Genomic DNA, 56876 nt, shown 5'->3' with positions numbered 1-56876 from the left:
TGTAGCCGTGCGGGAACTCCACTGCGTACTCAGGCGTCGGCTGATTCATGAAGGTCTGGTAGATCTCGGAGCTGGCAATCACCGCGCCCATCGGGATCGCGCCGTTGGTGACTTGCTTGGCGATGCACATCAGATCCGGGGTCACGTCGAAGGTGGTGGCGCCGAACATGGTGCCGGTACGGCCGAAACCGGTGATCACTTCATCGAACACCAGCAGGATGCTGTGCTGGTCGCAGATTTCACGCAGACGCTTCAGATAACCCTGTGGCGGAACCAGCACGCCAGCGGAACCGGCCAGTGGCTCGACGAATACGGCGGCGATGTTCGAGGCATCGTGCAACTCGATCAGCTTCAGCAGCTCATCAGCCAAGGCGATACCGCCCTGCTCCGGCATGCCACGGGAAAACGCATTGCTTGCCAGCAGGGTGTGCGGCAGGTGGTCGACGTCCATCATCGCCTGACCGAACAGTTTGCGGTTGCCGTTGACACCGCCGAGGCTGGTACCGGCGATGTTCACGCCGTGGTAGCCACGGGCGCGACCGATCATTTTGGTCTTGGTCGGCTGACCTTTCAGGCGCCAGTAAGCACGCACCATCTTCACGGCAGTATCGGCGCACTCGGAACCCGAGTCGGTGAAGAACACGTGGTTCAGGTTGCCCGGCGTCAGGTCGGTGATTTTCTCCGCCAGCTGGAACGACAGCGGGTGGCCGTACTGGAAGCCTGGCGAGTAATCGAGGGTGCCCAGTTGCTTGGTCACCGCGTCCTGGATTTCCTTGCGAGTGTGCCCGGCGCCACAGGTCCACAGGCCAGACAGCGAGTCATAGACTTTGCGGCCCTTGTCGTCGATCAGCCAGCTGCCTTCGGCCCCCACGATCAGGCGCGGATCGCGCTGGAAATTGCGGTTGGCGGTGTACGGCATCCAGTGAGCGTCGAGCTTGAGCTGGCTGGCCAGGGCAGTCGGAGCGTTTTCAGGCAAGTTCATGGGCGAAACCTCGCAAGGCAATAAGCGGCGTAGGGATTGAAAACCGTTGTTGCAGCTAAATTGCCACGGCGATAAAGTCCGTGAAATTCAACTTTTATAACCTTTAGTCAGCCCACGACTAAACTATCGAGAAAAACACATGAGCACCCGCCGCCCCGACCCGTTGGCGCAAGTCAGCGACTTCGACATACGCCTGTTGCGGATCTTTCGCAGCGTGGTCGAATGCGGCGGTTTCTCCGCAGCCGAAAGCGTGCTCGGCATCGGACGCTCGGCCATCAGCCAGCAGATGAGCGACCTGGAACAACGCCTGGGTTTGCGCCTGTGCCAACGTGGCCGCGCCGGTTTTTCCCTGACCGAAGAGGGCCGCGAGGTTTATCAATCGGCTTTGCAGCTGTTGAGTGCCCTGGAAAGCTTCCGTACCGAGGTCAATGGACTTCACCGGCATTTGCGCGGCGAGCTGACCATCGGCCTGACCGATAACCTGGTCACCTTGCCCCACATGCGCATCACCCATGCGCTGGCGCAATTGAAGGAACGCGGGCCTGACGTGCAGATTCAGATCCGCATGATCGCCCCCAATGAGGTGGAGCAAGGCGTGCTCGATGGCCGTTTGCACGTTGGCGTGGTGCCCCAGGCAAGCGCACTGTCGGGTCTGGAATATCAGCCGCTCTACAGTGAGCGTTCATTGCTGTATTGCGCCGTTGGCCACCCGCTGTTTTACGTCGATGACAAGCAACTGGACGACGATCGCCTCAACAGTCAGGACGCCATTGCCCCGACATTCCGTTTGCCGGCGGAGATCCAGGCCCATTACCAGGCGCTCAATTGCACCGCCAGCGCGTCGGACCGCGAAGGTATGGCGTTCCTGATCCTGACCGGACGCTACATCGGATACCTGCCGGACCACTACGCCAGCCTCTGGGTACAGCAAGGCCGTTTGCGTGCACTGAAACCCGACTCACGCTTCTATGACCTGAGCCTCGCCTCGGTCACTCGCAAGGGCCGTCGCCCTCACCTGGTACTCGAAAGCTTCCTGGAGAGCCTGGCCGCGACGCGCTGAAAATCGGCGGGAGGGTTTTCAGGTTTTATCGTATCGGGACTTGTCCCGGAGCCTGCGGGTGCGTTATCAACGCAGTGGCCGCGCCCACCCCATTGATCGGAAGTGCCTATGACCTTTGAAGTCCCAGCTCACGGCGGCAAACCTGCCAGCCGCATTCGTCAGAAGAACGAAGAGACCATCATCAAAGCCGCCGAAGACGAATTCGCCCGTCACGGCTACAAAGGCACCAGCATGAACACCATCGCCCAGAATGCCGGGTTGCCGAAGGCGAACCTGCATTACTACTTCACCAACAAACTCGGTTTGTACGTGGCGGTGTTGAGCAACATCCTCCAACTCTGGGACAGCACCTTCAACACGCTGACGATCGAGGATGACCCGGCCGAAGCCTTGACCCGCTACATTCGCGCCAAAATGGAGTTCTCCCGGCGTCAGCCACAGGCCTCGCGGATCTTCGCCATGGAAGTCATCAGCGGTGGCGAGTGCCTGACCGAATACTTCAACCAGGACTACCGCACCTGGTTCCAGGGCCGGGCCTCGGTCTTTCAAACCTGGATCGACGCCGGCAAGATGGACCCGGTCGATCCGGTCAACCTGATTTTCCTGCTGTGGGGCAGCACCCAGCATTACGCCGACTTCGCCACCCAGATCTGCCGTGTCACCGGGCGCACCAAGCTGACCAAACAGGATATGGAAGACGCCGGCACCCATCTGATCCGCATCATCCTCAAAGGCTGCGGCCTGACACCGACCATTTAAGACGCCTATGCCTTTTACCCTCAGCGACTTTTGCGAATACCGCGAAGAGATTCGCAAAAGCCGCTTCATCACCTTCGCCGCGCCAATCAGTACGCCCGCCGAAGCACAAGCGTTCATCGCCCAACACAGTGACCTGAACGCCACACACAACTGCTGGGCGTGGAAGCTTGGCGATCAATACCGCAGCACCGATGACGGTGAGCCTGGCGGCACCGCCGGGCGGCCGATTCTGGCCGCGATCGATGCGCAGGATTGCGATCAGGTCGCCGTGCTGGTGATTCGCTGGTATGGCGGAATTCAACTGGGCACGGGTGGGCTCGCCCGGGCCTATGGTGGTGGTGCCAATAAATGCCTGCAGGCCGCGCCGAAGATCGAACTGATCAGTCGGGTGCCCCTGCATTGTGCCTGCGCCTTCGCTGAGCTGACCCTGGTGAAACTGCGGGTCGCCGAGCACGGCGGACTGGTGGTTGAGGAAACTTTCACCGCCAACGGAGTGCAGTTGCAATTGGCGGTCAACGCCACGCAGATCGAGACGCTGCAGAATCAGCTGGCCGATCTGAGTCGAGGACGCATTCTGTTGCAGCGTTGAAACGGCATGCTGTCGGTTATTCACACGCGTGCATCCTCCGACACTTGCTCACATCAGCTGTGCACCCGGCTGTGGATAACCTGAGCACACACCGCTGTAACCCTTCTGTCATGCGGCTTTGCGGCCTTTGTTCACTTTTCGTTCAATTTGCCATCAAAAAATATAAATTCATGTAAAAACATAGAGTTAGGTCGGTTTATCACCTTTAGAAGATAGCCACTGCGCGCTTATGCCCGACCTTTGCGCTTGCGCACAAATACTGTGGAGCAATCTGTGGATAACCCGTTCATTCCCGCCGCGGCACCATGCCAGGCATGGCTTACGCCAAACTGATCATTTTTCGACCAACCAGGCACTGGTACGGATGTCATTTGCCAAAGCGTTGTCCACAATGACCATCACACCAAACTCGACGCGTTGCCTCGAACGATGCAGCATGGATTCAACCTGTATCACCCATGCAACTCGTGATTCCAAACCATCAAGGAAGCCACTCATGTCCAAGGCAAAAACCGCACTCATCATCGGTGCCTCCCGGGGGCTGGGCCTCGGTCTGGTCAAAACCCTGCTTGACGATGGCTGGCAAGTCACAGCCACCGTGCGCAATCCGCAAAATGCCGATGCTCTGAAAGCCCTGGGCAAGGTGCGGGTCGAAAAACTCGACATGGACGATCAGCAAGCAGTGATCGACCTCAGTCAGCAACTCAAGGGTGAGGTGTTCGATCTGCTGTTCGTCAACGCCGGAGTCAAAGGCCCTGAAGTGCAGACACCAAACGGAGGCGCGACACTGGCCGACGTCGGTCAGCTGTTTTTCACCAACGCCGTGGCGCCGATCAACCTGGCCCAGCGATTTGTCGGGCAGATTCGTCCGCAAACCGGCGTACTGGCCTTCATGAGTTCGGTGCTGGGCAGCGTAACCATGCCGGACGCGCCGGAGCTGGCTTTGTATAAGGCCAGCAAGGCAGCACTGAACTCCATGACCAACAGTTTCGTCACGCAACTGGGCGAGCAGACACTCACCGTCCTGTCCCTGCATCCGGGCTGGGTGAAAACCGACATGGGAGGTGAAGGCGCCGATATTGACGTAGACACCAGCACCCGTGGACTGGTGGATCAGGTGAATGCGTATGTCGGCAAGGGCGGGCATCATTTCGTGAACTATCGGGGCGAAACCATTCCCTGGTAAACACCACCAACCTCCCCTGTAGGAGCGAGGCTTGCCCGCGAAGGTGGCCTCGCGTCGTACGGCGCCATTGAAAACGCCTTCGCCGGCAAGCCTGGCTCCTACGGGTTCTGGAACACCCACAAAATTGGTGTTGCAGCAGTGAAGCTTGCTCCGGTCGGACCGGGCTTGCCCGTAACACCGATTTGATCGACACTTCGCACCTCGCCTCCCCGGCGACCCTGGATCAGCAGACAGGGCAACACTGAGCTGGCAACCCTGAACCCCATTTTCAGAGGAGCCGGCGAACATGCCTGCCATCCGTACCTGGTTAAAAAATCCCCTCGCCATCTTCACGGCCAACGGTCTCGATGCCCGTGGCGGTCTGGTGCTGCAAGACGGTTTGATCGTCGAAGTGCTTGGCGCCGGTCAACAACCCAGCGCCCCCTGCCATGAAGTGTTCGATGCCCGCGAGCACGTGATCCTGCCGGGCCTGATCAACACCCATCACCACTTCTATCAAACCCTGACCCGTGCCTGGGCGCCTGTGGTCAACCAGCCGTTGTTTCCCTGGCTGAAAACCCTCTACCCGGTCTGGGCGCGACTGACCCCGCAAAAACTGGCCCTCGCCACAAAAGTCGCGCTGGCCGAACTGCTGCTGTCCGGGTGCACCACCGCTGCCGATCACCACTACCTGTTCCCGGACGGTCTGGAAAACGCCATCGATGTGCAGGTCGAAAGCGTGCGTGAACTGGGCATGCGCGCCATGCTCACCCGTGGTTCCATGAGCCTCGGCGAAAAGGACGGCGGGCTGCCGCCGCAGCAGACCGTGCAGGAAGGCCAGGTGATTCTGGACGATAGCCAGCGCCTGATCGCCGAGTACCACGAACGCGGTGACGGCGCGCAAATCCAGATTGCCCTCGCGCCCTGCTCGCCGTTCTCGGTGACCGAGCAAATCATGTCGGCCAGCGCCGAACTGGCGAACAAACTCGACGTGCGCCTGCACACGCACCTGGCCGAAACCCTGGACGAAGAAGACTTCTGCCTGCAACGCTTCGGCCTGCGCACCGTGGATTATCTGGACAGCGTCGGCTGGCTGGGTCCGCGCACCTGGCTGGCCCACGGCATCCACTTCAACCCGGATGAAATCGCCCGCCTCGGCGCCGCCGGGACAGGCATCTGCCATTGCCCGAGTTCAAACATGCGCCTGGCGTCCGGCATCTGCCCGAGCATCGAACTGACCGACGCCGGCGCACCGCTGGGCCTTGGCGTAGACGGCTCAGCCTCCAACGACGCATCGAACATGATCCTCGAGGCACGCCAGGCGCTGTACATCCAGCGCCTGCGTTATGGCGCCGAGAAGATCACGCCAGAACGCGTACTGGGTTGGGCCACCAAAGGTTCGGCGCAGCTGCTTGGCCGCAACGACATTGGTGAACTGGCCGTGGGCAAGCAGGCCGACCTGGCGCTGTTCAAACTCGATGAGCTGCGTTTTTCCGGCAGCCACGACCCGGTGTCGGCCCTGCTGTTGTGCGGCGCAGACCGGGCGGATCGGGTCATGGTCGGCGGCAAGTGGCGAGTGATCGACGGACAGGTCGAAGGGCTGGATCTCAAGGGGTTGATCGCTGATCACAGCCAGGCGGCCCGACAGCTGATCGCCGGCAACTGACACGCTGAAACTGCGGGAGCGAACCTGCTCGCTCCCGCAGTCGTTCATGACGAGCCAGGCGATCCTCTAGCGATCACATCGCAAACGACACCGGAGCATGGCCTCGGCATCGCTATTTCTCCTTGGCCATGGACACCACCGTGGCTTTCGCGCCCTCATTGCGGAACTCGAACGTCACCCGATCGCCTGCGCTCAGCCCCTCCAATTGTTGCGCCGTGGCAAAAAAGGCCATCGTCATGGCAGGCCACTGCAAGGCCGGAACGGCGCCATGCGCAATGGTGACTGTGTGTTTCTCAAGGTTAATAGCCTTGATCGTGCCTTGCGCTTTGGCGATTGGCGCCTGTGTTGCTGGCTGCTCGGCCTGCATGCCCTCCATATCGTCCATTTTCATGCCGGGCATCTCTTCTGCCAGGGCGATAAAGGACAAGGTGGCCAGGGTGCTTGCGACTGCAATTTGCATCAGCTTCATTAGAGTTTTCCTTGCGGGAGAGAGGATTCAACAGCGTCAACAGAAAGATGCCGGCGGCGCATCAGTCGATAGGCAGCCGGAATAACAAACAAAGAAAGCAAAGGGGCCGTCACCATGCCACCGACCATGGGCGCGGCAATGCGGCTCATGACTTCGCTGCCGGTTCCGCTACCCAACAGGATGGGCAACAAACCGGCAATGATCACGGCCACGGTCATGGCCTTGGGTCTGACTCGTTGCACGGCGCCTTCACGAATCGCCGCAACCAGCCCACGCTCGGTACTGTCGCCAAGGTCCTCACGCTCAGCCCAGGCGTTCTTGAGGTAGAGCAACATGATCACACCGAACTCAGCGGAAACACCGGCCAGTGCAATGAAACCCACCCCGGTGGCAACCGACAGGTTGAACCCCAACAAATAGAGGAACCATACCCCGCCAGTCAGCGCGAACGGCAGCGTGGCCATGATCAGCAACGCCTCATCAAAACGCGCGAACGTCAGGTAAAGCAGCACGAAGATGATCAGCAAGGTGCCCGGCACCACCAGTTTGAGTCGGGCATTGGCCCTTTCGAGGAACTCGAATTGCCCTGAGTAGCTCAGGCTCATGCCGGGCTGCAACTTGACCTGCTCATTGATGGCTCGGCGCAGGTCCGCTACCACCGATGAGATGTCACGGCCGCGCACATCGATGTACACCCAGCCCGAAGGTCGCGCGTTCTCGCTTTTGAGCATTGGCGGGCCATCATTGACTTTGACCTTCGCCACCATGCCCAGGGTGATCTGGCCACCTGACGGGGTGTAGACCGGCAATTGCTCCAGGGCAGCGAGCGAATCACGCCACTCCCTCGGATATCGCACATTGATCGGAAAACGTGCCAGGCCATCAACCGTTTCGCCGATGTTCTCACCCCCAATCGCTCCGGCCACAATGGACTGCACATCGGCGATGTTCAGTCCGTAGCGGGCGGCGGCGTTACGGTCGATATCCACATCAATGTAACGGCCACCGGTCAGTCGCTCGGCCAGTGCCGAACTGACACCGGGTATGCCCTTGGCGACGCGCTCGACCGCCAGTGTCACGGCATCGATCTGCGTCAGGTTGGCGCCGGCCACTTTCACCCCGATCGGACTCTTGATCCCCGTAGCCAGCATGTCGATGCGATTGCGAATCGGCGGTATCCAGATATTGGTCAGCCCGGGAACACGCACCACCCGATCCAGTTCTTCCACCAGTTTCTGCTGAGTCATACCCGCACGCCATTGCTCACGCGGCTTGAACTGGATAGTGGTTTCAAACATTTCCAGAGGCGCCGGATCGGTGGCGCTTTCAGCACGACCGGCCTTGCCGAAGACATGTTCGACCTCAGGTACGGTTTTGATCAACCGATCGGTTTGTTGCAGCAACTGCGCTGCTTTCTGTGCCGACAACCCCGGCAGGGCGGAAGGCATGTAGAGCAGATCCCCTTCGTCCAGCGGCGGCAGAAACTCACCTCCCAGGCGCGACATCGGCCATAGCCCGCTGACAAAAACCAGTAGTGCCACCAGCAAGATGACTTTGGGACGCCGCAAAACCACATCGAGGGCTGGCTGATAGATTCTGATCAACCACCGGTTCAACGGGTTTTGTCGCTCGCTGGGAATCGGGCCCCGAATCCAGTAGCCCATCAGCACAGGTATCAGCGTTACGGAAAGCCCGGCCGCTGCGGCCATGGCGTAGGTTTTGGTGAACGCCAGCGGGCCAAACAACCGCCCCTCCTGCGCCTCCAGGGTGAACACCGGAATGAATGACAGGGTGATGATCAACAAGCAGAAGAACAATGCCGGGCCCACCTCGACCGCCGCTTCGGTGATCAAGTGCCAATGACGTTCCCCCTTCAATGGCTCACCCGCATTGGCCGCGTGCCATGCCTCGATTTTCTTGTGCGCGTTTTCGATCATGACCACGGCTGCATCGACCATGGCGCCGATGGCGATGGCAATCCCGCCCAGGGACATGATGTTGGCGTTGATGCCTTGATAACGCATGACGATAAAGGCAATCAGCACGCCCACCGGCAGCGAAATGATCGCAACGAGGGAAGAGCGCAGGTGCCAGAGAAAGATCCCGCAAACCAACGCGACGACGATGAACTCTTCGATCAGCTTGTGACTGAGGTTTTCAACCGCACGGTCGATCAGCTTGCTGCGGTCGTAGGTGGTAACGATTTCGACTCCGGCCGGCAAACTGCTCTTCAACTCGTCGAGTTTCGTCTTGATCGCAGCAATGGTCTGGCGAGCGTTCTTGCCGCTACGCAGAATCACGACCCCACCGACAGTCTCGCCCTCGCCGTCCAGCTCAGTGATACCGCGCCGCATCTCCGGCCCTAACTGGATCGTGGCGACATCGCCAAGACTCACCGGTACGCCACCGACCCCAAGCTTGAGCGGAATCGCCCGAAAATCGTTGAGCGACTTCAAATAACCGGAAGCTCGCACAATGAACTCGGACTCTGCCATCTCCAGCACGGAACCACCGGTTTCCTGGTTGGCCTTGCCGATCGCGTCCGTCACCTGCGCCTGGGTAATGCCCAGGCTTGCCAGCTTCAAGGGATCGAGCTGTACCTGATACTGCTTGACCATGCCCCCCACCGTGGCCACTTCGGCAACATTAGGCAGGGTCTTGAGCTCGAACTTGAGGAACCAGTCCTGAAGGGCGCGCAATTGAGCCAGGTCATGTCCGCCACTGCGGTCCACCAGTGCGTACTGGAAAATCCACCCCACCCCGGTGGCATCCGGTCCCAATGCCGGCCTGGCACTGGCCGGCAAGCGGCTTTGTATCTGGCTCAGGTACTCCAGCACTCGTGAGCGGGCCCAATAGGGATCAGTACCGTCCTCGAACAGCACATACACAAAGCTGTCACCGAAGAAGGAATAACCGCGCACGGTCCTGGCCCCAGGCACCGAGAGCATGGTGGTGGCCAACGGGTAGGTCACCTGGTTCTCGACGATTTGCGGCGCCTGCCCCGGATACGGGGTACGAATGATGACCTGGACATCCGAAAGATCCGGCAATGCGTCAATCGGCGTGCTCACTACCGACCAGGTGCCCCACGCGGTGACGAACAGCGTCGCCAGCAGCACAAGAAAGCGATTGGTTACAGACCAGCGAATCAGGGCGGCAATCATGGTTGGCTCCCCGATTTTTCCAAGCGTTCGACACGCAACCCCTCATCGGTCTGACTCACCCCGATCCGCACCTGGTCGCCCGCTTTGAGCCCCTGCATCAACGCGGGATCAGCCAGCGGGAACGTCATGGTCATGCCAGGCATGCCCAACGTCTTGAAAGGACCATGGGCGAGCGTGACTTCCCTGTCGTTGATCTCGATCACCTGCCCATCCGCCTCATGCAGTCCGGCAACTGCCGTGCTGGGGGATGGCTCCTGCCCTGCACTGGCGACAATGCCCTTGAGGCTGGCCTCCGAATCAAGCAGGAACTGCCCCGAAGCCACCACCTTCTGACTTTCTTCCAGACCGTTCAATATCGCCGTCTTGCCATCGTTCTCCTGCCCTGGTTGCACCACCACAGGTCGGTAATGACCGGCGTCTTCGGCAAGCATCACCAATGCACGTCGCCCGGTGCGAATGACAGCCTCGCTCGGTACCCACAACACACCTTGCCCGGTTGGACGGCTCAAGCGTACCTGCGCCGTCAAGCCCGGCTTGAGGCGACCGTCCGGGTTGGGCAGTTCCACTCGCACACTGAGGGTTCGGCTGTCCGGGTTGGTCTGCGGCAGAATCGCGCTGACCTTGCCCTTGAGCACTGTCCCCGGGAAGGCTGGCAGACGTGCCTCGACCGTCTGCCCGATGGCAATCGCTCCGGCGTCCGACTCTGGAACGGCAACGGCAAGCCAGACACTGCCCAAGCCATTGACGCGTGCGAGGGTATCGCCGGTCGCCACGGTCATGCCTGCACGTACGTTCAACTCTTGCAGCACACCTCCAATCGGGCTGACGAGCGTCAGGATTGGCTGGACTTTGCCAGTGCGCTCCACTTGGGCGATCAACGCTGCCGGCATCGCGCTCAGCCGCAACCTTTGACGGGCCGCGGCCAACAAGTCCGCGTCCCCGTTTTGTTTGAGGGCCAGGAATTCAGTCTGGGCAGCCGCCCATTCCGGCACCAGAAGATCGGCCAGCGCTTCGTTGGGTTTGAGCACATCACCGGGAGCATGGCCATACGCCCGCTCGACAAAGCCTGTGGTGCGCGCCTGAATCACCGCCACATCCCGTTCGTTGAACGCCAGAACGCCGGTAACTTCCAGGCTGGAATCAAGCACCCCGCGAGTGACTGTCGCAAGACGCAAGCCCAGATTCTGGCTCTGGTCCGGACTGATGCTGACAGTCGTATTGGCCTCTGCACCACTGGCGTACCGAGGGACCAATTGCATGTCCATGAAGGGGGACTTGCCCGGCTTATCGAACTTTTGCTGCGGGTACATCGGATCGTACCAATACAGTGCCTTGCGTTCGCCCGATGAGCCTTGGCTCTGCTCCTGGGCGCTGCCTGCTGCTCCACTCATTCGCTGGCGAGCCACTTCGTATCCACCGGCAACCCCGAAGGCCAACGCGATGCCGGCCAGCACTACCCCGTTCCATTTTCCAAGGTTCATTGGCCGGCCTCCCCATAAGCAAAATAAAGGCGCGCACTGCTCAGCGCTCGTTGCTCCTCCGTGTCGATCTGTTTGAGGCGGGCCTCAATGAGCTCTCGCCTGGCGGTGACAACGGCATTCAGATCGCCCTTGCCGGATCGATAACTGGCCATGCTGAGTTCCACCTTTTCCCTGGCCAGCGGTAACAGGCTTTCCCGGCTTCGCTGGACGGCACGATTCAGACGTTCATAGTCAGCCAGCTCACTCTCCAACTGCTGGGTGTGCTCACGTGACAGGGCTTCACGCTGGGCTTCAAGCTGACTGAGCTCGGCCTGTTTGGCGGCGATCCTGGGGTTTTGGCGAGAGCCCGGGAACAGCGGCAGGTCCCAGGAAAACTGCACGCTGACCATATCGCCAAACTCGCGACCGCGGTGCTGGTAGTCCAGCTCCCAGCTCCAGTCCGACTGCTTCTCGGACACGGCCTCATTGACCTTGGCCTGCGCTTCGCGGGTCATTGGCGCAAAAGCTGCCAACTCGGGGTGGTGTTGCAGTTTGTGGGAGTAGCCTGAGGCATCGACTGGCCATTCCGGCAAGCCGCCCACGGGGGTGTCGCTGCCAGCAGAGCCGATCCAGCGCTTGAGGGCCGCTCGGGCGAGGGCCCGTTGGCGGATCAAGTCGTCCTGTTGCTCTGCCAATTGAGCCGCTTCCTGCCTGGGTGTCACCGCATCAGCCGGTTGTGCACGACCACCGGCAATCTGCGCCCTGACGGCATCGGCCAGCAAACGGTTGTCTTTGTACAAGTCCTCGAACAGCGCCTCCTTGCGCTCGACCGAGAAACTGCTGATCCAGGCCAATGCCGTGGACTGCCGAACGTTGAGACGTTCGACCCTGCGCTGTGCAACGGCTTTGTCGACGGCTGCATCGGCGACTTCAATGCGCGCCTTGCGCTTGTCGCTGTTCGGCATTTCCTGCCTGACCCCAACCATTTGCATGGTCATGAAGTCCTGGTCAATGCTCCAGCGATCCGGCCCTCCTATGGGATAGTTCTGTACCCCCATCACTAACCTGGGATCAGGCAGCTCACCGGCGGGAATGGCTGCACTGCTGGCAGCCTGAATGTTGGCGTCTTGAGCGATCAATGTCGGCGCATTGTTTTCGGCCAGACGCAGTGCTTCATCCAGGGTCAAGGTGGCAGCGAGGCTCGGCAATGCCAATACCCCTACCGCCAGGCCGGCCACGAGGGACCAACCTGTGCAATAGCACTTGGAGTTCATGTTTACGATTCCTGTGATCATCCACCGCACGCGTCAAAGGACAGGTGCACAGCTGATTCATCCCGCCAATGCGGGATGAGTTTCAATGTGGAGCAGGAATCAAACGCGGGGCGGTCGCCATACTCCGGCCAGGGTCGGGACCGGCAGGAAATCGGTGGAAAGGGAGAGCACCATCGGGCTGAACAGCGTCAGAGGCGGCTTGAAGACCGAGACCTGCAGCATGCCACCGGTCTTGCACTCCTGACCGGGCTTACAAGGCTTGCCGTGCTCGGCAGGGCTCTTCATATCGTTGCAGCAGTCCATCCCCATGTCGTCCATCATCGCCATGCCCATCGCCTTCATCGGGCACGGTTCTGTCGGCGCCTGGACTCCCGCCATCCCGCTGAGGGGAAGCGACAGGCTGATAACGAAGATGAGGAAAAACCGCAGCAAGCGTTTCATGGGCGTGAGTGTAGTTGCTGAAAATGGCCCTGACTATTGGACCCGGGCATAACCGAGTTGCCCAAATGTCAGGCTCGGGCGATAAAACCGAACCTGAATTAAGCCAGCATTACCGACCCGCCATTGGGTGTATCGACGAGTCGATGCCTGTTCCAGCGATAACGCATTTCGCCCGTCGGGGCAGAACGCACAAACGACGGGTTGCAGCAGGGCCGCGAACGTGAGCGCTGAACCTTCCGGTCAGGTTTTACCAATTATTTCGACAAGCATCTGTAGAATGCCGATCAACCGCACCTGATGAGAAAAGAACATGTACGACTGGCTGAACGCCCTGCCCAAGGCAGAATTGCATTTGCACCTGGAAGGTTCGCTGGAACCCGAACTGCTGTTCACCCTGGCCGAACGCAACAAGATCGCCCTGCCGTGGAGCGATGTCGACACCCTGCGCAAGGCTTACGCCTTCAATAACCTGCAAGAGTTCCTCGACCTGTATTACCAGGGCGCCGACGTACTGCGCACTTCCCAGGATTTCTACGACCTGACCTGGGCTTACCTGCTGCGCTGCAAGGAACAGAACGTTATCCACACCGAACCGTTCTTCGACCCGCAGACTCATACCGACCGTGGCGTGCCATTCGAAGTGGTGCTCAACGGCATCGCGGCGGCCCTCAAGGACGGTGAACAGCAACTGGGTATCACCAGCGGACTAATCCTGAGCTTCCTGCGCCACTTGAGCGAAGAGCAGGCCCAGAAAACCCTCGACCAGGCACTGCCATTTCGCGATGCGTTTGTCGCCGTGGGCCTGGACAGTTCGGAATTGGGCCACCCGCCCAGCAAATTCCAGCGCGTGTTCGACCGCGCCCGTGGCGAAGGCTTCCTGACGGTCGCCCATGCCGGTGAAGAAGGTCCGCCCGAATACATCTGGGAAGCCCTCGACCTGCTGAAAATCCAGCGTATCGATCATGGCGTGCGCGCCATCGAGGACGAGCGCCTGATGCAGCGCATCATCGACGAGCAGATCCCGCTGACCGTTTGCCCGCTGTCCAACACCAAGCTCTGCGTATTCGATCACATGTCGCAGCACAACATTCTCGACATGCTCGAACGCGGGGTGAAAGTAACCGTGAACTCGGACGACCCGGCCTACTTCGGCGGTTACGTCACCGAGAACTTCCATGCACTGCATACGCATCTGGGCATGACCCAGGATCAGGCCCGGCGCCTGGCGCAAAACAGCCTGGATGCACGCTTGGTCAAACCGTAAAGGGTATCCCTGTCCCCTGTAGGAGCGAGCATGCTCGCGATGGTCGTCAACGATAACGCTGGCAGCCTGGCGCCCCGCGGTGCTCCGTCCACCATCGCGAGCATGCTCGCTCCTACAGTGCCATTTCCAGCTCGGCTGGCCTGGCAAAACCGTGGATTTCACGTTGCCCGGCGACGGTGACCTGCAAGGCCCGCGAATCGTTGGCCTGGCTTAACCACCCCGACTGCATGAACAACTGCAACAATGCCGCTCCCAATGCCCCGCCCATGTGCGGGCGCCTTTCGCTCCAGTCAGGACAGGCGCACGCCGGCTTGCCAGTGCGTTGGGCGAGTGCCTGGATGAACACGCCGCGTAACGCCAGCTCGTTGGCGCCCTTGAGGGTGATGCTGACCCGCTGATCGAACTGTTCGATCCAGCCCGCCTCCAGCAGACGCTGATACAAATCGGCAGCCAGGGTACCTCCCAGATGATCATCGCAAAGTCGCGCTCGCAGCAGCGACGAGTGCAGGGGCCGTGGTTTGGCCAGCGGCGTGGTGTGCTTGAAAATAGAAGCAACCGGCTGCGGCGCGCTGGCCAGCGAAGCACTGGCCAGCGCTTCGATCGCGGCCCCGATTTCCGGGGCGGCCAGACGAAAGAAACGCTTGCGCCCGCGGGTTTCGGTTTTCAACAGACCACCGGTGGACAAACGCGCCAGGTGGGCACTGGCCGAAGACGATGAAAGGCCGGCCAACAGGGCCAGATCTTCGGTTTGGCGCGCCGAGCCGTCCATCAAGGCCCACATCATTGCGCTGCGCTTTGGGTCAGCCAGCAAGGTGGCTATCTGGCTGATGCAAGGTGCATGTTCCATGAATTCACTCCCTGTTGAATCGTTTCGTCTACTGCTCGAAGTCATCTTGACCAGTAATGTGCAGTCGGCCAAGACGCTGCCTGCGCCGCACGTCACGCAAAACCATCGCCCACACAGATCTTCACCGGACAATGGGTGCCGAGGGCTGGCGAAGATGTGCGGGACAGGGTCTGAACCGGCATGGCGTCATTATTGCGATTGACGTTGCGTGCGTGAGGCGAGCGCCAGTATAGGCGGGTTGATCACCGGTTCCCGCCGTTCGCAAACAGCAGGTGGTGATAGTTCCTGAGGGAAATTTCGCTTTTTTCCTGCGACTAATGATCGATATCCGAGATCCCCGGAAAATGGCTGCTCAAGCGGGCGCATTGGCTGGCAAGCATTTCCCGCAACAGGTTCACCGGCTTACTCAACTGTGCGCGATGAGCGCACAACAGATTCAGCGGTGCGCGCTCGCAAAGCAGTTCAGGCATCAGCACTTTCAAGCGACCGGCAAGCACATCGGCGGCCACATCCAGCCAGGATTTGTAGGCGATCCCTGCGCCCGCCACGGCCCACAGCCGTACGACATCGGCATCGTCGCTGAAGCGGTCGCCACTGACGGTCAGGCCGACCTCGCGCTTGCCGTCGTGAAAACTCCAGTGATCGTGAACCCGGCTGCCGAGCATGTACAACAGGCAATTGTGCTGAGCCAATTGTTCCAGTTGCCGCGGCTCACCATGCCGGGCCAGGTAACTCGGCGCCGCGCACAGTACACGCCGGTTCTGCGGGGCGATGGGCAGCGCCACCAGGCTGGAGTCTTCCGGCTCGCCATAACGCAGGGCGATGTCCACCGGTTGGCGAAACAGATCGGCGATACGATCGCCGAGCAACAAACGCACCGTGAGCTTGGGGTGTTCGCGTTGAAATTCGTCCAGCCAGGGCAGCAGCAGGTTGCGGCCGAAGTCCGACGGCGCCGACAACTGCAACACCCCGCTCACCTGATCCTGACCGCTGGCCAGCAAACGCCGCCCCTCATCGAGATGACTCAGGGCGGCCCGGGCATACTCAAGAAAACCTTCGCCTTCGGCGGTCAGGCGCAGGCTGCGGGTCGAGCGGGCGAGCAGGCGCGCCCCCAACTGCTGCTCGATGCGTTTGAGCGAGGCACTGGCCACCGCTGCCGACATGTCCATGCCACGCGCAGCCGCCGACAGGCTGCCCAGGTCCGCCGCCCTGACGAACAATTGCAAGTCATCGAAACGCAACATCTGAAGCCCTGATTATCAAAAAAACATTGAAAGAGACTGCTCTTTTAGCGGGTTTTATCTTCAGTAGAAATAACCAATCATCTGCCCATCGAAATCCAGCCGTTTACGGAGCCATTGATGAAAGCCATTGCCTATTACGCGTCTCTGCCGATCAGCGACGAACAGTCCCTGCAAGACATCGAACTGCCGGAGCCGGTCGCCGGGCCACGAGACCTGCTGGTGGAGGTCAAGGCCATTTCGGTCAATCCCGTGGACACCAAGGTCCGCCAGAACGTACAGCCCGAGAACGGCGCCGCGAAAGTGCTGGGCTGGGATGTGGCCGGCATCGTCAAGGCCGTCGGCAGTGAAGTGACCCTGTTCAAGGCGGGCGACAAGGTGTACTACGCCGGCTCCATCGCCCGCGCTGGCGGCAACAGTGAACTGCATGTGGTGGATGAGCGGATCGTCGGCCATATGCCAAAAACCCTCGGCTTCGCCGAAGCCGCCGCCCTGCCGCTGACGGCAATCACGGCGTGGGAATTGCTGTTCGAACGCTTGCAGGTGCGCGAAGGCAAGACCGACGAAAGCCAGAGCCTGCTGATCGTCGGCGCGGCCGGCGGTGTCGGTTCGATCCTTACGCAATTGGCCAGACAACTCACGGGGCTGAACGTCATCGGTACGGCTTCGCGCCCGCACACCCAGAACTGGGTGAAAGAACTGGGCGCGCACCTCGTGATCGATCACAGCCAACCGTTGAGCGAAGAACTCAAGCGCGCAGGCATCGGCCAAGTGACCCATGTCGCCAGCCTGACCCAGACCGATCAGCACCTGGACCAATTGGTCGAGTCACTGGCACCACAGGGCAAACTCGCCTTGATCGACGACCCGAAAACCTTGGACGTGACCAAGCTCAAACGCAAGAGCCTGTCACTGCACTGGGAGTTCATGTACACCCGGTCGCTGTTCGAAACCGCGGACATGATCGAACAGCACCACCTGCTCAATCGCGTGGCGCAACTGATCGATGCCGGAACGCTGAAAACCACGCTCGGTGAGCACTTCGGCACCATTAACGCGGCCAATCTGCGTCGTGCCCACGCCCTGCTGGAAAGCGGAAAATCCAGGGGCAAGATTGTGCTGGAAGGCTTCTAGGCAGATGAGAACGGTGTCGCCCGACGATGGGCGACACCGTCAGTCTGAAGGTTGATCTCGGTCATAATTGCGATGATTTTCGGGACTACACTCGAAACCTCTGCGAGACAATCTTTTACCCGAGGAGGTCAGTAATGAAGATCCTGATAAAAGAATTGGCAAAATCCCAGTGGCAGGTAAGCCTGGACCAGCACGCCGTCAACTTCCGCAGCGAAGCCGAAGCCCGCGCCTTCACCCGTACCCTTGAAGCGCGACTTCAGGCCCCCCACCAGATTCCCCCCCTCCAGCAGCATCGCGCGGCGGGCTGACCCGACCTCATACCGCGCGCGCCAGCGCCCGGGCATTTTGCAAGCGTCGGGTGAACATCGCCATGCTCACCACCAGAATCCCGCACAGGCTGATCACCATGGCCATGGGCATGGCGCTGCCGTCGTGCAAAACGCCCACCAACGCGGCGGCGCCGGCGGCAACGCTGAATTGCAGGCACCCGAGCATCGCCGACGCACTGCCGGCCCGGGCGCCCTGACCGTTCATTGCACAGGCAGACGCGTTGGGAATGATGCAACCCAGGCTGGCGATGCAGACGAATAGCGGAATCAGCAAAGGCCACAAGTGCTCGGTATGCAATGCGCTGACGGCCAGCAAGGTCAGCCCGGCGCCCACGTAAACCCACACGGCGCGTGCCAGAAGAAACGCCGGCCCACGCTTGGCCAACAGCCGGGCATTGACCTGGGCCACCAGGATAAAGCCGGCCGCGTTGGTGCCGAACAGCCAGCCGAAGTGCTCGGCCGGGACACCATAGAGTTTGATGAAGACGAAGGGTGATCCGGCGATGTAGGCAAACATCCCGGCGATGGCGATACCACCGGTCAGCGCATGGCCGAGATACACCGGATCAGCCAACAGCCGACCGTACTGACGCAATGCGCCGGACAACGGTTGACGTGGCACATGGGCCGGCAGGCTCTCCGGCAAGCCAAAGGCGACGGCCAATCCTGCCAATGCGCTGAATCCGGTCAGCGCCAGAAAGATCGACTGCCAACCGGTTGTATTGACCAGCAATCCACCCAGCATCGGCGCCAGAATGGGCGCCAGCCCCATGACCAGCATCAATTGCGAAAAGACTTTGGCCGACCCCACTGCATCGCATTTGTCACTGACCACTGCGCGGGAAATCACCATCCCCGCACAGCCGCCCAGCGCCTGGACAAATCGCGCAGCGATCAACCACTCCAGACTCGGCGCATAGGCGCAGGCCAGCGATGCGACGGTGAACAGCCCGACCCCGCTCAACAGCGGAATGCGCCGACCGAAACGATCCGCGACTGGCCCATAGGCCAGTTGGCCAATGGACAGGCCAAGAAAATAAGCCGCCAGGGTCAGTTGAACGTGTTTTTCGTCCGTACCGAAAGCAAGCGCCATCGCCGGGAATGCCGGCAGGTAAAAATCGATCGCCAGCGGACCGAAGGCGCTCAAGGCACCAAGAATCAGGATTGTGCGGATATTCATCAGGCATCCAGGGGACAGGGTCGGCAGCCCGACAGTCTAGCCGCGCATGGACGCCTTGAACATTAAGTTAGCTCGCTAACTATTAAAAAGATCAGGCCAGCTTCACGCTGTAGCCCTCGTCACGGATCAGCGCGATCACCTGATCGGCCGTCAGTGAAGATTCGACGCCCACCTCTTTTGCCGCCAGATCGACGCGCACGCTGGCCGCCGGGTCCCCGGCCTGTACAGCGGCCGTGATGGCCTTGACACAGTGACCACAGGACATGCCTTCAACATTGAACACTTGCATGAGACGACTCCTTTGATGAGGCTCTTGAGTGAGCTTGCGGCCAGTTTCGAGCTTGCCACCATGGCAAGGTCAAGTTCTGGAATGATCTGCCGGGCTGGCAATCAACGCCGCGCTCGGCCAAGCTGCGTCCATCAATGACTCGATTCCAGGAGATTCAGCCATGCGCTGGTCAATTTTCAGCCTGTTTGGCTTCCTCAGCCTATTCACTGCCATGCCCCCGGCCCAAGCCGCTGGTCAGGATTATGGCGTGCTGATCATTTCCCGCGAGCGCTTGGAAGTTGCGACAAGCTGCGAAATCGGCGTGTACATTCAGGATCAATTGGCCGCACGGCTGTTCCAGGAGCAAAGCACCTCCTTCAACCTGCCGCCGGGCACTTTTTCCCTGCGCCTCAAACTGCTGCCGGGTCAGGCACCGGGCTGCAACCCGGGCATGCTGGCCCCCGGTTCGCAGGACATTACGCTCAGGGCCGGGGATGTGCAGAAGTACCGGATCGCAATGACGCAACAAGGGATGTACCTGAAACGCGCAGGCCTGGGCTACTGATCAGCACCGACCTGTAGGAGCGAGCACGCTCGCGATGGTCGCCAACAAAAACGTTGGCATCCTGACACCCCGCGGTGCCTGGTCTTCCATCGCGAGCGTGCTCGCTCCTACAGATGAAGAGCAGATTGGTGCTTGACCTTGCCAGCATGGCAAGGTTGATCCTGTAGACATCTTCTACAGGGAGCGTGCCCCATGTCCGAATCCATCACTTTCGACCTGCCGATTGCCGGCATGACCTGTGCCAGTTGCGCCGGGCGCGTTGAGCGCGCCTTGAGCAAAGTCACCGGTGCCAGTGCCGTCAGCGTGAACCTCGCCACGGAACAGGCGCGGGTCCAGGCGCCCACGGGTAGCCTGCCAGCCTTGATGGAGGCTGTCGAAAAGGCCGGTTATAGCGTGCCGCAGCACAGCCTGGAGCTGAGCATCGATGGCATGACGTGTGCCTCCTGCGTGGGTCGTGTCGAGCGGGCATTGAACAAGGTGCCAGGTGTCAACAGCGTCAGCGTCAATCTGGCGAGCGAACGGGCACATCTGGAACTGCTCGGGCAGGTCGACACGCAAACCCTGATCGCCGCCGTCAACAAGGCCGGTTACAGCGCCAGCCTCCACGAAGCGGACCACCCGCCAACCGACACCCAACAGCCCCGCCTGCACCGTGAGCGCTGGTTCTTGTTGGCGGCCATTGCCCTTGCCTTGCCGCTGGTATTGCCCATGGTGCTGCAACCGTTCGGCGTGCACTGGATGCTGCCCGCCTGGGGGCAATTCGCCCTGGCCACACCGGTGCAATTCATCTTCGGTGCGCGGTTTTACATCGCCGCGTGGAAAGCCGTGCGGGCCGGTGCCGGCAACATGGATTTGCTGGTCGCCCTGGGGACCAGTGCCGGCTATGGCTTGAGTGTCTACGAATGGGTCACCGCGGCCGGGCGCATGCCGCACTTGTACTTTGAAGCCTCGGCGGTGGTGATCGCCCTGGTGCTACTGGGCAAATACCTGGAAAGCCGCGCCAAGCGCCAGACTGCCAGCGCCATTCGCGCCCTTGAAGCGTTGCGCCCCGAGCGGGCGGTCAAGGTGATTGATGGCCAGGAACAGGACGTCGCCATCAGTGCCCTGCGCCTGGACGATCTGGTGCTGGTCAAACCCGGTGAGCGCTTCCCGGTGGACGGCGAAGTGGTCGAAGGCCAGAGCCATGCCGACGAGGCGCTGATCAGCGGTGAAAGCCTGCCGGTGCCCAAACAGGCCGGCGACAAGGTCACCGGCGGCGCCATCAATGGTGAAGGTCGACTGCTGGTACGTACGCAAGCCCTCGGTGCGGAAACCGTGCTGGCGCGCATCATCCGCCTGGTGGAGGACGCACAGGCCGCGAAAGCGCCGATTCAGAAACTGGTGGACAAGGTCAGCCAGGTATTCGTCCCGGTCGTGCTGCTGCTGGCATTGGCGACCCTGGCAGGCTGGTGGTTGTACGGGGCGCCGCTGGAAACGGCGCTGATCAATGCCGTGGCGGTGCTGGTGATCGCATGTCCTTGCGCACTGGGCCTGGCCACGCCGACAGCGATCATGGCCGGCACTGGCGTGGCCGCACGCTACGGGATTCTGATCAAGGACGCCGAAGCACTCGAACGCGCCCATGAAGTCAACTCGGTGGTGTTCGACAAGACCGGAACCCTGACCTCGGGCACCCCGCGAATCGCTCACTTGCGCGCCATCGACGGCGACGAAGCCCCCCTGCTGCAATGGGCCGGCGCCCTGCAGCGCGGCAGCGAACATCCACTGGCCAAGGCCGTGCTGGATGCCTGCAATGAGCGCGGTTTGACCGTGGCCGACGTGAGCGACAGCCAGTCCCTCACCGGACGCGGTATTGCCGGGACACTGGATGGCCGGCGCCTGGCCCTGGGCAATCGTCGCCTGCTGGAAGAACACGGATTGAATGCCGGGCCCTTGGCCGACGCGGCCATCACCTGGGAAACCGAAGGCCGGACCCTGTCCTGGCTGATCGAACCAGGTCCGCAGCCAAAGGTATGGGGCCTGTTCGCCTTCGGTGACACGCTCAAGCCCGACGCTCTGCAAGCGGTGCAGCAACTGAGCGAGCGAGGCATCAGCAGCCACCTGCTCACCGGCGACAACCGTGGCAGTGCCAAGGTGGTTGCCGATGCATTGGGCATCAGCGACGTACACGCCGAAGTGCTGCCCGCGGACAAAGCCGCCACGGTCGCCGCCCTGAAAAAAACCGGCGTGGTGGCCATGGTCGGTGACGGCATCAACGATGCGCCGGCACTGGCGGCGGCCGACATTGGCATCGCCATGGGCGGCGGCACCGACGTCGCCATGCACGCCGCCGGCATCACACTGATGCACGGCGATCCGCGACGAGTACCGGCAGCGCTGGATATCAGCCGCAAGACCTACGCCAAGATCCGGCAAAACCTGTTCTGGGCCTTCGTCTATAACCTGATCGGCATTCCACTGGCGGCCTTCGGCCTGCTCAATCCGGTGCTGGCCGGCGCGGCCATGGCGTTGTCGAGCGTCAGTGTGGTGAGCAATGCGCTACTGTTGAAAACCTGGAAACCCGAGGATCTGGAGGACAACCGATGAACATCGGCCAAGCGGCCCGCCACAGCGGCCTGAGCGCGAAGATGATCCGTTATTACGAATCCATCGGCCTGCTCAAGACCGCTCATCGCACCGACAGTGGTTACCGGGTTTACGGTGACGATGATCTGCACACCCTGGCATTCATCAAGCGCTCGCGCGACCTGGGGTTTTCCCTGGAAGAAGTCGGCAAACTGCTGACGCTTTGGCAGGATCGCCAGCGCGCCAGTGCCGATGTAAAGGCATTGGCCCGCCAGCATATAGAAGAGCTGGAGCGGAAAATCCGCGAGCTGGGGCAGTTGCGCGACACGTTGCAGGATCTGGTCGAACACTGCCAGGGCGATCACCGGCCTGACTGCCCGATTCTCAAGAGTCTGGAGTCGGGGTGTTGCACCGCCTCGACTCAAGCCTGATCCCTGTGGGAGCGAGCCTGCTCGCGAAAGCAAGCTGACAGTCGACAACAATGTTGAATATGAAATCGCCATCGCGAGCAGGCTCGCTCCCACAGGGATTGGGTCAACCACATTGAATCTGCACTCACGAAAAACCCGGCCAAGGCCGGGTTTTTCGTCAATCGATCACTGCATCCACGGTGGCGGCGGTTCTTCGCTTTTACCCGGTGGTGCATCGTCAGCGGCACGGGCGGCTTGCTTGCGCTCTTCGTCCCGGCGCGCGGCCTCGATCTCGCGCATGACGCCACCCACGTCGGCCAAAACTTCCGAATCGGCGAATTCGCCGGTCAGGACACTGCCCGGGTGCAGTTGGCCGGCCTCGTACAACGCCCACATTTCCTTGGCGTAGCGGGTCTTTTTCAGTTCCGGTGCAAAACGCCCGAAGTACGACGCCATGTTGCCCACATCGCGCTCAAGCATGCTGAACGCATGGTTGTTGCCCGCCGCGTCCACCGCTTGCGGCAAGTCGATGATGACCGGGCCGGTCGGGCCCAGCAGGACATTGAACTCGGACAAGTCACCGTGCACCAGGCCGGTACACAGCATCAGCACGATCTGCGAAATCAGGTACGCGTGATATTCGCGTGCCTGGTCCGGCTCCAGTACCACATCGTTCAAACGCGGCGCCGCGTCACCGTCCTCGTCGGTCACCAGCTCCATCAGCAGCACGCCTTCGAGGAAGTCATACGGCTTGGGCACACGCACACCGGCATTGGCCAGGCGGAACAACGCCGCCACTTCGGCATTCTGCCAGGCATCTTCGGCTTCCTTGCGGCCGAATTTCGACCCCTTGGCCATGGCGCGGGCCTGACGACTGTTACGTACCTTGCGGCCTTCCTGATACTCGGCCGCCTGGCGAAAACTGCGCTTGTTCGCCTCCTTGTAAACCTTCGCGCAACGTATCTGGTTACCGCAGCGCACCACATAAACAGCTGCTTCTTTGCCACTCATGAGTGGGCGCAGCACCTCGTCGACCAGACCGTCCTCGATCAGGGGTTCAATGCGTTTTGGAGTCTTCATCAGCTTTTATTCTGGGTCCTTTATTACCAAACACGCGAAAGTCATTCGTTATACGGCAATCCACTCGTTCGGGGGAGGGGGGGGCGACCTATGAACATTTACGAAGCACACAATGTGCCGGATTCGCCACTTGTTCCTGTGATTTTTCACGGCTGCCCCCGAATCATGGCCAAGCCCCAAACCCCTGCTGCACGGGGGGCAAACCGCACTTTCGCCGGAAACCGGCACCTGGCACGTTGCCGTTTTCAGGATTTTTCAAATCAGCCCTCAATTTCCTCCGACAGCAGCCGAAGCCCTGAGTGACAAACTGATTTGTCCGACAATCGTTCCATCAAAAAAACGATGCCGCACACAGGGAAACGACGTGTTCGAAAACGTTTACGGCTGCCAATAAACCGCGAGTCATCTGCACTGCGTGGGCCTACAAGAAAATCTGGAGCGCGGATGAACATCAAACAGAAGTTGACCTGGGCGTTTGCAATCATCGCCTGCTTGCCCGTGGTGCTGGTCGCCACCCTCGTCGTGCTGAACCTGCGCAGTGATGCCAGAAGCGAATTCGTCGACAGCAGCGGTCGCGAAATCCGTCAGGTCAGCAATGCCATGCAGCTGTTCTTCGACGGCATCAGCCAAAACGTCGAGTACCTGGCCAAGCAACCGTTGATCAAGAACTCCGACGACAGCCTCAAGACCTACATGAGCGCCAACGCCGAGAGCGTTCCCCAGGGCGAGATGGACAAAAAGGTCTTCGCCCTCCTGCAAGACCTGGGCAACAGTCATCCGTCCTACGCCTATGCCATCCTCGGCACCGCCGCCGGTGGCTACGTGTCGTGGCCGGACGATGCCAAGCTGAGCAACTACGACCCGCGCCAGCGGCCGTGGTACAAGGCGGCCCAGGCCAAACCGGGCAAGCCGTTCCGCACCGAGGCTTACTACTGGGCGCAGGACGATTCGACCTACGTCAGTACCGTGCGCACCATCGACAACAAGTTGGGCACCAATGGCGGCGTGGTCAGTATCGACGTGACGCTCAAGCAGCTCACTGAAATCGTCAAACAGATCAAGCTCGGCGAATCCGGCTACCTGATGCTGCTGGAAAACACCGGCACCGTACTGGTCGACCCGAAACAACCGGAACACAACTTCAAGGCCCTGAGCAGCCTCGGCGAAGGCTATGCACAACTGGCCAAGGCCGGCAAAGGCATGGTCGAAGTCGAACTCAACGGCGAGCGCTACATGGCCAACGTGTGGCCGTCGGAACAACTGGGCTGGACTTTCATCGGCCTGATCAAACAGAACGACGTGATGAGCACCGCGACGCAACTGACCTGGTTGATCGCCATCATCGCCGCTGTCCTGGCAGTGATCTTCGCCGTGGTCGGTGCCAGTTTCGCCAGCGTCATCGTGCGCCCGATCCGCAGCGTGGCCGACGGCCTGGAAGGTATCGCCCAGGGTGAAGGCGACCTGACCAAAAACCTGCAAATCCGTGGCAGCGACGAAACCGCGCAACTGGCCAACTGGTTCAACCAGTTCCTGACCGCGATTCGCAACCTGATCCAGAACATCGGCGGCGCCGCGACCCAGATCCTGGCCACCTCCAAGAGTTCGACCCAGGTATCGAGCGACATGGCCGAAGCCGCCGGGCGCCAGCGTGAAGCGGTGGACATGGTGTCCACGGCGTTCCACGAAATGGTCGCTACCGCCAACGAAGTGGCGCGCTCCTGCAGCCAGGCGGCCGAGTCCGCCGACAGCGGTCAGCGCCAGGCCCGCGAAGGCCAGCAGCAGATCGATGCGGCCGTTAACAGCGTGGATCGCCTGAGCCAGGAAATCGAACAGTCAGCCCAGTCGATGCAACAACTGGAACGTGACAGCAACGACATTCAGTCGATTCTGGGCACCATTCGCTCGATTGCCGAACAGACCAACCTGCTGGCACTGAACGCCGCCATTGAAGCGGCACGGGCCGGTGAGCAGGGTCGCGGCTTTGCGGTGGTGGCGGACGAAGTCCGTGCGCTGGCCAAGCGTACGGCCGACTCCACGGCGGAAATCGACGGGCTGCTGGGCAACCTGGCCAAACGCACCAGCCAGGTGACGCAACAGATGCACGCCAGCCTCGAAGTGTCGCAGCAATCGGTGACCCGTATCGGCGAGGCGCGCAGCAGCTTCGGGCAGATTCGCGAATCGGTGGACGTGATCCGCGACATGAACACCCAGATCGCCACGGCCGCAGAGCAACAGCATCAAGTGGCCGAAGACATCAACCGCCACATCAGCCAGATCCACGGCGATGCACAACTGGTGGCGGAACTGGCGAACTCGGCGCGCATGGACTCCCAGAGCCTGGCCGGTTTGTCCAATGAACTGGATGGCCTGGTGCGCCGCTTCAGGACCTGATTGAAACGGTTCGCGGGCAAGCCTCGCTCCTACGAGATCTCATCGTCTGTAGGAGCGAGGCTTGCCCGCGAAGGCGTCATCCCTGCCGAAACAACTCCCCCGGCGTAAACCCGAACAACCCCTTGAACGCCGCAATGAACGCCGACGTCGAGTCATACCCGCAAGACAGCGCCGCATTGGTCACGCTGTCGCCATCCTCCAGCAAACTCAGCGACGACAGCAGTCGCATGCGCTGGCGCCAACCCCGAAAACTCAACCCGGTTTCGCGCTGAAACAGGCGCATCAGGGTTTTCTCGGACGTGCCCAGACGCTGCGCCCACGCCTGCAAGGTCACCGTGTGCTCGGGGTTTTCGATCAGTTCGTTACACAGCCCCAACAATCGCTCATGCCGGGGCAACGGCAAGGAGAAGCCGACTTCCGGCAACGTCGCCAACTGATCCAGCAACACGCTCACCAGCCGCGCCTGCGGGCTGTCGCCCTGTGGATATTCCACCGGCAGCAAACAGAAACTCTTGATCAATTCCCGCGCCAGGGGCGTCACCTCCAGCACCCGACAACGCCCGTCCGCCCATTGGCAATCCTCGCGACGCACGTAGAGGCTGCGCATCTCGGCGCGCATGGAGGTCACGACCTGGTGTTCCAGATCCGCCGGAATCCAGATGCCCCACTGCGGCGGCGCGAAAAAACTGCCTTCGGCGGTGTGCACACCCAAGACGCCGCTAATGGCGTAGGAAAACTGCACCCAGTCGTGGCGATGGGACGGCGTCCAGGAGCCCGCGTTGAGGCTTTCTACCCGCGCGTACAAAGGACGCGGCAAGGCAGTGAGCGGCGGGATGCTTCGTTCGAGGGAGACTTGTCCGTTGGTCGGCATTGACTGGCCTTATGTCGCAGAGCAGCTGATGGAGGCGACGTTAGGTCATGTCACAAATCTATTCAACACCCCTAGCCCCTGTGGGAGCTGGCTTGCCAGCGATGGCGATTTGTCTGACACATTGATGTTGGATGTGCCGACGTCATCGCGGGCAAGCCCGCTCCCACAGGTATCCGGTTTCATCAATTACAACTTTCAACGCTCGACGATGGCGGTAACCCCCTGCCCGCCCGCCGCACAGATCGAAATCAACCCACGCCCCTTCCCCGCGACATCCAGCAGCTTCGCCAGGTTGGCGACGATACGCCCGCCGGTCGCCGCGAAAGGATGCCCCGCCGCCAGCGAGCTGCCTTTGACATTGAGCCGGTTGCGATCGATCGAGCCCAACGGCATGTCGAGGCCCAGGCGGGTCTTGCAGTATTCGGAGTCTTCCCAGGCCTTCAAGGTGCACAGCACTTGGGCGGCGAACGCTTCATGGATTTCGTAGTAGTCGAAGTCCTGCAAACTCAGGCCATTTCGCGCCAGCAATCGAGGCACGGCATACACCGGCGCCATCAACAAACCTTCGGCGCCGTTGACGAAATCCACCGCTGCCGCCTCGCCGTCGCGCAGGTAGGCGAGTATCGGCAAGCCGCGCGCCTTCGCCCACTCTTCACTGCCCAACAGCACCAGCGACGCACCGTCAGTCAGCGGCGTGGAGTTGCCGGCAGTCAGGGTGCCCCTGGCGCTTTTTTCGAACGCCGTTTTCAGGGACGCGAGTTTTTCCAGGGTCAGGTTGGGGCGCAAATTGTTGTCGCGGGTAAGCCCGAGCCACGGCGTCATCAAATCGTTGTGCCAGCCTTCGGCATAGGCAGCGGCCATTTTGCGATGACTGTCCAGCGCCAGCTCATCCTGTGCTTCACGGGAAATGCCCCAGGTCTGCGCCATCAGCTCGCAATGCTGCCCCATGGACAACCCGGTACGCGGTTCGCCATTGCGCGGGAACTCCGGGATCAGGTGCCGTGGGCGCAATTGCAGGAAGGTTTTCAGTTTTTCGCCGGTGCTTCTGGCGCGGTTGGCTTGCAGCAGAATCTTGCGCAGGCCTTCGCTGACACCGATCGGCGCGTCCGATGTGGTATCGACACCCCCGGCAATGCCGCACTCGATCTGCCCCAAGGCAATTTTATTGGCCACCAGCAACGCCGCCTCAAGCCCGGTGCCGCAGGCCTGCTGGATGTCATAGGCGGGAGTCGTGGGTGAAAGCCTTGAGCCGAGCACGCATTCGCGGGTCAGGTTCATGTCCCGTGACAGCTTCAGGACAGCCCCCGCGACCACCTCGCCCATCCGCAGGCCATGCAGGTTATAGCGTTCGATCAGCCCCTCCAGCGCGGCGGTCAGCATGAGCTGGTTACTGGCGGTGGCGTACGCGCCGTTGGAACGGGCGAAGGGAATCCGGTTACCGCCGATGATCGCGACGCGGCGCAGTTGGGTCATGGAAAACTCCTGATGAAATACCTGATCTCAACACCAATCTCCGTAGGAGCGAGGCTTGCCCGCGAAGGTGTGTCAGCTACATTCATCTCAACTGACACACCTTCGCCGGCAAGCCTGGCTCCTACAGTTTTTGCATTGCCATATGGACCAATGATCAAGCGTAGGCCTTATCTCGCGGATCGAACGACTGATTGCCATCGATGGTCCACACTTTGAACCCCGGTTTCTGGAGCATGTTCCATGTCTGACCGCTATATCGACTTCGCCAACTCGTCCATCGGCCATCGTCTGGTCGGGGCCCTGGGCCTGCCTTCGCCGGTCCGTTTGGAACGCTGGCAAGCAGGACGGCTGCGCCCGGTCGAAGGTGCATTGTTGATCGGTGGCGGGCCGCTGGCGGAGAAGGTCGGCGCATTCGCCAACCGCCTGACCGATGCGATCTACAGCTATGGCAGCGATCCTTCGATAGCGGCGGCATGGATTCCCGGGCACGGCCCGAAACTCAAGGCCGTGGTGTTCGATGCCAGTCACCTGGTGCAAACCGATCAGCTCAAGCAGCTGCGCGAGTTCTTTCAGCCCTTGATGAAAAACCTCGCTCACTGTGCACACCTGGTGATTCTCGGGCGCGATCCCCACACCATGAGCGACCCGTTCGCCGCCAGCGCCCAACGCGCCCTGGAAGGCTTCAGCCGCTCGCTGGCCAAGGAGCTGCGCAGTGGCGGCACCCTGCAACTGATCCATGTCGGCGAAGGGGCCGAGGATCAACTGGAAGGTCCTCTGCGGTTTTTCCTCTCGCCCAAAAGCGCGTTCGTGTCCGGGCAAGTGATCGGCCTTGATGCCTGCAGCACCCAGGTCGCGGACTGGACGCGTCCGCTGGCCGGGCGCAAGGCGCTGGTCACCGGCGCGGCGCGCGGCATCGGTGCAGCCATCGCCGAAACCCTGGCCCGCGACGGCGCCGACGTTATTTTGCTCGACGTACCACCGGCCAGAAACGATCTTGAAGCGCTCGCCGCGCGTCTGGGTGGACGCAGCATCACCCTCGACATTTGCGCCGAGGACGCCGCCACGCAATTGGTCGACGCGCTGCCCGACGGCGTCGATATCGTGGTGCACAACGCCGGCATCACCCGCGACAAAACCCTGGCCAACATGACGCCGGACTTCTGGGACGCCGTACTCGCCGTCAACCTCAATGCCCCACAAGTGCTGACCCGGGCCCTGCTCGACAGCGGCACGCTGCGTGACAACGGCCGGGTGATTCTGCTGGCTTCGATCAGCGGCATCGCCGGCAATCGCGGGCAAACCAACTACGCGGCCAGCAAGGCCGGGCTGATCGGCCTGGCGCAAGCCTGGGCGCCTTCGTTGCAGAAGCGGGGCATCAGCATCAACGCCGTGGCGCCCGGATTTATCGAAACCCAAATGACCGCGCACATTCCGTTCGGCCTGCGCGAGGCCGGGCGCCGCATGAGCTCGCTGGGTCAGGGTGGGCTGCCGCAAGACGTCGCCGAAGCGGTGGCCTGGCTGGCACAGCCGGGCAGCGGCGCATTCACCGGGCAAGCCTTGCGCGTGTGCGGCCAAAGCGTTCTGGGGGCCTAGCGATGAGCACCGACTGGCACACCCTCAACCGTGAACCCAACTTGCCGGGACTGTATTTTCGAGCGGCGACCCGACGGAAAATCACCGGCAGCTCCCTGCCCGATTCGGGGTTGCGCTGCTGGCTGGATGTCGACTCCAAACGCCTGGCGGCCTATCGCAACGTCTGTGGTTTCGCCGACAACAGCCTGCTGCCACCGACTTATCCACACATCCTCGCCTTTGCCTTGCAGATGCAGTTGCTCACCGCCGACGAATTTCCGTTTCCACTGCTGGGGCTGATTCACCTGGGCAATCGCATCCGCGTGCTGCGCCCCATGGGCGGTGTGAATCGAGTACGGGTGGGCGTGCGGGTGCAAAACCTGCAACCCCATGCCAAGGGTGCGACGTTCGATCTGCTGACCACGCTGGACGATCAACTGGGCACGCTATGGGAAGCACAGAGCCGGATGCTCTGTCGCAAGCTCAAACTGGACGGCGAACCCCGCGAAGACCTGATGACCTCGACACTGCCACTGACTCAGGTCGCCCAATGGAAAGCGCCCGCCGACATCGGCCGGCAGTACGCCAGGGTGTCCGGCGACTACAACCCGATTCACCTGAGTGCGGTCAGCGCCAGGCTGTTCGGCTTTCCCTCGGCCATCGCCCACGGTTTATGGAACAAGGCGCGCGCACTGGCCGCGCTGGCCGACCATCTACCGACAGCCAACATCGAAATCGCCGTGCAATTCCACAAACCCGTGCGCCTGCCCGGCGAAGTGACGCTGCTGGCCAGCGCGGCGGGCTCGAGTGGCGAACTGAAATTGATTGGGGGCGCAGAGCTGGAGCACATGATCGGCCAGTGGCGGCCTGTGACGTGATCCCATTGACTCACCCGTTGGCAGAGAGACCGCCATCGCGGCTGTTGTAGGAGCCAGGCTTGCCGGCGAATGCGTTTTCAAAAGCGCCACACGACGTCAGGCCGCCTTCGCTGGCAAGCCAGCTCCCACAAATCCGCGACACACCAGAATTTTGTGGACGACTACAGACCTGTAGGAGCCAGGCTTGCCGGCGAAGGCATTTTCAATGACGCCGCATGGCTCAAGACCGCCTTCGCGGGCAAGCCTCGCTCCTACAAGGCAAAGGCGTTTTCAAAAACGCCACATGACGCCAGGCCGCCTTCGCTGGCAAGCCAGCTCCCACAAATCCGCGACATACCAAAATTTTGTAGACGACTACCCAAAGGCCCCCAAGACCTCACCCCTTGACCAAATAAACCTGCGGCTGCGGAAACAGATTATTGAGCGTCTCCAACAACCGCACGTGATAAATCGGCTTGCGAAACAGATCCAGCACCTGCAAGCGCAACAGGTCGCTGACATCGTCCATATCCGCATGCCCGGACATCACGATCACCGGCAAATGCTGACGCGAGGTGTGCTCGCGCAGTCGCTTGATCAACGACATCCCACTCTCTTCCGGCATGCGCAAATCGGTGATCACCAACGCCATATCCGGATGCCGGGTCAGGTGATGCAGCGCCAGCTTGACCGAGGTCGCCGTGAAACAGTTGAACCCTTCCCCTTCCAGCAATTCGGCCAACTCAAACAATGCGTCCTCTTCATCATCGACCAGAAGAAGCTTCTGACGCTGGGATGCTGAAGCGATCATAGGCACCACCTGAAATGGACTAAACGCTGACGTTAGATTCCCTTCAAAGCATTTTCAAGACAACGAACGTCCTGTCATAGCGCAGCCTTGATCGTATTGAAGGTGGCAGTGATAGCACTCGAAATACCCGTACTGAAACCGGCAAGAGTCACCGCGACCATCGCAGCAATAATCGCGTATTCGATACCCGAAGCCCCCTCGGTATCCCTGGCCAGTTTCTTGTAGAAAACGAGTTCCGATTTGACCTTCTGCACCAGCTTGGAAAAAGACATGTCGACTCTCCTGGAGCACCCGGGTGTTGCATGAGCGCAACATGATTCCCCTATGCCAGCACCAGCATTGTCGGCATTCCCACCCCCAACAACTGTAAATATTCATTAATCCGAAAGTATTAGTCGCTTCGTTGACGTCAAAAAACCTTGCATTTCATCGTAAAGATTTACTTTCACTGGATTTTTACCGCTCGGTAATGGCGTTTTGCTCTACCTGCGCTAGGGTCAAATAGCGAAATAGTTCCATGTTCATAGCTGCCTGATTGCAAAAGATTCTCGTTGTAAAAGAGAACATTATCGCAGCAGGAAAGGGAGAGCCGTCATGAACAGTCGTGTCACTCTGGGTCTCGCCGGACTCTTGCTGGTCGGCGCTCTGATTGCCGGTTACTGGGGCCTGACACTGAGCCGTCAGCCGGTCGCCGAAGCCGTTGCCGCCCCTGCCGTGACTCCCCCCGCTCCCGTCGCCCAGGCACCCGTGCCGCAGGAAGACACCACCCGCCAGCCAGTGGTCGTGCTGGTCAACGACATCGCCCCCTTCGTGCAAATCACCGCCGCCGACGTCACCCTGGAAAAACTGCGCACCGCGCCGCCCGGCAGTCTGACGCGCCTGGACCAGGCGATTGGGCGTACGCCCTGGCGCGCCCTCGCTGCCGGCACCTGGCTCAATGACGAAAGCTTTGAAGCGGGCAGCAAACTGGCGCGCATGATCCGCCCCAACGAACGCGCCCTCGCGGTCGCCGTGGACGACGTGATCAATGCCGGCGGGCAACTCACACCCGGGGACTATGTCGATGTCCTGCTGTTTCTGCGCATGGACACCAACAACCTTGAATCCTCGGCGCAGCTGGTGATTCCGGCCTTGCGCGTCCTGGGGGTGGGCGAGCAACTGGGGCTGACCAACGACGGTCAACCCGCCAGCCCCGCGCGCAGCAACGAGGAAAAAATCCGCCAGGAGCAAATGCGCGCCAGCGCCCGCAGCGTGTTGCTCGCGGTGCCCGAACAACTGCTGAGTCGCCTCATGCTCGCCGCCCAGAGCGGTGTCCTGCGCCTGGCCGTGCGCAGCGCCGATGAACAGCGCCTGTCGCGCTACTGGGCCGGCGATAGCGACTCTGCGGCCAGCCTGGCCAACGCCAATCGTGAACTGTTGCAGTTCAGTCAACTGGCGATGACCACGCCTGCCAAACCGGTCGTGACCAGTAAAGCACCCGCGTCGCGCAAGCCTGGTGTGGAAGTCATTCGCGGCAACCAGATCACTCAACAAACCCCCTGATTCGAGCAAGGACGTTCCTTTTATGCGCAGACGTTTTATGCCGCTGTTCAACGGCTTGATCTGGGCCACCTTGCTCGGTGCACTGCCGATCGGCGCGGCATCGGCAGCAGTCGGCAACTGCGCCGCGCTCGGGCCGCTGCCGGCGACGCTGGAAGTCGGCGAAGGGTTGCAACAAGAAATGCAATCGCCCGTGGCGATCACTCGCCTGGCCGTAGGCGATCCGAAAATCGCCGATGTACGCGTCAATGGCGATCGGGCCTTCCTGCTCACAGGCGTTGCCCCCGGCACCACCAGCCTGATGGTCTGGACGGCCTGCTCCACGGCGCCGCGCCAAAGCATGGTATTCGTCCAGGGCCGCGCCACCACCGCCATGACCAGCGCCGCCCGGCTGCCGTCCGATGACCCGCAGCTGCCGTCGCAGGTCCAGACCGACATCCGCTTCGTCGAAGTCAGCCGCACCAAGCTCAAGGAAGCCAGCACCTCGATCTTCGGCAAGAACTCGAACTTCCTGTTCGGCTCCCCAGGCACCGTGCCCAACACGGCCGTCACCCCGCGCGTGTTCCCGCTGCGCAATATCGATCCGCGCATTGCCGTACCCAGCATTCCACTGGCCAATGACGTGTACAACATCGTCGCCGGCGGCGGCAATTTCCTGGGCATTATCAATGCCATGGAAAGCAGCGGTTTCGCCTACACCCTGGCACGTCCCAGCCTGGTGGCCCTCAGCGGACAGAGCGCCAGCTTTCTGGCCGGCGGCGAAGTTCCGATTCCGATTCCCAGTGCCAACAGCAACAGCTACTCCATCGAGTACAAGGAATTCGGTGTCCGCCTGACGCTCACACCGACAGTGGTCAGCAACGATCGGATTGCGATCAAGGTCGCTCCCGAAGTCAGCGAACTGGATTTCAACAATGCCGTGACCATCGGTGGCACCACAGTCCCGGCCTTCACCATTCGCCGTACCGACACCAGCATCTCCCTGGCCGATGGCGAAAGTTTTGTCATCAGCGGCTTGATCAGCACACAAAACACCTCGCAGGTGAGCAAATTTCCGGGGCTGGGCGATATCCCGATCCTGGGTGCGTTCTTTCGCAGCTCTTCGATCAACCGAGAGGAGCGCGAACTGTTGATGATCGTCACGCCGCACCTGGTGCAGCCATTGGCGGCCAACGCACAGCTGCCGTCATTGCCCGGTGAACAACTGCGCAACTACGACCCCAACTGGTATCGCCTGTATTTCCTCGAAAACGGTGACTTCGATAAACGCAGCGGGTTATCGCAATGAGTCAGAACCTGAGTCAGACCTTCCTCGCGATCACGCGCAACAGCACCGACCTTGAGTGGCTGCAAGGGGCGCTCGCCCCGTTGGGCCAAGTGGTCAGCGCCGGTGGCGGTAGCCTCGACGAACTGTTGGCGCTGGTGGACGTGACCTTCGCCAGCCTGGTGTTCGTCGGCCTGGACCGTGATCACGTGGTGGCGCAGAGCGCGCTGATCGAAGGCGCGTTGGAAGCCAAGCCGATGCTGGCCATCGTCGCGTTGGGCGACGGCATGGACAACCAGTTGGTCCTCAATGCGATGCGCGCTGGCGCCCGGGATTTCGTCGCTTACGGTTCGCGCTCCAGTGAAGTGGCCGGCCTGGTGCGGCGCCTGAGCAAACGACTGCCGCAGGTGACGCCCACCACGCACCTGGGCGGCCTGACCGTGTTGTACGGCGTGCAAAGCAACGCCGACGGTGCACTGCTGGCCACCCACATGGCGCAAGTGGTGCAAAACAGCGGCCAGCATACGCTGCTGCTGGACCTGGGCCTGCCCCGTGGCGACAGCCTGGCGCTGCTGGGCCTTGAGAGTTCGTTTCATTTCGGCGATGCACTGCGGCACTTGCGGCGCCTGGATGCGACGCTGATCGACAGTGCCTTCACCGGTTGCGACGGCGGGTTGCGCATCCTGGCCTATGCCGACAACGACGAAGCGCTGGAGCACACCAGCGCCGCCGAGCTGTACATGTTGCTCAGCGCCCTGCGCCAGCACTTCCAGCACATTGTGGTGAACCTCACCGGGCAGCCGGACAGCGAAGCCCTGCGCACCTTTGTCGCCCATTGCGACAAGCTGCTCTGGTACACCGACCAGAACGTGCTCGACTGCCGGCGCAATCTGGCGGTGCTCAACCTGTGGCGCGAAAAGGGCATGAAACTCGATCACGCCAGGCTGCTGGTGGACCGCTACCTGCGCAGCGTCGCACCGGATTCCGACACCCTGGGCAAAAGCTTCGGCATGGAAATCATCGCCACCCTCAACTACAGCCCGGAAGTGCGCCTCAATGCCAAGAACCAGGGCGTGACGCTATTCGAACTGGCGCCGCGCGATGGTCTGACCCAGAGCCTGCGAACCTTGGGCGAACGCCTGGCCAAGCGTTCGGAAGGTCTGGCCAAACCCAGGATCGGCTGGTTCGACCGCTTGAGGGGTGCGCAATGATTGGCGAAAAACTGTTTGGTGCGCCCCACCGCGCGGCGATTGGCAATACCGATCACGAAGGCCTGAAACTGGTCCTGCACCGCTACATCATCGATGCCATCGAGGAGTCCGGGAAAAACCTGCTCGAAGGCTCGCGACAAGCACTGTCGCAGTTCGTCATCGACAAAGTGGCCGAGTACATCGCCCGCTTGCACCTGGCCATTTCCCGCTACGAGATGGAGCGCCTGGCCGAGGAAATCGTCGACGAACTCACCGGTTTCGGCCCTCTGGAAGTGCTGCTGCGCGACACGGCGGTGACCGAAATTCTGGTCAACGGCCCGCACCGGGTGTTTGTCGAACGTGACGGCGTACTGCATCAAAGCGACCTGCGCTTCATCGACTCCCACCACGTCGAGCGTGTGATGCAACGCATTCTCGCCCCTCTGGGACGTCGCCTCGATGAGTCATCGCCCATGGTCGATGCGCGCCTGCCCGATGGCAGTCGGGTCAACGCCATCATTCCGCCGATTGCCCTCGACGGCCCGTGCCTGTCGATCCGCAAATTTCGCCAGGACATGTTCAAGAGCAGCGACCTGATCGCGATGCAAACCATCGACCAGGCCATTTTCGAATTCATCCAGCAAGCCGTGGGCAGCCGCTGCAACATCCTGATCAGCGGCGGCACCGGGACCGGCAAGACCACGCTGTTGAACATCCTCAGCCAGATGATCAACCCCCACGAACGGCTGGTTACCATCGAAGACGTCGCCGAACTGCAACTGGGCCATCCCCATGTCGTGCGCCTGGAAACCCGCCCGCCGAACGCCGAGGGTCACGGCGAAGTGAAAGCCAGCGATCTGATTCGCAACGCCCTGCGGATGCGTCCGGACCGGATACTGCTGGGCGAAATCCGCGGGGTCGAGGTGGTCGATGTGCTGACCGCCATGAACACCGGCCATGACGGCTCCATGAGCACCGTGCACGCCAACAATGCCCAGGATGCCTTGCTGCGTTTGGAAACCCTGGTCGGCCTGACGGGCCGCACCATCGCCGAACGCACCCTGCGCCAGATGATCTGTGCGGCGCTGGATGTGGTGATCCAGTTGACGCGCATGCCCGACGGCCGCCGTTGCGTCAGTGAGGTGGTGGAGGTGGTGGGCGTGCGCGATGACGTGTATGTCACCAATACCTTGTTCCGGCTCGACCGACGCAGCGGTTTCGGCTTCCTGCGCGAGGCGGTCAACCCCGCCGGCGACAAACTGCGCCGCGAAGCGGCACTCTCCCCATCGGTGTATTGAGGCCAGCACATGCTCAAACCGCTGCTGCTCCTGCTCGTTTGCCTGACCCTGCTGGGGCTGTCGGCGCGCCTGTTCTACAGCGGACTGCGCCAGAACGGCACTCAGCGGATTCTTGGTCGACTTAGCCAGGGGCAACCACAGCCAGTGGTGCAGCACACATCGTGGACAGGACTGGAGCGTGCGTTCCTGCGCGCAGGTTTGGGGCGCCCCAGCGAACGCCTGGGCCAGTGGCTGACGCTCTGGGTTCTGCTCGTGCTGACGGGATTGCTCCTGGGTGGCTGGGGCGGCGCACTGCTGTCACTGCTGCTGCCTCCGCTGTTGATGCGCCTGTACATGAGCTGGCGTTATAAGCGCCGCCTCAAGCGCATGATCGAGCAATTACCCGCCCTGCTCGATCATGCCGTGCGCAGCCTGAAGTCAGGGCGGACGCTGGCCGATGCCGTGCTGGGTGCCATCGACGCCGTGGAAGACCCGTTGAAAAGTGCCATGGCCCGGATTCAGCGCAACGTACAACTGGGGGTCAGCCTCGCGGATGCCGCCTCCGATTTCGCCGAGCTGTACGCCAAGGATGAACTGCGCCTGCTGGCACTCGGCTTGAAGGTCAACCATCGCTACGGCGGCAACGCCAGCGAAGTGCTCGAAAACCTGATCAAGATGATTCGCGAACGCGAACAGGCGGCCAGGCAATTGAGGGCCCTGACCGGGGAAACACGCATCACCGCAGTGGTCCTGGCCCTGCTGCCGGTCGCCGTCGCCGGTTATTTCCTGATCACCAATCCGACCTATCTGCTGACCATGTGGGACACCGGTTCCGGGCGCACGATGCTGGCGAGCGCATTCGCGTTGCAGGCGGTGGGATGTCTGGCGCTGTGGCGCATGTTGAGCCGCCTGTGAAGACGCCATTGCTGATCAGCGCCCTGCTGTTTCTCGGCGCCGCGCTCCTGCTCTTCGGCAACCTGCTGCAACAGCGCCGGCGTGCCCGTCAGGTGATCCAGCGCCTGGACGGCAAGCCGCCTGGCGACAAACGTTTGAATCAATGGCTGCATGCACTGGGCGCCAGCCGGGCTGGACAGTGGGTAGTCAACATCGACAACGAAACCCAAGCCCTGCTTAACCGGCTGGGCTGGCGCAGCGCACGGCAACGCACGCTGTTCGCCGCGGTTCAGGTCGGCGTTCCGATACTGGCCCTGGCCCTGTGCCTGCTGATTCAGGGGCTGTTTTTCCCGACCGTGCAAAACCACTGGATCGCCCCGGCGTTCGCCACCGGCGTCGGCTATTTGCTGCCCAAGCGCCTGCTGGCCGCCGCCACTCGGCACCGGCAGAAACAACTGGCCATCGAGACCTCGACCTTTATTGCACTGCTGCGCATCCTGTTCGAATCCGGCATGGCCGTGGAGCAATCGCTGCGAGTCTTGAGCATCGAAGGCAAGCAGTTGTTGCCCAACCTGACCCATGAACTGCGCCTGGTCCTGGCTCGGGTCGACTCCGGTCTGGAGCTGGGCGAAGAACTGCACAAGACCACCCGCCTGCTGGAGGTCGACGAATTCACCGACACCTGCGTGATTCTGCAACAGCTGATTCATCAGGGTGGCGGCGCCATGAAGTCCCTGCTGTCGCTCAAGCAGTTGCTCGATGACCGACGCCTGACGCGCCTGCAGGAATACATCTCCAAGATGTCCGCCAAAATGTCCGTCGTGATGATGCTGTTTCTCTTCCCGGCGTTGTTGATCGTCCTGGCCGGCCCGGGCTTCACCGCCCTGGCCCGGGCCTTTGCTTCCTAGAGGGAACCTGATGAAAGCATTGATTGCCGGTTTGAGCCTGTTGCTGCTGGGCGGTTGCGCGAGCAATGGCCAGGCACCGTGGGACACCCTGACCAACACCGCCAGCTGCGGCAAGCTGAACTCCGATCAACAACTGGCCATGAACCTGGCCGATGACATGGCCAAGGACGGCAAACTGCACGCCAGTCTGGCCAACCTGCAAAACCTGCCGGACGACATGGCCGACGTGCGCCTGCGCAAGGCCAAGGTCTATCGACTGCTGGGGCGCAGTGAAGCCGAGCCGCTGTACCGCAGTTTGCTGGGCACCTGCCAGGCCGCCGAAGCGGAACATGGCCTGGGCCAACTCGCCGCGGCCAAGGGCGACAACGGCCAGGCACAGGCCCATCTGCTGCGGGCCGCACGCCTGGCGCCGACCGACGAAAAAATCCGCAACGACCTGGGCGTGGTGTACCTCAATCAACTGCGGACCGAGGACGCCAAATTCGAATTCCTCACCGCCATCGAACTCAAGCAGGGCGACCAACTGGCGGCGGTGAACCTGGTGACGCTGCTGATCTACCAGGACGACTGGAGCCGCGCGGCCGAACTGGTCAATCGCCTCGGCCTCAGCCCTGCCCAAGTCACCGAAGCCCAGGCCCGCGCCGAAAAACTCAAGAGCCCGACCCGGCCAGGCGCAGCCATCGCCGCACAAGTCGCCGCCGTCACCAACCCGGCGCTTCCTTAGGGAGAACCCCGCATGAAACCGATCCTCCTCTGCGGCCTCGGCCTGCTGGTTGTGCCCTTCGCCAGCCACGCCCTCGACACCGGCCCGTCCTCGCCGCAACAACAGGAAACCGAAGGCTGGCTGCAACTGCAACGCAGCAACAGCGTCGCCTCTCCAAAAACACAAACCGCCACCGCGACCGAACGCGAACTGGCGATGCAGCGCTGGCTCAAGAGTTATCAACACGAGATCCCGCAGTTTTTCGATCAGGATGCCGGCGGGAAAGTGGACAGTGGGTCGGGGGGGTAGCCTCGAATTTCTTATCACCATTGCGGACGTCCACAGATCCGTAGGAGCCAGGCTTGCCGGCGAAGGCGTTTTCAATGGTGCCGCATGACTCAAGGCCGCCTTCGCGGGCAAGCCTCGCTCCTACGGTTGATCGTTCCCACGCTCCGCGTGGGAATGCAGCCCGTGACGCTCCGCGTCACATTCAGAAGCCGGAACGCGGAGCGTCCCTTGAGGCATTCCCACGCGGAGCGTGGGAACGATCAATGGGGTGTGCCATTACTGCGGATCGAGATTATCCAGCGCCCGATTCACCGCCAGTTCACCCAGCATGATCACCTGCGCAATCCCCAGCAGCGTGCTGCGCTGAGACCCTTCCAGAAACCCCGCGAAATCACTGGCCATGACACTGGCCGATGCCAGCGATTCACAGGCATGGGCCAGCAGGGTTTCCGTGTCTATTTCGGGCGCAATGACAAACATCGTGCTGGGCTTGCGCACGACGGGATCTTTGGGCGGATTGAGGTAGTGATCGAGGGCGCGGTCGGCGGCTTCGTGGAGTTTTTTTGAGTTGGGGGATTCGTACGGGGAAGCGGGATCGGCTTCGGGGGGATTTGGGGTGGGTTTGATCATGGTGAAGCTCCATTCGAGGATTTGGAGTTCGCCATCACTGCGACCAAGCAGATGGTGGCGAACTGTACGCAGGTTGGTCGACCAGGGAATGGAAACCCGGCAGGGCCTGAGCCCTCCCACGCACAGCTCGCCATTAAGCAAGCACAAAAAAACCGCTCACGCGGCACTGTGCGCCATTCTAAACCCGGGCGACCAAACCCGATCACTGTTTTTTCAGTGACGAACAGAGGCTAGAGATCGCACTTCCGACGGACAACCTGAAAAACCTGTGGGAAGGTTCTGGTGTTTTTATCGACGGTTAAACATCGTCGACTGACAGGCCGTCATCGCCGCACCGATCGCTCCTTGTTGATCGTTCCCACGCTCTGCGTGGGAATGCAGCCCGTGACGCTCCGCGTCACATTCAGAAGCCGGAACGCAGAGCGTCCCTTGAGGCATTCCCACGCGGAGCGTGGGAACGATCAATCACAGATCTGTAGGAGCCAGGCTTGCCGGCGAAGGCGATTTCAATGGCGCCGCATGACTCAAGACCGCCTTCGCGGGCAAGCCTCGCTCCTACAGGCGAAAGCGTTTTCAATGGCGGCGCATGATTCAAGGCCGCCATCGCGAGCAGGCTCGCTCCCACAAGATTGGCGTACATCCAACCAAACCAGGTTGGCTGATAGGCCGTCATCGCTGGCAAGCCAGCTCCCACAAATACACGACATGCCAAAACTTTGTGGCCAATCACAGACCTTGTAGGAGCCAGGCTTGCCGGCGAAGGCGTTTTCAAAGGCGCCGCATGGCGTCAGGCCACATTCGCGGGCAAGCCTCGCTCCTACAGACGAAAGCGTTTTCAATGGTGCCGCATGACTCAAGGCCGCCTTCGCGAGCAGGCTCGCTCCCACAGGATTTGGGGTACATGCGACAGAGTCCGGTGTGAGCCGGTGGAAGCTCAGTGCGCAGTGACTCTCTGGCGCAATCCAGAGCTGCTCGGCGACAGGGCCAGCGCCAATTGCGTGCGATTGTGCATATGCGTCAACCGCAAGACCTGCGACACATACAGCTTCACCGTGTTCTCGGTAATCCCCAGCTCACAGGCAATCTGGTAGTTGGTCTGCCCCTTGCCCACCAACCGAGCCACATCCAGTTGCCGGGGCGACAGCTGATTGAAGATCGCCGGGATCTCCACCCGCTCCACGTCACTGACTTCGCTGTCGACCGCTTCCGGGGAGCCCACGGGAAACGGTGTGCGCCGCACTTTGTCCAGGTCCTGGTACAGGTCGTCGATCGACTCGGACAGGTATTGCAGCTTCTGATTCAAGTGCCCCAGCTGCAAGGTCTTTTGCCGTTCATACAGGGCCACTTCCTGGCGCTGCAGGCCTTCGAGCATCTCGCTCAGGTCAACGGGTTTCTGGTAGTAATCGGCAATCCCGGCGCGCAAGGCCTTGATCACATCCTGCTTCTCCGCGCGCCCGGTGAGCATGATCGCTTCGAACGCGCGGTGCTTGCCGGACAGGCGCTGCATCTCCTGAACCAGTTGAATGCCGTCCATGCCTGGCATCTGCAAATCGCAGAGCACCAGGCCGATGTCCATGTCTTCTTCGAAACGCTCGATGGCCTGCCGACTGGAATTGCAGGGCACACATCGGTAACCGCTGCTCTCGAGGAATTCGCAGAGTTCTTTAACGATCAGAGGCTGATCATCAACAACAAGGACTTTTACTGCCGAGGTACGCTTGTTCACGTGCGACTCCCTGCAAGGTCTGAGGCTGACCGTTCCTGCCCGCCACCCAAGGCGGCAACTACCGTATGAAAGTAGTCGCACTTTTGAACGCTGTACAACTAGCGGAGCAGGGCAAAAGTCAGCATCAGCCCCACAAGCAAGAAGGGGGCGTAGGGTAGTTTTCTTGACATTCCGGGCTCCAGGTAGCGGACGTGATTTCTAAGCCCTTGACCCATATGAAGCCAGACTCTTGGCGCCAGCAGCAGCCAGCACGCACTGGCCAGACCCGCACCGATAAATACGCCCAGAACGTGCCGACCGTCGGTCGCCAAGCCCAGTGCCGTCATGAGTTTTACATCCGCGGCCCCCAGCCTGCGCATCGCGTAACCGGGCAAGGTGAAGGCCAGCGCCAGCAATGCCGCCCAACCACCCTGCTCGGCCGTTGCGCCCAGCCAGGTCGTGCCGCTCCACAGCAACCAGGCCAGGGCCAGCGCCCCGACGCCCAGGGTCAGGCCATTGGCGATCTGCCGCTGGCGAGCGTCCTGCACTGCGCAAAGCGACAGCCAGGCAACCAGAACAAAACTCTGCATGCGCTAAAAAACGTCCCTTTTGGCCGAATGATTCTATGCTGACATTACTCAGTGGTGTCAGGGTAGACGCACTCATGAAAACCAACCTCCCCCATAAACAAAAAGGCGCCGCGGCCATTGAGTTCGCCCTGGTGTTCATCATTTTCTTCGCCGTGTTCTATGGCATCGTCAGTTACAGCTTGCCGCTGTTGTTGATGCAGTCGTTCAACGAGTCCACCGCTGAAGCAGTACGCCGCAGCGTGGCGCTGGACCCCAGCACCCCCGGTTACGATGCGGCACTGACAAGCCGCGCCACCACGGAGCTGACCCGGCAACTGGCGTGGATTCCCGCCGCGCTGAATTTCAATGTCGCCACCGACGCCAGCGCCACCTACGTGGGTGGCGTCCTGAAGGTCAGCATCAATTACCCGACCAACAAAATCAGCGCCGTTATTCCGTTCCTGAGTCTGCCGGGTGTCGGCCAGGTACCGAACTTGCCGGCCACGCTTACAGCCAGTTCGAGCCTGCAATTTTGAGTGCCGGCGACAAACTGTTCGGGCGCCTGCTCAACCGTCATCCGCCACCCCCGCTGGAGCCGTCGGAGCCGCTGCGCATGCAGGGTTTCGGATTGCAGATTCAGCTCAACGACGAGGGCCGGGTCATTCATCTGGCAGGACCGTTGCGGCATCTGCTGGCGCAACAGACACCTTCAGCGCAGGCGCCGCACTTGCAGGATTTCCTCTTGCCCCACAGCTGCCTTTGCATCGAAGGGGTGCCGGCCGATTGGCAGGGACACAACCTGGACCTGGACTTCCACAGCCTCAATGGTCCGGCGATACATTTGCGCGGCTGGGTTCAACCGCTGGCCGATCACTGGCTGCTGCAGCTGTTGGACATCAGCGACTTGTTGCTCGAACGCCGCCAGGCGTTCGCCCGCGAACAATGCCAGGTACTGGCGATGCAGATTGGCGAACAGTTGCGTCTGTGCAGCCTGACGCGCTTGCCGGAGGTACTGGCCGAGCAGATGCAAGGCGTCGCGCAGCGCTTCCAGATGCCTTGTGTGGCGTTGGCGTTGCTCGATGAAGAGGAGCAAGGCTGGCAGATCCACCAACACTACACCGCCTTCGATGCGCCACAGCTGTGGCAGAACGGCCAGCGCCTGGGCACGGGCCTGGACAGCCTTGGCGGTTCGGTGCCGCAACACCTGAGCATGCGTGAACATCCTCGCCTGCAAGGCACGTTCGGCAATGCCGACGGTTACGCCGTGCCGTATCACGATGCGCAAGGCGTGGTGGCCTGGCTGTTGTGCGGTTTCTACACGGTGCAGCAGCGCGCCCCCGACATCAGCGAGCGCGACTGGCTGCAGGTCGTGGCCGCCCTCGCCGGCCCATTGCTGGAACGCCTGCGCGAACACCGGCATCAATTGCAACTGGAGCGGCTGGAGTCGCTGCAAGCCTTGCTCGGGACCGGGTGGTGGGAGGTGTTCAGCGACAGTGCCCAGGTGCAACTGGCGCCTTCGCTGGCCCGTACGTTGAATCTGGAAACAACCGACTTGCCCCTGCCGCTGTGGATTGACCAGGTACACCCGGCTGACCGCGAAGAGTTGCGCAGTCGCCTGCAAGCCTTGCAGGACGAAAACCTGCCGTTGCTGTTGTGCGTGCGCTTGCAGCGTGCCGAAGAAGCCACTGCACCAGTCTGGTATCGCTTGCAAGGCCAGGCCGTGGGTGTCGGCAAGAACCGGCGCCTGATCGGCTTCATGCTCGATATCAGTGACATCAAGAATCAGGAACACAACGCCGCGACCGCTCACGCACGCCTCGACAACCTGATCGCCAGCTCGCCCGCCGTGATTTACGTGCAGCGCTATGTCGAAGGTGCCTTGCAGCCGACTTTTTTCAGCGACAGCCTGCTGCCATTGCTCGGCTGGACGCTCGCCGACTGCAACACAACTGCGCTGACCGAACGCATTCATCCCGAAGACCGCGACCGCTATTTCGAACGCACCCGCAAGTTGTTGCGCGAAGGTGCGGTGAGTACCCGTTATCGGTTGCGCGACAGTCGCGGCGAATACCATTGGCTGCTCGACGAAGCCAAATTGCTGCGTGACGATTTGGGCCTGCCGGTGGAGGCCGTCGGCCTGTGGCTGGATGTCACCGAAGCCACCCTGGCCGCCGAGCAGGTCAGGCAAAGCGAGGAGCGTTACCGGATTCTGGTGGAAGACTCGCCGGCCATGATTTGCCGCTACCGCCCGGACTTGACCCTGACGTTCGGCAACAAGCCGTTGGCAACTTATCTGGAGTGCGCCCCCGAGCAACTGCCGGGGGTAAACCTGGGCAGCTGGATGTCCGGCGAGCAACGCGATGCATTCATCCGGCGCCTGAGTCAGATAAGCCCCGAGTTCCCGGTCAGCACCGCCGAAATCAATCTGCAACTGCCGGGGCGCGAACATGCCTGGTGGGTCTGGTCGGATCGCGGTGTGTTCGACGAACAAGGCCGGTTGCTGGAGATTCAAGCCGTAGGCCGCGACAACACGGAGGTGCGGCGTTCGCAGCAGCAACTCACGCAGAGCGCGAAAATGGCCACCCTCGGCGAAATGGCCACGGGCCTGGCCCATGAAATCAATCAACCGCTGAACGTGATGCGCATGGCCATCGTCAACGTGCTCAAGCGCCTGGGCAACGGCGATGTCCAGGTCGATTACCTGACCGACAAGCTCAACCGCATCGATGCCCAGGTGCAACGCGCCGCGCGGGTGGTCGATCACATGCGCGTGTTCGGGCGACGTTCGGAGATCGAGCAGCACCCGTTCAATCCGGCCCAGGCCATCGAAGGGACCCTGTCGCTGCTGGGCGAAGGCATGCGCGGCAAAGGCGTGGATCTGCGCATCAGTGATATCGGATTCGAGGTGCAGGTGCGCGGCCATATCGATCAGCTTGAACAGGTGTTGATCAACCTGATGGTCAATGCCCGGGATGCGCTGCTGGGCAAACGTGAAACCGATTCATCATTCAAACCGTGGATTTCACTGTACAGCGAGCGGGATCAGCAGTCGGTTCGACTGTGGGTCGAGGACAACGGTGGCGGTATCGACCCCCGGTTGCTGGAGCGGATTTTCGAGCCGTTTTTCACCACAAAACCCGTGGGCATCGGCACCGGCCTTGGGCTGTCGGTGAGTTACGGCATCGTCGAAAACATGGGCGGCAAACTCAGCGTCAGGAACTCGACCGAGGGGGCGCGGTTCTGCATTGAGTTGCCGATTGTGTTGGCGGATTAGATGGTCAGCGCCGGGCGTCCGGGAGGCTTGCAGCTGAGGTTTGCACCGACATCGACCTTGTTCAGGGTAATCCCGAGATTGGCCAGCAGCCCGTCGAGGATAGGATCGAGCAAAGGACTGAGCAGGTTCTGGATCACGACGCCCAAGGTGGTATTGACCCCGTTGAGCGTACCGGCAGCGGTCACCAGCAAATCGCCCAGCAGGCTGGACCCGGTAGGTTTGTATGCCTGTACTTGAACGCCGCTCAAGGTGCCTTTCAGGCTGTCGACGATGCCTTGCGTACCCAGGCTGTAGTACATCGGCGGTTTCTTGATTTCCGGAGGCTGGTTGTAGACATGCGTGCTCTGGGTACTGGCAACCGATGTGTCGATTTTTACCCCCAGGCCTCCGCCGTAGAAGGGGACACGAGTGCTCTGACTGCAAACCCATAGCACGCAACTGACCTTGCCGATGTCAATCAGCGCCAGCGGTTGCACGCTCACGTCAGCCGACGATGAAAACGCATTGGCGGTGTCGATCTTGCCGACTTTCAATTTCACCAGCGACGTATTGGTTCGGGTACTCAGGGTTTTCGTAGCATCGCTGGCACAGCTGTAGCCCGTGACGCGACTATCGGCAGCGGCCACTTCCAGGGCAATGTCGATGGAGGATGTCGGCAGGATTTTCAGATCGGTTTTGTCGCAAGTACCGGTCAATGTACACAGCAGCGAACTAAGCGTTCCGGCCAGATTCAAGTGCAGCAGATTGTTCAGGGAGTCGGTCAGCCCGTTCAACAATGCGTTGTTGGTGATGGCTGCCGCCAGTCCGCTGATACCGGACAGCACCGGTAGGTTCAGCGACAGCACCGTACGCACCTGGGCCGTGCGCACGAAGATCCGGTTCGGGTCGTTGGTCAAGGCGTCGTTGACCAACGCCGGGTTGCCGATGGCCGATAATTGCGGGGGCTCGATGACTTTAACCCTGACCACGCCATTGACCAACCCCGGAATGCTCAGCGGTATGTTGGCAACCGCGGCATTTTGGCTATTGGCCAGTTGCACCAGGGCTTCGACCAACTGGAACACCTGCAGATTGGTGTTGAGCGCCGAAGAGACGGCACCCGATTGCAGTTGCAACAGCTGTCCCAGCACGACGGACGTGCCGCCCGCCGCCGCCTTGACGCTGGTCAGGCCGCTGACCGCCACGCTGGTAGTCGGGCCGCCGGCCTGCAGCACCGTGATCGCCGAATCCAGCACTTGCGTGAGCGCGATGTTCTGGCTGAGCAGTTGGGTGTAGTTGCCCGCACTGACATGGACGTCGGCGGCCAGTTGGTTGAGGTATCCCAGCAGATTGATCTGGCTATCGACCAAACCCTGCCAGCTGGCCACAGTCAGGTTCAGGCTGCCGCCGAGCATCTGTCCCAGCAACAAGTTCAAGGCTGCCGACTTGCTGGCATCGACCACCAACGCGGTACTGCCGATGGTCAAGCTGGCCAGAGGTGGCAGGGGCGCCGGCGCACTCACCGCCGTCGCCGTCAGTTGGGTCGTCAGGCTGGCGGGGCCTGGGCTCAGGAGCGCGCCGATGCCTGCCGCGACACTGGTCGGCACGGTGCGGGTCGCCACCACGCGTATGGCGTCCTTTTTGCTGGCATCGGGTACGAACGTTCGAAGGTTGTTGGCCCCGGTCTGCAGCGAACCGCAGGCCGTGGCCAGCGTGCTATCGGAAGCGCTGTAGCCGTTGCGGGTTGCACTGGCCAATGCGTAATCCGCTGCCGTGGAACCTGGTGGCAGGCAATCGCCGTTACGGGTGACCGCCTCCAGTGCTGCGACATCGGCCACCCGCTGCAACTTGCGTTGCTCCAGATACAGCCGGCCGGTATCGACCACCAGCAGCATGAATCCCAATGCCAGTGTCAGGGTCAATGCCGCCATCAGACCGATCGCCCCCCGCTGCCGGGCCGGACCGCAAAACTGCATGCGAGGCGACATCGCGCACTCCTTTGCCGGCGCACTGCCGAGCGCAATATCCATGGGTGTGAAGCAGTGTAGACAAGGGGTAACGAGACTGCTGGCATCTCGCCAGCTCAGACAACAAAAAACCCTGTAGGAGCGAGCATGCTCGCGATGGTCTCAAGGACGCCGCGTTCATTCTGGATGCACGCGTTATCGTTGACCTCCATCGCGAGCGTGCTCGCTCCTACAGGGTTTATGCGGTTAATGCGGTGGATAGTTGGCCAATATGTGGCTGACGGTGTCGTGAATGGCGTTGCTGCGATCGGACGGGTTCGGTGTGCGGCTGAGCATCTGTTCGTCGCTGCCGCGCCACACCAGCTTGCCATCCTTGGCGTCGAGCAGGTCGATCTGGATGGTTGCCACTTTGTAGCTGACGTTGCGGGTTTCGTTGTACATCGGCCCACCCCAATAGCCGTTCCACGGGTTGCCCCAAGCGCCGCCGTAGTTGGTGGTGATCTGTTGTTGCCGCTCTTCGACAATCAGGTAGGTCTGCACATTCAAATCACCCCGGGTGCCTGCCGAAGCCGGGCGCAGGCCGCGCTGATCCAGTTGGTCGGCCACCGACTGGCGTATGCGTTGCTCGGTCAGGTCGCTCTTGATCCGTGGGTCATCGGGGCGATATTGCAGGGCGGGTTCTTTCCAGCTCCAACTGCGATAAGCGGCAAAATCGCGGCTGGCATCGTAGTCATGATTGACCTGGTTGGCGGCGCAGGCACTGAGCAGCGCGGCCACTGCCAGTAACGCAAAACGGCGGAACATGATAATTCTCCGGTAGAAGACATGAACCTGTGGAACGCTTCTTAACTGCAGAAGCTAACTAGGAGGATACGCCGACATCGCCTTTTCCACAGCCTCCCGTATGGCATCCACTTGCTCGGTCTGGGAGCTCCGATGGCCGGTCTCGGCACTGGAACTCCACACCGGTTGACCGCTTTGTGCGTCGAACAGGTTCACGTGCACGACCACGACCTGTTCCTCATAGGTACGCACGATCGGCACCGTGCCGTACATGCCGTAACCGGGTCCGTAGCCATAACGGTTGTAGCCGCCATACCCCCCGTAAGCGCCGTAATCGTCCTGAACCTGGCGCAAGCGCGTTTCCATGCGCAGGTCGGCAGTGACAAACAGGTCCGCCGGGCGATTGTCATGCAGCGGACGCAAGCCACGCTGATCAAGGGCACTGCTGACCGCCTCGGCAACCTGCGCCGAGTCCGCCCATGCCGTGCCCGCCGGCAGACGCCCGTCGAGCCAGGCCCAGCTGCGATAGCGCCCGTAGTCACGGGCTGGCGCCGGATAAGCGCTGCGGTCAAAGGTGTTGGCTGCCTGCGGCGGTGCCGGTGGCAGCGGGTTGGAGGATGCGACATACGGATTGCTGCCCTGACAGCCGGCCAGTCCCAGGCAGACCCACAGCAACCCTGAACGAACTTTCATTGTGTACTCCGATCAGACCGGCCGACAGATCCAGTGCAAGTAACGCCCAAGCCCGGCAAAGCTTGGGTGACGGCGGTGCGCCAGTTCCATTTCGAGTAAATCCAGCAGTTCGGCGCGAGCCTGGAACTCCACGGGCATGTAGTCGTGGAAAACCCGTACCCCACTCTGGCTTTCGACCTGCCACAACCCTTCAAGTTGCGCCGCCAACTCCCGTGGGTCCAGGGGTTGTTGCGGGGTCAGGCTCTGTTTTTCGCCGGCCATGTCGTTCTTGCGCATCTTGCGAAAATGCCCCTTGAGCAAGTTGCGATAAATCAACGCATCACGGTTGTAGAAGGCCAGCGACAGCCAGCCGCCGGCCTTGGTCAGCTGATGCAGCACCGGCAGAATCGCGTGTGGCTCGGCCAGCCATTCCAGCACGGCATGGCACAGCACCAGGTCGTAGGGCTCGGTGAGCTGACCGAGCAGTTCCTGCCACGGCGCCTGTATGAACGTCGCCGTTTGCCCGGCTTCGGCGAAACGCTGACGGGCGCCTTCGAGCATCGGTTCGGCCGGCTCTGCCAGTGTCACCTGATGCCCGCGCTGGGCCAGCCACAATGACATGTGGCCAAGGCCGGCGCCGATGTCCAGCACCCGCAGCGGGCGGTCCGGCAATGATTCGGCGAGGTCGGCCTGGAGCACCGCCAGGCGGATGGCGCCCTTGGCGCCGCCGTAGATTTTCTCCGCAAACCGCGTGGCCAGTTCATCGAAATGACGATCGCTCATCAGCTGAACCTCCGCTCGCTGTCGGCCAGTTTGCTGCGTACCACTTCATTCATGTCCAGACCCAACTCACCGCACAGCAACAGCAGATAGAGCACGATGTCGCCAATTTCCTGACCGGCATGGGCCAGTTTGTCAGCCGGCAACTGTCGCGACTGGTCTTCGGTCAGCCACTGGAAAATTTCCACCAGTTCGGCCATTTCGACGCTGGCGGCCATGGCCAGGTTTTTCGGGCTGTGAAATTGCCGCCAGTCATTGCGGTCGCGGATGGCATGCAGGCGTTCGGTCAGTTCAACAAGGTTCATCGGGCTCTCCTGAAGGCGTATAGCTTCGGGGGGTTGGCGAGTGAAGGCAAGTGACATCCGATTGCGCGAACAAGCTTGCTCCCACAGGCACAGCGCAACCCTCTATGCTTGTGGGGAACTCGGCAGCGTGATCGACAGCCCAAATCACGCCTTTTTTGATCAGGACGCTCCTCCCATGCAGGTAGAAGGTTTTTTCGAATGGCTCGGCCAGGCACTCGGTTCAGTCATCCGCTTCATCGTTGATGGCCTCAGCGGCCTGTTTCAAATGATGAGCCGCGCCAGCAGCAACTTCGTCGAAGGCTTGTCCCGCGCCCTGGGCATGGACACCTCGATCATCAGCATCGTCACGTTGATCCTCGGGCTGGTGCTGCTGTGGTCGGGGATCCGCGCCTTCATGAATGCATCGTTCATCATGGGCATCATCTGGCTGATGCTGGGGCTATGGCTGTTGAGCTGGATCATGCATTAGAAATGCCCCCATCCAATGTGGGAGCGAGCCTGCTCGCGATCGGGTCGGCATGTTCAATATGGATGTGACAGACAGATCGCATTCGCGAGCATGCTCGCTCCTACAGGGAACGCCGCAGAAATCGGATATATCGTTACAATGCCCGCTCCCAAGGAGCCTGCATGCCCAGCCTGATTGCCGACTGGCGCGACCGCCCGACCCACCGCAAGGTCTGGGCACTGGCCGCACCGATGATCCTCTCGAACATTTCCGTACCGCTGGTGGCGCTGGTCGACAGCACCGTCATCGGTCACCTGCCCCATGCCCATCAACTCGGTGCCGTCGCGGTCGGGGCCAGCCTGTATACGTTCCTGGCCTGGGCCATGGGCTTCCTGCGCATGGGTACCACGGGGTTTGCTGCCCAGGCCGCCGGGCGCGGCGATGGCGCGGCGTTGCGCCAGATTCTGTTGCAGGGTCTGCTGTTGGCCATGGGACTGGCCATTGTGCTGGGTGCGGCGGGCGTTCCCCTGAGCGCCATCGCACTGCAAGTCATGCAGCCGTCGGCGGAGCTGGACCAGATGACCCGCGAGTTTTTCCACACGCGCCTGTTTGGCCTGCCGGCGGCGCTGGCCAGTTATGCGCTGGTCGGCTGGTTCCTCGGCACGCAAAATGCCCGGGCGCCGCTGGCGATTCTGTTGACGACCAATCTGGTCAACATCGCCCTGAACCTTTGGTTTGTCCTGGGTCTGGAATGGGGCGTGGTCGGCGCGGCCAGGGCTTCGGTGATCGCCGAATGGACCGGGGCCCTGATCGGTCTGTCGATGACCCGCCAGGCCCTGCGCGCCTACCCTGGACAGATCGTCTGGAACACATTGCAACGCTGGCAGAACTGGCGCCCGCTCCTGGCGGTCAATCGCGACATTTTCCTGCGCAGCCTGGCCCTGCAATCGGTGTTTTTCCTGATCACCGTGCAAGGCGCGCGTCTGGGTGACGCCACCGTCGCCGCCAACGCACTGCTGCTCAACGGTTTGCTGCTGACCGCCCACGCGCTCGACGGGCTGGCCCATGCCGTGGAAGCCCTGTGCGGGCATGCCATTGGCGCCCGCGACCGCGATGCCCTGCGTCGCGCTTTGGTGGTGGCCTGCGGCTGGTCGTTGCTGGCGAGCCTGGGGTTTGCCGTGTTTTTTCTGTTGGCCGGGCAACTGTTCATCAAAATGCAGACCGACATCGCCAGCGTGCGCGATACCGCGTTCATCTATCTGCCCTACCTCGCTGTCCTGCCTCTGATCGCCGTGTGGAGTTACCTGCTCGACGGATTATTCATCGGTGCCACCCGTGCCCGTGAAATGCGCAATGGCATGTTGCTGACCGTGGCGTTGCTGGTGCCGTTCGCTTGGTCACTGCAAGGCTTAGGCAATCATGGCCTGTGGATCACTTTCCTGCTGTTCATGGTTTTGCGAAGCCTGACCCTCGGCATCATCGCCTGGCGCCTGCGCCGAAACGACGGCTGGTTCACCCGCGCGCATTGAACGATGACTGCTCAAGGGCAGCCGCTCTGCCAGCGGCTGCGCAGATTGTCGAGTCGCTCCTGCGGGGTACGCCCCGACAGCGGCGGCACAGGGACCGCATCGGGATGCTGGAGGCGCAACCATAACCAGCCATCCAGCACGGCGCGCTCGTGAAAGCCCAGCGTCAAACCTTCCTGCAAGTAACACCACAAACTCGCGTAATCGGTTGCGGTAGACCGACTCCACTGCCAGGCATGCTGCTCCAGCAGGCAGGTGTGCAGTTTTTCGTGCTGCCGACGGGTGAGGTTTTCTTCGATCTCCAAAGGACTGACCGCAAGCCCGGGATTGCTCAATTGTTGCCAGCCCTGACTGCCGATTCCCCGGTCTGCCCAGGTGCCGCCAAACCATTGCACCCGGTTGATCGGCCCCAGCCAGCGACTCAGTTCCCCGGCATCGCAGGCATCGAAAAAGTAACTGGCGGTGTGTGGATTGTAGAAGCCCAACAATGCTCGGTGATGCAGGCCGACACTCACCGTGAGCATGCGCCGCAAATGATCCAGCAAGGTCGGAGCCGATGCCTCGCTGGTCAGCAGCAAGCCAGGCCAGAGCGACGCATCACGCCGACACGCCTGGGCGAGCGCCTGGCAACTTCGAAGGTCGATCAGGATCGGGCCTTGCTCGCGTACGCCATGCCATTCAGTGCCTTCGAACAGCCGGAACGAGCGCACCCGGGCATAGTCCTGTTGCAGGATCACGCCAGCCGACGGCGTGCCCGGTACATCCAGCAACAGCCATTGCGGCCCTCCATCGGCCGCGTGCAGGGTCATCATGCCGCACCGCTCTGGCCAAGCCGCACCGCCGTGCGGCAGGTGCAAAGCGCCTGTGCACAATGCTTGAAACTGCCGCCACCCGGCATCAGGCATAACAGCAGCATGGGCTCGCCGGAATTCAGCCAGTCCAGCACGCCTTCGGGCGAGCACTGATCGGCGCACGACAAATCGGCCCCGTCATCCGTCGCAGCCGTGGCCGGCAAGTGAAGCACCCCGGTGATCAATGGCTGGTCAGGATCGCCTTCGATATAGCTCACCACCACCTCGGTGCCTTCTCTCAACCGGGCGCCGTTTGCCGTTTGCAGCTCGGGCGCCAACGGTAGCCAACAGTGACCCGGCTTTGCCCCTTCGCCCTGATAAGACCATTCAAACTGTACGGCCACCGGCCTGGAAGCGTCCGGGCGAGGTTCATCGACATCGACCACCCTCGCCCGCTGCAGGCCATGCATTCCTGGCTTTTGCACCCGCTGGCACACTTCGAACTTCGCGGCCCGATGCATCGCGCGTGCCTGGTTGCTGTAGGAGGCGAGCGGGTCCTGTGTGCCCTCATGCTCGACGTGGGTCAATAACCACAAATGATTCCAATCGGTCACCGGGTGATCGGCCAGCGGCATCAACTGACCGCTGCGCAGCGTCGCCAGGTCCGTGCGGCATTCAGCACGTTGCCGGCCGCCATCGATGAACTGAACCTCGAATCGACGCACCGCCGGCTGCTCGCCCTCGCACCTGAAGGCGGCCATCTCGCCCCTTGGGAAATGCCCCTGCCCATCGGCAAATACCACACAGTGGCTGCCTGCCTTGTGTTCAAAGTGATAGTGAATCCGTTCTTCAGCGCACAGCCGTTGCAGAAACTGCAGGTCCGACTCCCGGTACTGCGTGCAGAAATCCCGCCGAGGAAAATCACCGCTCAATTCGAAACGCCGCTGCGCACCGGCAAATCCGTGCTCCCTGAGCACTTGGTCGAGGATCTGCGGCACCGAGCAGGCGCTGAAGATGCGCTGGCTGTAGCGCTGGGCCAGACAGGCCAGTTTCGGCGCCAGGCGCACATGACAGAGCCTGACCGCCGAGCCATGGTCACGCTGGACCAGCGCTTGCAGCTGGCCGTGAACACAGTTGCCCGCCGGGCCGAAATGCAAGGATGCCGGGCGGTAGAGCAGGCTGGCGAGATCAAGTTCCGGGTCATCGATCAACAGGTCTGCCTCGAACACGAACGGTTCGCTGATGGCTTCCCTGCCGGTAAAGGCCAGGACCTCGAAGGCGTCGGACAGACCTGCTACGTCCAGACGAAATTCAGGTTCGTTGACTGAATCGGACATCGGCAATTCTCTACACGAGGGGCGGCCGGGAATTCTCGCCGAGAGACATGGCCGAGTAGAGAGGCGAAATACAACTTGGGAAATGACCTACGCGAAAAGAGGACCAATGGCTTGAAAAGCCACTGATGCAGTTTTTTTCGCTCGGATAAAGAAGAATCGCCTCACCAGGTCATCTGAAATTTCCGCAGCGTGCGGAAAAATTTCAGACAACCCGATGGAAGCGGAACCGGCCTCAGGAAGACAGGTAAGACGAACGGGTCAGGCCAAGACGCAGGGCATCGAGGAACTGGGTGCGTTCGGTGGCGCTGATGCGGGCACTGGCGCACTTGTCGCGGTAGTGGGTCATCAGCTCTTCCGGCGACAAATGCACGTAACGCAGCATGTCTTCGATGGTGTCGTGGGTTTCGATACCGGCGTGGTACACGCTGCCGTCGGCGTTCTGGTAGATGTTCACCGAGTCGGTGTCACCGAACAGGTTGTGCATGTCACCGAGGATTTCCTGGTAGGCACCCACCAGGAACACGCCCAGCAGGTAGTCCTCGCCCTCGTTCAGGGCATGCACCGGCAGGCTGGTTTCGATGCTCTGCTCGTCGACGTACTGGTTGATCTTGCCATCGGAGTCGCAGGTCAGGTCCTGCAGCACGGCGCGACGCATCGGCTCTTCGTCCAGGCGGTGCAGCGGGATGATCGGCAGTACCTGGTCAATGGCCCAGGTGTCCGGCAGGCTCTGGAAGACAGAGAAGTTGCAGATGTACTTGTCGGCCAGTTTGTCGTTGAGTTCGTCCAGCACCTGACGGTGGGAACGCTGGCGCGCCTTCAGCGAGTTGTGCAAACGACGGCATACGGCGAAATAGCACTGCTCGGCCAGGGCTTTTTCGGCCAGGGTCAGCTTGCCATCGGCATACTGGGCGGCAACATCGCTCATGTAGTGCGTGGCACGCCAGTAAGTCTCGGTGACCATCTCGATGTCGGTCGGGCCCAGCAGGTCCACCAGCCACTGCACGGTTTCCGGCAGGCTTTCCTTGTTCTCGATCTGCGGCACTTCGTCGTTGTGTTTTTCGACGTCAGTCACCTGCACCACCAGCATGGCGTGATGCGCGGTGAGGGAGCGGCCGCTTTCGGAGAAGATGTTCGGGTGCGGCAGGCTCTGCGCGTCGCAGAACTCCTTGAGCATCCCGACCACGACACCGGCGTAATCGTCCATGTCGTAGTTGATCGAGCTGGCATTGCGCGAATGCGTGCCGTCGTAGTCCACGCCCAGGCCGCCACCGACGTCGATGTGATCGACCGGCAGACCGAGGTTGCGCAGCTCGCCGTAGTAACGGATCGCTTCCTTGAAGCCGTGCTGGTAGTCCGCCAGGTTGGCGATCTGCGAGCCCATGTGGAAGTGCAGCAGGCGAATGCCCTGGTCCAGTCCCGCGGCGCGGAAACGCTCGACCACCGACAGCAGTTGCGCCGCCGACAGGCCGAATTTGGATTTCTCGCCACCGGTATCGGCCCATTTGCTCGACGCCAGGGACGACAGGCGCACGCGCAAGCCGACCTGCGGCTTGACCCGCAGCGAGGCCGCTTCTTCGATCACCAGGCCGACTTCGGATTCTTTCTCGATCACGATGAATACGTTGTGGCCGAGCTTCTGACCCATCAGCGCCAGACGAATGAACTCACGGTCCTTGTAGCCGTTGCAGACGATGGTGCCGCCCTTGGGCGCCAGCGCCAGCACCGCCAGCAACTCCGGCTTGGAGCCGGCTTCCAGGCCGATGGAAACGTTCTGGGTCGCGATGATGTTTTCGATCACGGCTTCCTGCTGGTTCACCTTGATCGGATACAGCGCGGTGTATTTGCTCTGGTATTCCAGGCGCTCGATGTTGGCGTCGAACGCGCCGGTCAGCTGACGCACGCGGTCTTGCAGAATATCCGGGAAACGCACCAGCAACGGCAGCGAAAGGCCGCTCTTGCGCAGTTGGTCGACCTGTTCGAACAAATCGATGGGCGAACTGTTCGGACCGTTGGGACGAACTTCGACGCGACCGGCGTCATTGATCGCGAAATACCCGGCCCCCCATGCTGAAACGTTTAATCTATAGTGATTGGCACGTTACTCGATAATGGCGTGCGCTTGAAGTCCAATTGTCGGATGCGCGGGTAACGATGGTCGAC

The 56876-nt window shown here is 61.2% G+C and carries 51 protein-coding genes and 2 pseudogenes (1 of these 53 running past the window's edge); 27 read left to right on the top strand and 26 right to left on the bottom strand.

Annotated features, from left to right (window positions below; genetic code table 11):
• Positions 1–982 carry the 5' portion of an aspartate aminotransferase family protein gene (locus ACQKP2_RS14955; protein WP_427577461.1) on the bottom strand. The gene continues 368 nt to the left of window position 1, outside the view, so only the first 982 of its 1350 coding nucleotides appear in the window; it begins with the start codon at positions 980–982; the stop codon falls past the left edge of the window.
• A gap of 139 nt (positions 983–1121) precedes the next feature.
• Between ACQKP2_RS14955 and ACQKP2_RS14950 the strand changes: the two genes are divergently transcribed.
• From ACQKP2_RS14950 to ACQKP2_RS14930, 5 genes are all read left to right on the top strand, one after another.
• Positions 1122–2042: a LysR family transcriptional regulator gene (locus ACQKP2_RS14950; RefSeq protein WP_427577459.1), complete on the top strand. Its 921-nt coding sequence runs from the start codon at positions 1122–1124 to the stop codon at positions 2040–2042.
• A gap of 108 nt (positions 2043–2150) precedes the next feature.
• Complete coding sequence (locus ACQKP2_RS14945; RefSeq protein WP_427577457.1) at positions 2151–2801, top strand: TetR/AcrR family transcriptional regulator; 651 nt, start codon at positions 2151–2153, stop codon at positions 2799–2801.
• A gap of 7 nt (positions 2802–2808) precedes the next feature.
• A complete protein-coding gene (locus ACQKP2_RS14940; RefSeq protein WP_427577456.1) occupies positions 2809–3390 on the top strand; it encodes an IMPACT family protein in 582 nt (193 codons plus the stop codon).
• A 496-nt stretch (positions 3391–3886) separates the two neighbouring features.
• A complete protein-coding gene (locus tag ACQKP2_RS14935) occupies positions 3887–4576 on the top strand; it encodes an SDR family oxidoreductase (protein WP_427577455.1) in 690 nt (229 codons plus the stop codon).
• Between the two features lie 286 nt (positions 4577–4862).
• Positions 4863–6221 (top strand): 8-oxoguanine deaminase, encoded by a 1359-nt coding sequence (locus ACQKP2_RS14930; protein ID WP_427577454.1) that lies wholly within the window; start codon positions 4863–4865, stop codon positions 6219–6221.
• 112 nt (positions 6222–6333) lie between these two features.
• Here the strand turns inward: ACQKP2_RS14930 and ACQKP2_RS14925 are convergent, their stop codons facing one another.
• The 5 genes from ACQKP2_RS14925 to ACQKP2_RS14905 all read right to left on the bottom strand — a co-directional run bounded on the left by ACQKP2_RS14925 (position 6334) and on the right by ACQKP2_RS14905 (position 13029).
• Positions 6334–6690 carry a copper-binding protein gene (locus ACQKP2_RS14925; protein ID WP_427577452.1) on the bottom strand — a complete coding sequence of 119 codons (357 nt, stop codon included), beginning with the start codon at positions 6688–6690 and terminating at the stop codon, positions 6334–6336.
• A complete protein-coding gene (locus ACQKP2_RS14920; RefSeq protein WP_427577450.1) occupies positions 6690–9854 on the bottom strand; it encodes an efflux RND transporter permease subunit in 3165 nt (1054 codons plus the stop codon). Before ACQKP2_RS14920 ends, ACQKP2_RS14925 begins: the two co-directional genes overlap by 1 nt.
• The gene (locus tag ACQKP2_RS14915; RefSeq protein ID WP_427577448.1) at positions 9851–11335 is read right to left on the bottom strand and encodes an efflux RND transporter periplasmic adaptor subunit; all 1485 of its coding nucleotides are present in this window, start codon (positions 11333–11335) and stop codon (positions 9851–9853) included. The genes ACQKP2_RS14920 and ACQKP2_RS14915 overlap by 4 nt, the downstream gene beginning before the upstream one ends.
• Complete coding sequence (locus ACQKP2_RS14910) at positions 11332–12588, bottom strand: TolC family protein (protein ID WP_427577446.1); 1257 nt, start codon at positions 12586–12588, stop codon at positions 11332–11334. The genes ACQKP2_RS14915 and ACQKP2_RS14910 overlap by 4 nt, the downstream gene beginning before the upstream one ends.
• A 99-nt stretch (positions 12589–12687) precedes the next feature.
• On the bottom strand, positions 12688–13029 hold the full coding sequence (locus ACQKP2_RS14905) for a hypothetical protein (protein ID WP_427577445.1): 342 nt from the start codon (positions 13027–13029) through the stop codon (positions 12688–12690).
• Positions 13030–13339: 310 nt separating this feature from the next.
• On the opposite strand from ACQKP2_RS14905, the gene ACQKP2_RS14900 reads away from it, so the two are divergent.
• A complete protein-coding gene (locus ACQKP2_RS14900; RefSeq protein ID WP_427577443.1) occupies positions 13340–14293 on the top strand; it encodes an adenosine deaminase in 954 nt (317 codons plus the stop codon).
• 112 nt (positions 14294–14405) lie between these two features.
• Here ACQKP2_RS14900 and ACQKP2_RS14895 read toward each other — a convergent pair whose 3' ends face one another.
• Both ACQKP2_RS14895 and ACQKP2_RS14890 read right to left on the bottom strand, forming a co-directional pair.
• Entirely contained in the window at positions 14406–15140 is a 735-nt protein-coding gene (locus tag ACQKP2_RS14895; protein WP_427577441.1) for a transcriptional regulator, read from the bottom strand.
• 314 nt (positions 15141–15454) lie between these two features.
• Positions 15455–16384: a LysR family transcriptional regulator gene (locus ACQKP2_RS14890; protein ID WP_427577440.1), complete on the bottom strand. Its 930-nt coding sequence runs from the start codon at positions 16382–16384 to the stop codon at positions 15455–15457.
• 117 nt (positions 16385–16501) lie between these two features.
• Here ACQKP2_RS14890 and ACQKP2_RS14885 point away from each other — a divergent pair, with 117 nt between their 5' ends.
• Together ACQKP2_RS14885 and ACQKP2_RS14880 are read left to right on the top strand one after the other, a co-directional pair.
• Positions 16502–17515 (top strand): zinc-binding alcohol dehydrogenase family protein, encoded by a 1014-nt coding sequence (locus ACQKP2_RS14885; RefSeq protein ID WP_427577439.1) that lies wholly within the window; start codon positions 16502–16504, stop codon positions 17513–17515.
• 134 nt (positions 17516–17649) lie between these two features.
• Complete coding sequence (locus tag ACQKP2_RS14880; protein ID WP_427577438.1) at positions 17650–17823, top strand: hypothetical protein; 174 nt, start codon at positions 17650–17652, stop codon at positions 17821–17823.
• A gap of 7 nt (positions 17824–17830) precedes the next feature.
• Here the strand turns inward: ACQKP2_RS14880 and ACQKP2_RS14875 are convergent, their stop codons facing one another.
• Positions 17831–19024: a multidrug effflux MFS transporter gene (locus tag ACQKP2_RS14875; RefSeq protein WP_427577437.1), complete on the bottom strand. Its 1194-nt coding sequence runs from the start codon at positions 19022–19024 to the stop codon at positions 17831–17833.
• Between the two features lie 91 nt (positions 19025–19115).
• On the bottom strand, positions 19116–19313 hold the full coding sequence (locus tag ACQKP2_RS14870) for a heavy-metal-associated domain-containing protein (RefSeq protein ID WP_427577435.1): 198 nt from the start codon (positions 19311–19313) through the stop codon (positions 19116–19118).
• A 160-nt stretch (positions 19314–19473) separates the two neighbouring features.
• Between ACQKP2_RS14870 and ACQKP2_RS14865 the strand changes: the two genes are divergently transcribed.
• The 3 genes from ACQKP2_RS14865 (at position 19474) to cueR (ending at position 22853) form a co-directional block, all read left to right on the top strand.
• Positions 19474–19857: a hypothetical protein gene (locus ACQKP2_RS14865; protein ID WP_427577433.1), complete on the top strand. Its 384-nt coding sequence runs from the start codon at positions 19474–19476 to the stop codon at positions 19855–19857.
• Between the two features lie 192 nt (positions 19858–20049).
• Positions 20050–22443 (top strand): heavy metal translocating P-type ATPase, encoded by a 2394-nt coding sequence (locus ACQKP2_RS14860; RefSeq protein WP_427577432.1) that lies wholly within the window; start codon positions 20050–20052, stop codon positions 22441–22443.
• Complete coding sequence (gene cueR / locus ACQKP2_RS14855; RefSeq protein ID WP_427577431.1) at positions 22440–22853, top strand: Cu(I)-responsive transcriptional regulator; 414 nt, start codon at positions 22440–22442, stop codon at positions 22851–22853. The genes ACQKP2_RS14860 and cueR overlap by 4 nt, the downstream gene beginning before the upstream one ends.
• A gap of 165 nt (positions 22854–23018) precedes the next feature.
• Here the strand turns inward: cueR and ACQKP2_RS14850 are convergent, their stop codons facing one another.
• On the bottom strand, positions 23019–23912 hold the full coding sequence (locus ACQKP2_RS14850) for a PA4780 family RIO1-like protein kinase (RefSeq protein ID WP_427577429.1): 894 nt from the start codon (positions 23910–23912) through the stop codon (positions 23019–23021).
• 342 nt (positions 23913–24254) lie between these two features.
• On the opposite strand from ACQKP2_RS14850, the pseudogene ACQKP2_RS14845 reads away from it, so the two are divergent.
• Both ACQKP2_RS14845 and ACQKP2_RS14840 read left to right on the top strand, forming a co-directional pair.
• Positions 24255–25445: pseudogene (locus ACQKP2_RS14845) on the top strand (cache domain-containing protein); the annotation flags it as partial.
• Between the two features lie 90 nt (positions 25446–25535).
• Positions 25536–26303, top strand: a complete 768-nt coding sequence (locus ACQKP2_RS14840; protein ID WP_427577464.1) for a methyl-accepting chemotaxis protein — start codon at positions 25536–25538, stop codon at positions 26301–26303.
• 76 nt (positions 26304–26379) lie between these two features.
• Here the strand turns inward: ACQKP2_RS14840 and ACQKP2_RS14835 are convergent, their stop codons facing one another.
• Both ACQKP2_RS14835 and ACQKP2_RS14830 read right to left on the bottom strand, forming a co-directional pair.
• Entirely contained in the window at positions 26380–27174 is a 795-nt protein-coding gene (locus tag ACQKP2_RS14835) for an AraC family transcriptional regulator (RefSeq protein WP_427577428.1), read from the bottom strand.
• A 195-nt stretch (positions 27175–27369) separates the two neighbouring features.
• Positions 27370–28647 (bottom strand): acetyl-CoA C-acetyltransferase, encoded by a 1278-nt coding sequence (locus tag ACQKP2_RS14830; RefSeq protein ID WP_427577426.1) that lies wholly within the window; start codon positions 28645–28647, stop codon positions 27370–27372.
• 240 nt (positions 28648–28887) lie between these two features.
• Between ACQKP2_RS14830 and ACQKP2_RS14825 the strand changes: the two genes are divergently transcribed.
• Both ACQKP2_RS14825 and ACQKP2_RS14820 read left to right on the top strand, forming a co-directional pair.
• Positions 28888–30240 carry a 3-oxoacyl-ACP reductase gene (locus ACQKP2_RS14825; protein WP_427577424.1) on the top strand — a complete coding sequence of 451 codons (1353 nt, stop codon included), beginning with the start codon at positions 28888–28890 and terminating at the stop codon, positions 30238–30240.
• Between the two features lie 2 nt (positions 30241–30242).
• Entirely contained in the window at positions 30243–31097 is an 855-nt protein-coding gene (locus ACQKP2_RS14820) for a MaoC family dehydratase (protein ID WP_427577423.1), read from the top strand.
• Positions 31098–31473: 376 nt separating this feature from the next.
• Here the strand turns inward: ACQKP2_RS14820 and ACQKP2_RS14815 are convergent, their stop codons facing one another.
• Both ACQKP2_RS14815 and ACQKP2_RS14810 read right to left on the bottom strand, forming a co-directional pair.
• Complete coding sequence (locus ACQKP2_RS14815) at positions 31474–31887, bottom strand: response regulator (RefSeq protein ID WP_427577422.1); 414 nt, start codon at positions 31885–31887, stop codon at positions 31474–31476.
• A gap of 74 nt (positions 31888–31961) precedes the next feature.
• Positions 31962–32159, bottom strand: coding sequence for a Flp family type IVb pilin (locus tag ACQKP2_RS14810; protein ID WP_427577421.1), 198 nt, complete (start codon positions 32157–32159; stop codon positions 31962–31964).
• A gap of 322 nt (positions 32160–32481) precedes the next feature.
• Here ACQKP2_RS14810 and cpaB point away from each other — a divergent pair, with 322 nt between their 5' ends.
• From cpaB to ACQKP2_RS14770, 8 genes are read left to right on the top strand one after another with little or no spacing between them, the layout of a single operon-like run.
• Positions 32482–33429, top strand: coding sequence for a Flp pilus assembly protein CpaB (gene cpaB / locus ACQKP2_RS14805; protein WP_427577420.1), 948 nt, complete (start codon positions 32482–32484; stop codon positions 33427–33429).
• Between the two features lie 22 nt (positions 33430–33451).
• Positions 33452–34714 (top strand): type II and III secretion system protein family protein, encoded by a 1263-nt coding sequence (locus ACQKP2_RS14800; RefSeq protein ID WP_427577418.1) that lies wholly within the window; start codon positions 33452–33454, stop codon positions 34712–34714.
• The gene (locus tag ACQKP2_RS14795) at positions 34711–35901 is read left to right on the top strand and encodes an AAA family ATPase (RefSeq protein ID WP_427577416.1); all 1191 of its coding nucleotides are present in this window, start codon (positions 34711–34713) and stop codon (positions 35899–35901) included. The genes ACQKP2_RS14800 and ACQKP2_RS14795 overlap by 4 nt, the downstream gene beginning before the upstream one ends.
• Positions 35898–37178 carry a CpaF family protein gene (locus ACQKP2_RS14790; protein ID WP_427577415.1) on the top strand — a complete coding sequence of 427 codons (1281 nt, stop codon included), beginning with the start codon at positions 35898–35900 and terminating at the stop codon, positions 37176–37178. The genes ACQKP2_RS14795 and ACQKP2_RS14790 overlap by 4 nt, the downstream gene beginning before the upstream one ends.
• A 9-nt stretch (positions 37179–37187) precedes the next feature.
• Positions 37188–38072 carry a type II secretion system F family protein gene (locus ACQKP2_RS14785; protein ID WP_427577414.1) on the top strand — a complete coding sequence of 295 codons (885 nt, stop codon included), beginning with the start codon at positions 37188–37190 and terminating at the stop codon, positions 38070–38072.
• Entirely contained in the window at positions 38069–38959 is an 891-nt protein-coding gene (locus ACQKP2_RS14780; protein ID WP_427577413.1) for a type II secretion system F family protein, read from the top strand. The genes ACQKP2_RS14785 and ACQKP2_RS14780 overlap by 4 nt, the downstream gene beginning before the upstream one ends.
• Positions 38960–38969: 10 nt before the next feature.
• Positions 38970–39683 carry a hypothetical protein gene (locus tag ACQKP2_RS14775; RefSeq protein WP_427577411.1) on the top strand — a complete coding sequence of 238 codons (714 nt, stop codon included), beginning with the start codon at positions 38970–38972 and terminating at the stop codon, positions 39681–39683.
• Positions 39684–39695: 12 nt separating this feature from the next.
• Complete coding sequence (locus ACQKP2_RS14770) at positions 39696–39971, top strand: DUF3613 domain-containing protein (protein ID WP_427577409.1); 276 nt, start codon at positions 39696–39698, stop codon at positions 39969–39971.
• Positions 39972–40226: 255 nt separating this feature from the next.
• On the opposite strand, the gene ACQKP2_RS14765 is transcribed toward ACQKP2_RS14770, so the two are convergent.
• The 3 genes from ACQKP2_RS14765 to ACQKP2_RS14755 all read right to left on the bottom strand — a co-directional run bounded on the left by ACQKP2_RS14765 (position 40227) and on the right by ACQKP2_RS14755 (position 42875).
• Positions 40227–40580: a DUF6124 family protein gene (locus tag ACQKP2_RS14765; protein WP_427577408.1), complete on the bottom strand. Its 354-nt coding sequence runs from the start codon at positions 40578–40580 to the stop codon at positions 40227–40229.
• A gap of 934 nt (positions 40581–41514) precedes the next feature.
• Positions 41515–42306 carry a response regulator gene (locus ACQKP2_RS14760; RefSeq protein WP_427577406.1) on the bottom strand — a complete coding sequence of 264 codons (792 nt, stop codon included), beginning with the start codon at positions 42304–42306 and terminating at the stop codon, positions 41515–41517.
• A 98-nt stretch (positions 42307–42404) separates the two neighbouring features.
• Positions 42405–42875 carry an A24 family peptidase gene (locus ACQKP2_RS14755; protein WP_427577405.1) on the bottom strand — a complete coding sequence of 157 codons (471 nt, stop codon included), beginning with the start codon at positions 42873–42875 and terminating at the stop codon, positions 42405–42407.
• A gap of 74 nt (positions 42876–42949) precedes the next feature.
• Here ACQKP2_RS14755 and ACQKP2_RS14750 point away from each other — a divergent pair, with 74 nt between their 5' ends.
• Positions 42950–43390, top strand: coding sequence for a TadE/TadG family type IV pilus assembly protein (locus ACQKP2_RS14750; RefSeq protein ID WP_427577404.1), 441 nt, complete (start codon positions 42950–42952; stop codon positions 43388–43390).
• On the top strand, positions 43387–46128 hold the full coding sequence (locus tag ACQKP2_RS14745; RefSeq protein WP_427577403.1) for a PAS domain-containing sensor histidine kinase: 2742 nt from the start codon (positions 43387–43389) through the stop codon (positions 46126–46128). Before ACQKP2_RS14750 ends, ACQKP2_RS14745 begins: the two co-directional genes overlap by 4 nt.
• On the opposite strand, the gene ACQKP2_RS14740 is transcribed toward ACQKP2_RS14745, so the two are convergent.
• The 5 genes from ACQKP2_RS14740 to ACQKP2_RS14720 form a co-directional block, all read right to left on the bottom strand.
• Entirely contained in the window at positions 46125–48095 is a 1971-nt protein-coding gene (locus ACQKP2_RS14740; RefSeq protein ID WP_427577401.1) for a pilus assembly protein TadG-related protein, read from the bottom strand. The genes ACQKP2_RS14745 and ACQKP2_RS14740 overlap by 4 nt on opposite strands.
• Before the next feature lie 225 nt (positions 48096–48320).
• Positions 48321–48878, bottom strand: a complete 558-nt coding sequence (locus tag ACQKP2_RS14735; RefSeq protein WP_427577399.1) for a DUF4136 domain-containing protein — start codon at positions 48876–48878, stop codon at positions 48321–48323.
• Positions 48879–48932: 54 nt separating this feature from the next.
• Entirely contained in the window at positions 48933–49550 is a 618-nt protein-coding gene (locus tag ACQKP2_RS14730) for a DUF4136 domain-containing protein (RefSeq protein ID WP_427577398.1), read from the bottom strand.
• Positions 49551–49562: 12 nt separating this feature from the next.
• Positions 49563–50312, bottom strand: coding sequence for a methyltransferase domain-containing protein (locus tag ACQKP2_RS14725; RefSeq protein ID WP_427577396.1), 750 nt, complete (start codon positions 50310–50312; stop codon positions 49563–49565).
• On the bottom strand, positions 50312–50614 hold the full coding sequence (locus tag ACQKP2_RS14720; RefSeq protein ID WP_160108969.1) for a MazG-like family protein: 303 nt from the start codon (positions 50612–50614) through the stop codon (positions 50312–50314). The genes ACQKP2_RS14725 and ACQKP2_RS14720 overlap by 1 nt, the downstream gene beginning before the upstream one ends.
• Before the next feature lie 175 nt (positions 50615–50789).
• Between ACQKP2_RS14720 and ACQKP2_RS14715 the strand changes: the two genes are divergently transcribed.
• Together ACQKP2_RS14715 and ACQKP2_RS14710 are read left to right on the top strand one after the other, a co-directional pair.
• Positions 50790–51083 (top strand): hypothetical protein, encoded by a 294-nt coding sequence (locus ACQKP2_RS14715; RefSeq protein WP_427577394.1) that lies wholly within the window; start codon positions 50790–50792, stop codon positions 51081–51083.
• Positions 51084–51244: 161 nt separating this feature from the next.
• Positions 51245–52591, top strand: coding sequence for an MATE family efflux transporter (locus ACQKP2_RS14710; RefSeq protein WP_427577392.1), 1347 nt, complete (start codon positions 51245–51247; stop codon positions 52589–52591).
• An 11-nt stretch (positions 52592–52602) separates the two neighbouring features.
• On the opposite strand, the gene ACQKP2_RS14705 is transcribed toward ACQKP2_RS14710, so the two are convergent.
• The 3 genes and pseudogenes from ACQKP2_RS14705 to speA all read right to left on the bottom strand — a co-directional run.
• Positions 52603–53400, bottom strand: a complete 798-nt coding sequence (locus ACQKP2_RS14705; protein ID WP_427577391.1) for a DUF4123 domain-containing protein — start codon at positions 53398–53400, stop codon at positions 52603–52605.
• Complete coding sequence (locus ACQKP2_RS14700) at positions 53397–54716, bottom strand: type VI secretion system Vgr family protein (RefSeq protein ID WP_427577389.1); 1320 nt, start codon at positions 54714–54716, stop codon at positions 53397–53399. The genes ACQKP2_RS14705 and ACQKP2_RS14700 overlap by 4 nt, the downstream gene beginning before the upstream one ends.
• Positions 54717–54948: 232 nt before the next feature.
• A pseudogene (speA, locus tag ACQKP2_RS14695) lies at positions 54949–56784 on the bottom strand (arginine decarboxylase); the annotation flags it as partial.
• Positions 56785–56876 lie beyond the last annotated feature (92 nt).

The sequence above is a fragment of the Pseudomonas sp. NPDC089569 genome, from assembly GCF_050280625.1.
Classification (GTDB): domain Bacteria; phylum Pseudomonadota; class Gammaproteobacteria; order Pseudomonadales; family Pseudomonadaceae; genus Aquipseudomonas.
This window is presented reverse-complemented; position numbering and strand designations above follow the sequence as displayed.

Coding starts and splice junctions, on each gene's coding strand:
- ACQKP2_RS14950 (WP_427577459.1), top strand. CDS start 1,122: ATGAGCACCCGCCGCCCCGACCCGTTGGCGCAAGTCAGCGACTTCGAC.
- ACQKP2_RS14945 (WP_427577457.1), top strand. CDS start 2,151: ATGACCTTTGAAGTCCCAGCTCACGGCGGCAAACCTGCCAGCCGCATT.
- ACQKP2_RS14940 (WP_427577456.1), top strand. CDS start 2,809: ATGCCTTTTACCCTCAGCGACTTTTGCGAATACCGCGAAGAGATTCGC.
- ACQKP2_RS14935 (WP_427577455.1), top strand. CDS start 3,887: ATGTCCAAGGCAAAAACCGCACTCATCATCGGTGCCTCCCGGGGGCTG.
- ACQKP2_RS14930 (WP_427577454.1), top strand. CDS start 4,863: ATGCCTGCCATCCGTACCTGGTTAAAAAATCCCCTCGCCATCTTCACG.
- ACQKP2_RS14925 (WP_427577452.1), bottom strand. CDS start 6,690: ATGAAGCTGATGCAAATTGCAGTCGCAAGCACCCTGGCCACCTTGTCC.
- ACQKP2_RS14920 (WP_427577450.1), bottom strand. CDS start 9,854: ATGATTGCCGCCCTGATTCGCTGGTCTGTAACCAATCGCTTTCTTGTG.
- ACQKP2_RS14915 (WP_427577448.1), bottom strand. CDS start 11,335: ATGAACCTTGGAAAATGGAACGGGGTAGTGCTGGCCGGCATCGCGTTG.
- ACQKP2_RS14910 (WP_427577446.1), bottom strand. CDS start 12,588: ATGAACTCCAAGTGCTATTGCACAGGTTGGTCCCTCGTGGCCGGCCTG.
- ACQKP2_RS14905 (WP_427577445.1), bottom strand. CDS start 13,029: ATGAAACGCTTGCTGCGGTTTTTCCTCATCTTCGTTATCAGCCTGTCG.
- ACQKP2_RS14900 (WP_427577443.1), top strand. CDS start 13,340: ATGTACGACTGGCTGAACGCCCTGCCCAAGGCAGAATTGCATTTGCAC.
- ACQKP2_RS14895 (WP_427577441.1), bottom strand. CDS start 15,140: ATGGAACATGCACCTTGCATCAGCCAGATAGCCACCTTGCTGGCTGAC.
- ACQKP2_RS14890 (WP_427577440.1), bottom strand. CDS start 16,384: ATGTTGCGTTTCGATGACTTGCAATTGTTCGTCAGGGCGGCGGACCTG.
- ACQKP2_RS14885 (WP_427577439.1), top strand. CDS start 16,502: ATGAAAGCCATTGCCTATTACGCGTCTCTGCCGATCAGCGACGAACAG.
- ACQKP2_RS14880 (WP_427577438.1), top strand. CDS start 17,650: ATGAAGATCCTGATAAAAGAATTGGCAAAATCCCAGTGGCAGGTAAGC.
- ACQKP2_RS14875 (WP_427577437.1), bottom strand. CDS start 19,024: ATGAATATCCGCACAATCCTGATTCTTGGTGCCTTGAGCGCCTTCGGT.
- ACQKP2_RS14870 (WP_427577435.1), bottom strand. CDS start 19,313: ATGCAAGTGTTCAATGTTGAAGGCATGTCCTGTGGTCACTGTGTCAAG.
- ACQKP2_RS14865 (WP_427577433.1), top strand. CDS start 19,474: ATGCGCTGGTCAATTTTCAGCCTGTTTGGCTTCCTCAGCCTATTCACT.
- ACQKP2_RS14860 (WP_427577432.1), top strand. CDS start 20,050: ATGTCCGAATCCATCACTTTCGACCTGCCGATTGCCGGCATGACCTGT.
- cueR (WP_427577431.1), top strand. CDS start 22,440: ATGAACATCGGCCAAGCGGCCCGCCACAGCGGCCTGAGCGCGAAGATG.
- ACQKP2_RS14850 (WP_427577429.1), bottom strand. CDS start 23,912: ATGAAGACTCCAAAACGCATTGAACCCCTGATCGAGGACGGTCTGGTC.
- ACQKP2_RS14840 (WP_427577464.1), top strand. CDS start 25,536: ATGGCCGAAGCCGCCGGGCGCCAGCGTGAAGCGGTGGACATGGTGTCC.
- ACQKP2_RS14835 (WP_427577428.1), bottom strand. CDS start 27,174: ATGCCGACCAACGGACAAGTCTCCCTCGAACGAAGCATCCCGCCGCTC.
- ACQKP2_RS14830 (WP_427577426.1), bottom strand. CDS start 28,647: ATGACCCAACTGCGCCGCGTCGCGATCATCGGCGGTAACCGGATTCCC.
- ACQKP2_RS14825 (WP_427577424.1), top strand. CDS start 28,888: ATGTCTGACCGCTATATCGACTTCGCCAACTCGTCCATCGGCCATCGT.
- ACQKP2_RS14820 (WP_427577423.1), top strand. CDS start 30,243: ATGAGCACCGACTGGCACACCCTCAACCGTGAACCCAACTTGCCGGGA.
- ACQKP2_RS14815 (WP_427577422.1), bottom strand. CDS start 31,887: ATGATCGCTTCAGCATCCCAGCGTCAGAAGCTTCTTCTGGTCGATGAT.
- ACQKP2_RS14810 (WP_427577421.1), bottom strand. CDS start 32,159: ATGTCTTTTTCCAAGCTGGTGCAGAAGGTCAAATCGGAACTCGTTTTC.
- cpaB (WP_427577420.1), top strand. CDS start 32,482: ATGAACAGTCGTGTCACTCTGGGTCTCGCCGGACTCTTGCTGGTCGGC.
- ACQKP2_RS14800 (WP_427577418.1), top strand. CDS start 33,452: ATGCGCAGACGTTTTATGCCGCTGTTCAACGGCTTGATCTGGGCCACC.
- ACQKP2_RS14795 (WP_427577416.1), top strand. CDS start 34,711: ATGAGTCAGAACCTGAGTCAGACCTTCCTCGCGATCACGCGCAACAGC.
- ACQKP2_RS14790 (WP_427577415.1), top strand. CDS start 35,898: ATGATTGGCGAAAAACTGTTTGGTGCGCCCCACCGCGCGGCGATTGGC.
- ACQKP2_RS14785 (WP_427577414.1), top strand. CDS start 37,188: ATGCTCAAACCGCTGCTGCTCCTGCTCGTTTGCCTGACCCTGCTGGGG.
- ACQKP2_RS14775 (WP_427577411.1), top strand. CDS start 38,970: ATGAAAGCATTGATTGCCGGTTTGAGCCTGTTGCTGCTGGGCGGTTGC.
- ACQKP2_RS14770 (WP_427577409.1), top strand. CDS start 39,696: ATGAAACCGATCCTCCTCTGCGGCCTCGGCCTGCTGGTTGTGCCCTTC.
- ACQKP2_RS14765 (WP_427577408.1), bottom strand. CDS start 40,580: ATGATCAAACCCACCCCAAATCCCCCCGAAGCCGATCCCGCTTCCCCG.
- ACQKP2_RS14755 (WP_427577405.1), bottom strand. CDS start 42,875: ATGCAGAGTTTTGTTCTGGTTGCCTGGCTGTCGCTTTGCGCAGTGCAG.
- ACQKP2_RS14750 (WP_427577404.1), top strand. CDS start 42,950: ATGAAAACCAACCTCCCCCATAAACAAAAAGGCGCCGCGGCCATTGAG.
- ACQKP2_RS14740 (WP_427577401.1), bottom strand. CDS start 48,095: ATGTCGCCTCGCATGCAGTTTTGCGGTCCGGCCCGGCAGCGGGGGGCG.
- ACQKP2_RS14735 (WP_427577399.1), bottom strand. CDS start 48,878: ATGTTCCGCCGTTTTGCGTTACTGGCAGTGGCCGCGCTGCTCAGTGCC.
- ACQKP2_RS14730 (WP_427577398.1), bottom strand. CDS start 49,550: ATGAAAGTTCGTTCAGGGTTGCTGTGGGTCTGCCTGGGACTGGCCGGC.
- ACQKP2_RS14725 (WP_427577396.1), bottom strand. CDS start 50,312: ATGAGCGATCGTCATTTCGATGAACTGGCCACGCGGTTTGCGGAGAAA.
- ACQKP2_RS14720 (WP_160108969.1), bottom strand. CDS start 50,614: ATGAACCTTGTTGAACTGACCGAACGCCTGCATGCCATCCGCGACCGC.
- ACQKP2_RS14715 (WP_427577394.1), top strand. CDS start 50,790: ATGCAGGTAGAAGGTTTTTTCGAATGGCTCGGCCAGGCACTCGGTTCA.
- ACQKP2_RS14710 (WP_427577392.1), top strand. CDS start 51,245: ATGCCCAGCCTGATTGCCGACTGGCGCGACCGCCCGACCCACCGCAAG.
- ACQKP2_RS14705 (WP_427577391.1), bottom strand. CDS start 53,400: ATGATGACCCTGCACGCGGCCGATGGAGGGCCGCAATGGCTGTTGCTG.
- ACQKP2_RS14700 (WP_427577389.1), bottom strand. CDS start 54,716: ATGTCCGATTCAGTCAACGAACCTGAATTTCGTCTGGACGTAGCAGGT.